The sequence below is a fragment of the Methylotenera sp. genome (assembly GCF_030684185.1).
In the GTDB taxonomy this organism is placed as follows: domain Bacteria; phylum Pseudomonadota; class Gammaproteobacteria; order Burkholderiales; family Methylophilaceae; genus Methylotenera.
In genome coordinates this window covers 631,049-688,719 of record NZ_JAUXOY010000014.1, presented here as the reverse complement: position 1 = coordinate 688,719, position 57,671 = coordinate 631,049, and the positions used below count along the sequence as shown (strand labels likewise).

Annotated in this window: 55 protein-coding genes (2 of these 55 running past the window's edge); 12 read left to right on the top strand and 43 right to left on the bottom strand. The window is 44.4% G+C overall.

From position 1 onward, the window contains the following. Positions 1–95, bottom strand: partial view of a transglycosylase SLT domain-containing protein gene (locus Q8J82_RS06010; RefSeq protein WP_304908641.1) — the beginning only. Its footprint begins 874 nt before the window's first position; 95 of the gene's 969 nt are visible here — the first part of the coding sequence; its start codon is at positions 93–95; its stop codon lies beyond the left edge, outside the window. Between the two features lie 34 nt (positions 96–129). Continuing rightward, complete coding sequence (gene clpB, locus Q8J82_RS06005) at positions 130–2,721, bottom strand: ATP-dependent chaperone ClpB (RefSeq protein WP_304908640.1); 2,592 nt, start codon at positions 2,719–2,721, stop codon at positions 130–132. Positions 2,722–2,938: 217 nt separating this feature from the next. Between clpB and Q8J82_RS06000 the strand changes: the two genes are divergently transcribed. The 3 genes from Q8J82_RS06000 (at position 2,939) to Q8J82_RS05990 (ending at position 6,181) form a co-directional block, all read left to right on the top strand. After that, positions 2,939–5,290, top strand: a complete 2,352-nt coding sequence (locus Q8J82_RS06000) for a cation-translocating P-type ATPase (RefSeq protein ID WP_305327934.1) — start codon at positions 2,939–2,941, stop codon at positions 5,288–5,290. After that, on the top strand, positions 5,290–5,433 hold the full coding sequence (gene ccoS / locus Q8J82_RS05995) for a cbb3-type cytochrome oxidase assembly protein CcoS (protein WP_304891186.1): 144 nt from the start codon (positions 5,290–5,292) through the stop codon (positions 5,431–5,433). The genes Q8J82_RS06000 and ccoS overlap by 1 nt, the downstream gene beginning before the upstream one ends. An 88-nt stretch (positions 5,434–5,521) precedes the next feature. Then, the gene (locus Q8J82_RS05990) at positions 5,522–6,181 is read left to right on the top strand and encodes a sulfite exporter TauE/SafE family protein (RefSeq protein ID WP_304891187.1); all 660 of its coding nucleotides are present in this window, start codon (positions 5,522–5,524) and stop codon (positions 6,179–6,181) included. Here the strand turns inward: Q8J82_RS05990 and Q8J82_RS05985 are convergent. Both Q8J82_RS05985 and Q8J82_RS05980 read right to left on the bottom strand, forming a co-directional pair. After that, the gene (locus tag Q8J82_RS05985) at positions 6,149–6,595 is read right to left on the bottom strand and encodes a hypothetical protein (protein WP_304908638.1); all 447 of its coding nucleotides are present in this window, start codon (positions 6,593–6,595) and stop codon (positions 6,149–6,151) included. The two genes, Q8J82_RS05990 and Q8J82_RS05985, sit on opposite strands and share 33 nt — an antisense overlap. Before the next feature lie 282 nt (positions 6,596–6,877). Next, positions 6,878–8,134: a sialidase family protein gene (locus tag Q8J82_RS05980; RefSeq protein ID WP_304891189.1), complete on the bottom strand. Its 1,257-nt coding sequence runs from the start codon at positions 8,132–8,134 to the stop codon at positions 6,878–6,880. 352 nt (positions 8,135–8,486) lie between these two features. Here Q8J82_RS05980 and Q8J82_RS05975 point away from each other — a divergent pair, with 352 nt between their 5' ends. Beyond that, positions 8,487–11,468, top strand: a complete 2,982-nt coding sequence (locus Q8J82_RS05975; RefSeq protein WP_305327933.1) for an EAL domain-containing protein — start codon at positions 8,487–8,489, stop codon at positions 11,466–11,468. Next, the gene (locus Q8J82_RS05970) at positions 11,458–12,753 is read left to right on the top strand and encodes an HD-GYP domain-containing protein (RefSeq protein WP_304891191.1); all 1,296 of its coding nucleotides are present in this window, start codon (positions 11,458–11,460) and stop codon (positions 12,751–12,753) included. Before Q8J82_RS05975 ends, Q8J82_RS05970 begins: the two co-directional genes overlap by 11 nt. An 85-nt stretch (positions 12,754–12,838) precedes the next feature. Here Q8J82_RS05970 and Q8J82_RS05965 read toward each other — a convergent pair whose 3' ends face one another. The 8 genes from Q8J82_RS05965 to Q8J82_RS05930 form a co-directional block, all read right to left on the bottom strand. Beyond that, the gene (locus tag Q8J82_RS05965; protein ID WP_304891192.1) at positions 12,839–13,261 is read right to left on the bottom strand and encodes a biopolymer transporter ExbD; all 423 of its coding nucleotides are present in this window, start codon (positions 13,259–13,261) and stop codon (positions 12,839–12,841) included. Continuing rightward, a complete protein-coding gene (locus tag Q8J82_RS05960; protein WP_305327932.1) occupies positions 13,258–13,995 on the bottom strand; it encodes a MotA/TolQ/ExbB proton channel family protein in 738 nt (245 codons plus the stop codon). Before Q8J82_RS05960 ends, Q8J82_RS05965 begins: the two co-directional genes overlap by 4 nt. 65 nt (positions 13,996–14,060) lie before the next feature. Next, positions 14,061–14,732, bottom strand: a complete 672-nt coding sequence (locus Q8J82_RS05955; RefSeq protein WP_305327931.1) for an energy transducer TonB — start codon at positions 14,730–14,732, stop codon at positions 14,061–14,063. An 11-nt stretch (positions 14,733–14,743) separates the two neighbouring features. Continuing rightward, on the bottom strand, positions 14,744–16,093 hold the full coding sequence (locus Q8J82_RS05950) for a hypothetical protein (protein WP_305327930.1): 1,350 nt from the start codon (positions 16,091–16,093) through the stop codon (positions 14,744–14,746). Positions 16,094–16,123: 30 nt separating this feature from the next. Beyond that, positions 16,124–18,268: a TonB-dependent siderophore receptor gene (locus Q8J82_RS05945; RefSeq protein WP_305327929.1), complete on the bottom strand. Its 2,145-nt coding sequence runs from the start codon at positions 18,266–18,268 to the stop codon at positions 16,124–16,126. Positions 18,269–18,440: 172 nt separating this feature from the next. Next, positions 18,441–18,815, bottom strand: coding sequence for a group 1 truncated hemoglobin (locus tag Q8J82_RS05940; RefSeq protein WP_304891197.1), 375 nt, complete (start codon positions 18,813–18,815; stop codon positions 18,441–18,443). A gap of 64 nt (positions 18,816–18,879) precedes the next feature. After that, positions 18,880–20,223 (bottom strand): c-type cytochrome, encoded by a 1,344-nt coding sequence (locus Q8J82_RS05935; protein WP_304891198.1) that lies wholly within the window; start codon positions 20,221–20,223, stop codon positions 18,880–18,882. After that, on the bottom strand, positions 20,220–21,611 hold the full coding sequence (locus Q8J82_RS05930; RefSeq protein ID WP_304891199.1) for a cytochrome c: 1,392 nt from the start codon (positions 21,609–21,611) through the stop codon (positions 20,220–20,222). The genes Q8J82_RS05935 and Q8J82_RS05930 overlap by 4 nt, the downstream gene beginning before the upstream one ends. 96 nt (positions 21,612–21,707) lie before the next feature. Here Q8J82_RS05930 and Q8J82_RS05925 point away from each other — a divergent pair, with 96 nt between their 5' ends. Genes Q8J82_RS05925 through Q8J82_RS05910 form a run of 4 tightly spaced genes read left to right on the top strand, consistent with a single transcriptional unit; the run spans position 21,708 to position 24,664 of the window. Beyond that, positions 21,708–21,887 (top strand): hypothetical protein, encoded by a 180-nt coding sequence (locus tag Q8J82_RS05925; RefSeq protein WP_305326567.1) that lies wholly within the window; start codon positions 21,708–21,710, stop codon positions 21,885–21,887. After that, positions 21,832–23,142, top strand: coding sequence for an ATP-binding protein (locus Q8J82_RS05920; protein ID WP_304891200.1), 1,311 nt, complete (start codon positions 21,832–21,834; stop codon positions 23,140–23,142). Before Q8J82_RS05925 ends, Q8J82_RS05920 begins: the two co-directional genes overlap by 56 nt. After that, positions 23,139–23,705 (top strand): response regulator transcription factor, encoded by a 567-nt coding sequence (locus tag Q8J82_RS05915; RefSeq protein ID WP_370653559.1) that lies wholly within the window; start codon positions 23,139–23,141, stop codon positions 23,703–23,705. Before Q8J82_RS05920 ends, Q8J82_RS05915 begins: the two co-directional genes overlap by 4 nt. Positions 23,706–23,716: 11 nt before the next feature. Further along, a complete protein-coding gene (locus tag Q8J82_RS05910; RefSeq protein ID WP_304908635.1) occupies positions 23,717–24,664 on the top strand; it encodes a DUF808 domain-containing protein in 948 nt (315 codons plus the stop codon). Positions 24,665–24,666: 2 nt separating this feature from the next. Here the strand turns inward: Q8J82_RS05910 and Q8J82_RS05905 are convergent, their stop codons facing one another. The 10 genes from Q8J82_RS05905 to Q8J82_RS05860 form a co-directional block, all read right to left on the bottom strand. Further along, positions 24,667–24,984 (bottom strand): chaperone modulator CbpM, encoded by a 318-nt coding sequence (locus Q8J82_RS05905; RefSeq protein WP_304891202.1) that lies wholly within the window; start codon positions 24,982–24,984, stop codon positions 24,667–24,669. A gap of 10 nt (positions 24,985–24,994) precedes the next feature. Beyond that, entirely contained in the window at positions 24,995–25,927 is a 933-nt protein-coding gene (locus Q8J82_RS05900; RefSeq protein WP_304891203.1) for a DnaJ C-terminal domain-containing protein, read from the bottom strand. A 6-nt stretch (positions 25,928–25,933) separates the two neighbouring features. Continuing rightward, positions 25,934–26,452 (bottom strand): zinc ribbon-containing protein, encoded by a 519-nt coding sequence (locus tag Q8J82_RS05895; RefSeq protein WP_304891204.1) that lies wholly within the window; start codon positions 26,450–26,452, stop codon positions 25,934–25,936. Positions 26,453–26,674: 222 nt separating this feature from the next. Then, on the bottom strand, positions 26,675–27,946 hold the full coding sequence (locus Q8J82_RS05890) for an NAD(P)/FAD-dependent oxidoreductase (protein WP_304908634.1): 1,272 nt from the start codon (positions 27,944–27,946) through the stop codon (positions 26,675–26,677). Positions 27,947–27,999: 53 nt separating this feature from the next. Continuing rightward, a complete protein-coding gene (locus Q8J82_RS05885) occupies positions 28,000–28,605 on the bottom strand; it encodes a DUF3365 domain-containing protein (protein WP_304890441.1) in 606 nt (201 codons plus the stop codon). A gap of 18 nt (positions 28,606–28,623) precedes the next feature. After that, positions 28,624–29,034 carry a rhodanese-like domain-containing protein gene (locus Q8J82_RS05880; RefSeq protein ID WP_304890440.1) on the bottom strand — a complete coding sequence of 137 codons (411 nt, stop codon included), beginning with the start codon at positions 29,032–29,034 and terminating at the stop codon, positions 28,624–28,626. Positions 29,035–29,076: 42 nt separating this feature from the next. After that, positions 29,077–30,468: a TolC family outer membrane protein gene (locus Q8J82_RS05875; protein ID WP_304908633.1), complete on the bottom strand. Its 1,392-nt coding sequence runs from the start codon at positions 30,466–30,468 to the stop codon at positions 29,077–29,079. A gap of 14 nt (positions 30,469–30,482) precedes the next feature. Further along, positions 30,483–30,692, bottom strand: a complete 210-nt coding sequence (locus Q8J82_RS05870) for a DUF2892 domain-containing protein (protein WP_304890648.1) — start codon at positions 30,690–30,692, stop codon at positions 30,483–30,485. Between the two features lie 35 nt (positions 30,693–30,727). Continuing rightward, on the bottom strand, positions 30,728–33,967 hold the full coding sequence (locus Q8J82_RS05865) for an efflux RND transporter permease subunit (RefSeq protein ID WP_305327928.1): 3,240 nt from the start codon (positions 33,965–33,967) through the stop codon (positions 30,728–30,730). Between the two features lie 8 nt (positions 33,968–33,975). Further along, positions 33,976–35,022, bottom strand: a complete 1,047-nt coding sequence (locus Q8J82_RS05860; protein ID WP_304908631.1) for an efflux RND transporter periplasmic adaptor subunit — start codon at positions 35,020–35,022, stop codon at positions 33,976–33,978. 123 nt (positions 35,023–35,145) lie between these two features. Here Q8J82_RS05860 and Q8J82_RS05855 point away from each other — a divergent pair, with 123 nt between their 5' ends. Beyond that, positions 35,146–35,514 (top strand): helix-turn-helix transcriptional regulator, encoded by a 369-nt coding sequence (locus tag Q8J82_RS05855; protein WP_304908630.1) that lies wholly within the window; start codon positions 35,146–35,148, stop codon positions 35,512–35,514. A 62-nt stretch (positions 35,515–35,576) separates the two neighbouring features. Here Q8J82_RS05855 and Q8J82_RS05850 read toward each other — a convergent pair whose 3' ends face one another. Genes Q8J82_RS05850 through murJ form a run of 5 tightly spaced genes read right to left on the bottom strand, consistent with a single transcriptional unit; the run spans position 35,577 to position 42,050 of the window. After that, positions 35,577–36,215: a sulfite oxidase-like oxidoreductase gene (locus Q8J82_RS05850; protein ID WP_304890652.1), complete on the bottom strand. Its 639-nt coding sequence runs from the start codon at positions 36,213–36,215 to the stop codon at positions 35,577–35,579. Positions 36,216–36,240: 25 nt separating this feature from the next. Continuing rightward, positions 36,241–36,696 (bottom strand): signal peptidase II, encoded by a 456-nt coding sequence (lspA, locus tag Q8J82_RS05845; RefSeq protein ID WP_305327927.1) that lies wholly within the window; start codon positions 36,694–36,696, stop codon positions 36,241–36,243. Next, positions 36,689–39,553 carry an isoleucine--tRNA ligase gene (gene ileS, locus Q8J82_RS05840; RefSeq protein WP_305327926.1) on the bottom strand — a complete coding sequence of 955 codons (2,865 nt, stop codon included), beginning with the start codon at positions 39,551–39,553 and terminating at the stop codon, positions 36,689–36,691. Before ileS ends, lspA begins: the two co-directional genes overlap by 8 nt. 25 nt (positions 39,554–39,578) lie before the next feature. Then, a complete protein-coding gene (locus Q8J82_RS05835) occupies positions 39,579–40,505 on the bottom strand; it encodes a bifunctional riboflavin kinase/FAD synthetase (RefSeq protein WP_304908626.1) in 927 nt (308 codons plus the stop codon). Then, complete coding sequence (gene murJ, locus Q8J82_RS05830) at positions 40,506–42,050, bottom strand: murein biosynthesis integral membrane protein MurJ (protein WP_305327925.1); 1,545 nt, start codon at positions 42,048–42,050, stop codon at positions 40,506–40,508. Between the two features lie 186 nt (positions 42,051–42,236). Here murJ and rpsT point away from each other — a divergent pair, with 186 nt between their 5' ends. Next, entirely contained in the window at positions 42,237–42,587 is a 351-nt protein-coding gene (gene rpsT, locus Q8J82_RS05825; protein ID WP_304890476.1) for a 30S ribosomal protein S20, read from the top strand. Positions 42,588–42,701: 114 nt separating this feature from the next. On the opposite strand, the gene Q8J82_RS05820 is transcribed toward rpsT, so the two are convergent. From Q8J82_RS05820 to rplU, 6 genes are all read right to left on the bottom strand, one after another. Then, positions 42,702–43,883, bottom strand: coding sequence for a 5-(carboxyamino)imidazole ribonucleotide synthase (locus Q8J82_RS05820; RefSeq protein WP_304890475.1), 1,182 nt, complete (start codon positions 43,881–43,883; stop codon positions 42,702–42,704). Positions 43,884–43,941: 58 nt separating this feature from the next. Further along, positions 43,942–44,439 (bottom strand): 5-(carboxyamino)imidazole ribonucleotide mutase, encoded by a 498-nt coding sequence (purE, locus tag Q8J82_RS05815; protein ID WP_304890474.1) that lies wholly within the window; start codon positions 44,437–44,439, stop codon positions 43,942–43,944. Positions 44,440–44,513: 74 nt separating this feature from the next. Continuing rightward, positions 44,514–45,662 carry a glutamate 5-kinase gene (gene proB / locus Q8J82_RS05810; protein WP_305327924.1) on the bottom strand — a complete coding sequence of 383 codons (1,149 nt, stop codon included), beginning with the start codon at positions 45,660–45,662 and terminating at the stop codon, positions 44,514–44,516. Between the two features lies 1 nt (position 45,663). Then, positions 45,664–46,752, bottom strand: a complete 1,089-nt coding sequence (gene cgtA / locus Q8J82_RS05805) for an Obg family GTPase CgtA (protein ID WP_305327923.1) — start codon at positions 46,750–46,752, stop codon at positions 45,664–45,666. Between the two features lie 178 nt (positions 46,753–46,930). Then, the gene (gene rpmA / locus Q8J82_RS05800) at positions 46,931–47,191 is read right to left on the bottom strand and encodes a 50S ribosomal protein L27 (protein WP_304890471.1); all 261 of its coding nucleotides are present in this window, start codon (positions 47,189–47,191) and stop codon (positions 46,931–46,933) included. A gap of 33 nt (positions 47,192–47,224) precedes the next feature. Next, positions 47,225–47,590: a 50S ribosomal protein L21 gene (gene rplU / locus Q8J82_RS05795; protein ID WP_013147230.1), complete on the bottom strand. Its 366-nt coding sequence runs from the start codon at positions 47,588–47,590 to the stop codon at positions 47,225–47,227. A gap of 211 nt (positions 47,591–47,801) precedes the next feature. Between rplU and Q8J82_RS05790 the strand changes: the two genes are divergently transcribed. After that, positions 47,802–48,800 carry a polyprenyl synthetase family protein gene (locus Q8J82_RS05790; protein ID WP_304890470.1) on the top strand — a complete coding sequence of 333 codons (999 nt, stop codon included), beginning with the start codon at positions 47,802–47,804 and terminating at the stop codon, positions 48,798–48,800. A 218-nt stretch (positions 48,801–49,018) separates the two neighbouring features. On the opposite strand, the gene Q8J82_RS05785 is transcribed toward Q8J82_RS05790, so the two are convergent. The 10 genes from Q8J82_RS05785 to Q8J82_RS05740 all read right to left on the bottom strand — a co-directional run. Beyond that, a complete protein-coding gene (locus Q8J82_RS05785) occupies positions 49,019–49,711 on the bottom strand; it encodes a Bax inhibitor-1/YccA family protein (protein ID WP_304890613.1) in 693 nt (230 codons plus the stop codon). Positions 49,712–49,848: 137 nt separating this feature from the next. Further along, positions 49,849–50,895 (bottom strand): beta-N-acetylhexosaminidase, encoded by a 1,047-nt coding sequence (gene nagZ / locus Q8J82_RS05780; protein WP_305327922.1) that lies wholly within the window; start codon positions 50,893–50,895, stop codon positions 49,849–49,851. Positions 50,896–50,928: 33 nt separating this feature from the next. Continuing rightward, complete coding sequence (locus tag Q8J82_RS05775; RefSeq protein ID WP_305327921.1) at positions 50,929–51,723, bottom strand: ABC transporter permease; 795 nt, start codon at positions 51,721–51,723, stop codon at positions 50,929–50,931. A 2-nt stretch (positions 51,724–51,725) separates the two neighbouring features. Continuing rightward, a complete protein-coding gene (nikB, locus tag Q8J82_RS05770) occupies positions 51,726–52,637 on the bottom strand; it encodes a nickel ABC transporter permease (protein WP_304890610.1) in 912 nt (303 codons plus the stop codon). A 15-nt stretch (positions 52,638–52,652) separates the two neighbouring features. Next, a complete protein-coding gene (locus Q8J82_RS05765; protein WP_304890609.1) occupies positions 52,653–53,132 on the bottom strand; it encodes a L,D-transpeptidase in 480 nt (159 codons plus the stop codon). Continuing rightward, the gene (locus tag Q8J82_RS05760) at positions 53,122–54,627 is read right to left on the bottom strand and encodes an ABC transporter substrate-binding protein (protein ID WP_370868621.1); all 1,506 of its coding nucleotides are present in this window, start codon (positions 54,625–54,627) and stop codon (positions 53,122–53,124) included. Before Q8J82_RS05760 ends, Q8J82_RS05765 begins: the two co-directional genes overlap by 11 nt. A gap of 157 nt (positions 54,628–54,784) precedes the next feature. Further along, positions 54,785–55,426, bottom strand: a complete 642-nt coding sequence (locus Q8J82_RS05755) for a hypothetical protein (protein WP_305327920.1) — start codon at positions 55,424–55,426, stop codon at positions 54,785–54,787. Positions 55,427–55,495: 69 nt separating this feature from the next. Next, the gene (locus tag Q8J82_RS05750; RefSeq protein WP_305327919.1) at positions 55,496–56,299 is read right to left on the bottom strand and encodes an SDR family oxidoreductase; all 804 of its coding nucleotides are present in this window, start codon (positions 56,297–56,299) and stop codon (positions 55,496–55,498) included. After that, complete coding sequence (locus Q8J82_RS05745; protein ID WP_304908944.1) at positions 56,296–57,009, bottom strand: TenA family transcriptional regulator; 714 nt, start codon at positions 57,007–57,009, stop codon at positions 56,296–56,298. Before Q8J82_RS05745 ends, Q8J82_RS05750 begins: the two co-directional genes overlap by 4 nt. Further along, on the bottom strand, positions 56,996–57,671 hold the 3' end of the coding sequence (locus Q8J82_RS05740; protein WP_305327918.1) for an AMP-binding protein. 857 nt of this gene lie beyond the right edge of the window; 676 of the gene's 1,533 nt are visible here — the last part of the coding sequence; its start codon lies beyond the right edge, outside the window; the stop codon is at positions 56,996–56,998. The genes Q8J82_RS05745 and Q8J82_RS05740 overlap by 14 nt, the downstream gene beginning before the upstream one ends.

The window sequence follows — 57,671 nt, the reverse complement described above, 5'->3', positions numbered from 1 at the left end:
AATTCAGCACGTGCATTACCTACTGTCATTAAAAGCACAACAAGCAATGCACTAAACCACCTATGCCGAATATTATCGCTCAGTAAGTTTTTCAACAAATAAACACCTCATAGATTTCGCCAGATTTAATCAAGTATCTGATTTTGAGAATACCAGCTTACCTGCCTTAGCATCCACTTTTACAATATCTTTCGCAGCAAAATTACCTGTCAGTATTTCACGGGCCAATGGGTTTTCAATTTCAGATTGAATGGCACGTTTAAGCGGCCGCGCGCCATATACTGGATCAAATCCTGCATTAGCAATTTCAGCGATGGCTGCATCGGTGATTTCTAGTTGCATATCCATCGCCGCTAAACGTTTAGCCAAGTACTGCAATTGAATCGCCGCAATTGATTTAATGTTGGTTTCATCTAACGCATGGAAAACGACCACCTCATCAATACGGTTGACGAACTCTGGTCTAAAGTGTGATTTCACCTCGCCCATCACCGCTAGTTTCACCACTTGGTAGTCTTGGTCTGCCATGCTTTGTATCATCTGGCTGCCCAAGTTTGAGGTCATAATAATTACTGTGTTTTTAAAGTCCACAGTGCGACCTTGACCATCAGTTAATCGGCCGTCATCCAATACTTGCAGTAACACATTAAACACATCAGGGTGCGCTTTCTCGACTTCATCCAGCAAAATTACACTGTAAGGTTTACGGCGGACAGCCTCGGTAAGGGTGCCGCCTTCTTCATAACCCACGTAGCCAGGAGGCGCGCCTATCATGCGTGCTACTGAGTGTTTTTCCATAAACTCACTCATATCGATGCGAATTAAATGGTCTTCAGAATCAAACAAAAAGCCTGCCAATGCTTTGCAAAGCTCGGTTTTACCTACGCCCGTTGGGCCTAAAAATAGAAAACTGCCATAGGGTCGATTTGGATCTCCGAGGCCAGAGCGTGAGCGGCGAATTGCATCTGAAACCAACCGTACCGCTTCATCTTGCCCAACTACACGTTCATGCAATTTAGTTTCCATGGTCAATAGTTTTCCACGTTCGCCCTGCATCATTTTAGCGACTGGAATACCAGTGGCACGGCTAACTACTTCGGCAATCTCATCAGCGCCGACTTCAGTGCGCAACATCTTGTGTTTGGTTTGAGTTGAAGTCGCCTCAGAACTTGACGCCTGTTTCAACTGCGCTTCCAATGCTGGCAACTTACCATATTGCAACTCCGAGACCTTTTGCCACTCACCTTTACGGGTAGCTTCTTCCATCTCGTATTTTATTTTCTCAATAGCCTCTTTTATATGCGCTGAACCCTGGACTTGCGCTTTCTCAGCCTTCCAAATATCTTCCAGATCTGCATATTCTTTTTCTAAACGACCAAACTCCTCCTCAATCAAGCTAAAACGTTTTTTACTGCCTTCGTCTTTTTCACGGCGCACGGCCTCACGCTCGATTTTAAGCTGAATCAAGCGACGCTCTAACTTATCCATGACTTCTGGTTTGGAATCAATCTCCATCTTGATGCGCGAAGCGGCTTCATCAATCAAATCAATCGCTTTATCTGGCAAGAAACGGTCTGTGATGTAACGATGGCTAAGCTCAGCCGCTGCTACAATCGCAGGGTCAGTAATTTCCACACCATGATGCAACTCATATTTCTCTTGCAAGCCGCGTAATATCGCAATCGTCGCTTCTACAGTTGGTTCATCGACCAGCACTTTTTGAAAGCGGCGTTCTAAAGCTGCATCTTTTTCGATATATTTACGGTATTCATCTAAAGTTGTCGCGCCGACACAATGCAGTTCACCGCGCGCCAAGGCTGGTTTTAGCATATTGCCAGCATCCATCGCACCTTCGGCCTTACCTGCTCCCACCATGGTATGAATCTCATCAATAAACACGATGGTTTGCCCTTCGTCTTGCGATAGTTCTTTAAGCACCGACTTTAAGCGCTCTTCAAAGTCACCTCGGTATTTAGCGCCTGCCAGCAAAGCTGCCATATCCAAAGATAAGACCTTTTTACCTTTGAGTGAGTCCGGCACCTCACCGTTGACAATGCGTTGTGCCAAGCCTTCTACAATCGCGGTTTTACCCACACCAGGCTCACCAATCAATACAGGGTTGTTTTTAGTACGACGTCCAAGAATTTGAATCGCGCGGCGTATTTCATCATCGCGACCAATCACCGGGTCTAACTTACCTAATCTTGCGCGTTCTGTTAAATCCACCGTATATTTTTTAAGTGCTTCGCGATTTGATTCCGAATCCTGATCGTCAACATTATCACTACCACGCACCGCTGTAACAGCCGTTTCTAAAGCAGCTTTAGTCAGGCCATTTTGCTTAAGCAACTTACCTGCCTCACCTTTATCTTCAGTTAATGCCAACAAAAACATCTCGCTCGCAATAAAACTATCGCCACGTTTTAACGCCAATTTATCGGTGACGTTAAGTAGATTGTTGAGGTCGCGTGATATCGACACCTCACCTGAACTGTCAGGTGATTTTGCTAAGTTTCCTATAGCACTAGCAAGCGCAGTTTTGAGCGGTGCCAGATGCACACCCGCATGTGCCAACAAAGAGGCTGTTCCTCCATCCTCTTGTGATACTAGTGCAGAAAGTAAATGCAAGGCCTCTATCGTTGGGCTATCATTAGCCACCGCTAGACTCTGGGCATCGTTGAGTGCCTGTTGGAATTTTGTTGTTAATTTATCAAATCGCATACTTAACTCCATTTAAGTTGATATACCCGTAACATGGGGCTGAGTACCTGCTTTTCAATATATAATTACACGCTTAAAGTTATAATTAACCTAGTGATAATTCATATAGAACCTCTTAAACTTCTTAATGAAATTGCAATCCTAATAATTAGGTCAACTAACTGTTTTATTTAACTTGTTTTATTCAACATAAAACAATCTCACATGGAGTAACCCTTTGCTAACCAACGCTTCTGCTACCGAGGCAAACTTGCCAAACCCGGCTTGGGTTATTTTAGATACGCAAGATCAATGGCAAGCTTTTAGTCAACCAGTGGGCAATGACCCGGCTCTGCCGCTTGTACAGTCTAGCTTACTGCTGGATGGTCTACGTTGTGCTGCGTGTTCTGGCATTGTCGAACGTGGCTTAAGTAGTTTACCTGGCATTATTAGCGCGCGGGTCAGCATGTCTAAAAAGCGCGCAGTTGTAGTGTGGTCTCCAGCGCTAACGCGTCCTTCAGCCATACTAGGCGCGATTCAAGCATTAGGTTATAGCGCAAATCCTGCCTCACATAACGAAAACCAACTGAATTCAACTAGCAAGAATCGTAAGGCTTTTTGGCGCTGGTTGGTTGCGGGCTTTTGTATGATGCAAGTGATGATGTATGCAAGCCCTAGCTATTTTACTAAACCTGGCGATATCACAGACGACATCAGTCTATTACTTAACTGGGCGTCCTGGCTATTAAGCCTGCCAGTATTGATATTCTCCAGCAGCACATTTTTCAGCAACGCATTTCGAGACTTGAAACTAAGGCAAATCAGTATGGATTTGCCAGTTTCCCTAGGCATAATTATCACCTTTATCGTCAGTTCAGCGGCTACATTTGACCCAAGCGGCTGGTGGGGAAATGTCGTTTACTTTGACTCACTGACAATGTTTGTGTTCTTTTTACTTTCTGCACGCTTGGTTGAAGTCAAGTTACACAGCAGAACACTTGGCTCCATGGAAGCCTTAGTGAGCCGAATTCCAGAAAACATTGAGCGCCAAAACTTAGACGGCTCATTTAGTCGCGTGCTCAACAGCAACCTCAAAATCGGCGACATCGCACGCGTCCATATCGGCGAGGCTTTTCCTGCTGACGGCAAGCTGGTATTAGGCAGTACCAGGGTAGATGAGTCGCTTTTGACTGGTGAGTCCACACCTATTCAAAAGAACTTGCACGACAATGTTGTCGCCGGCAGCTACAACTTAGGCCAAACCGTCAATATAGTTCTTGAAACTATTGGCGAGTCTACACAATATGGTCAAATCGTTAATTTAATTAACGAAGCAGCCATTGAAAAACCAAGGCTAGCACAACTGGCTGACCGGGTTGCGCGACCATTTTTATTATTTGTCTTATTGAGCGCAGCACTGGCAGCAGCCCTATTGTGGGACGTTGATCGCGGACGCGCACTAATGACCGCAGCAGCAGTACTCATTGTCACCTGTCCATGTGCGCTTGCTTTGGCAACACCTGCCGCCATGCTCTCCAGCGCCAGTGCTTTTGTCAAGCGCGGCATTTTAATCAGACGATTACAAGCGATTGAAAGCATTGCAAATATTGACACTGTCATTTTCGACAAAACCGGTACGCTGACTGAAGATCACATTGAAATAAAATCAATTACGCATAAAGACGGGTTTTCTGAAAAAGATGCACTTGCATTAGCCGCCGCCATTGCCCAACACTCAATGCATCCAGTTTCTCGCGCTCTGGTAAGTGCAAACGCACCAAATGCAGCACAAAGCTCACCCGTCGAATTAATTGATATTCAAGAAGTAGTCGGTTCAGGCGTTAGTGCTATGCTAAAAAACAGTACTGACTCTAATCAAGTGTATGGACAGCTAAAACTAGGTTCTGCAAAATTCTGTGGTATCAATGAAACCAGCCAATTTTCACAACAAGTGTTTTTGGCGGATGAAAACGGTTGGCTAGCCACTTTTGGCCTTCAAGAGGCAATCAAACACAATGCAGCATTGGCTGTTCAGCAGCTGAAAGAAGCGAATTTGAATGTAGAGCTTTTATCAGGCGACCAAGCACACACCGTAGTGAATACGGCAAATGACATTGGCATTATGCAGTTTCAAGCCGCTTGTAGCCCGCATGACAAATTGATGCGACTACATACACTCAAACAGCAAGGCAAAAAGGTGCTCATGGTGGGCGATGGGTTAAATGACGGCCCGATATTAGCCAGTGCGCATGTTTCCATCGCCATGGGTAAAGGCGTGCCTTTAACACTGGCACACGCTGACTACGTTCTGTTAAACGGCGACATTAGTCAAATCCCACCACTAATTCGCCATGCAAAAAAAACTATGCATATCATTAAACAAAATATCACTTGGGCCATTGTTTACAATGCCGTTTGCGTTCCGTTGGCATTTTTTGGCGTATTATCTGCATGGCTTGCAGGTTTAGGCATGGCGGTCAGCTCCTTAATAGTGGTCGCGAACGCGTTACGTTTAACTAATTTCTCAGTACCAACTGCTACATCGCCGCTTGCACCACCATTAGTATTTAATCCAGCAGAGGTTCAATAATGGATATTTTATTTATACTTGTTCCACTTTCCGTAGTACTCGCACTACTGGTGCTGGGTGGTCTTTGGTGGGCGGTTTATCGCGGTCAATTTGAAGACGTTGAAGAGGAAGGCAGAAGGATTTTTGAAGATGATAAAGATTAAAAACGCCAGGACTAAGCTCTAAAAACCTAAATTCCCAGCACTCCGTCACAAGCAAACTCTAATCAATTGATATTAACCAACACCGTATATGCAAACTGCACTTATATATAGCGCGCTACTCATGGGCTTGGCTGGCGGCCCGCATTGTGTGGCGATGTGCGGTGCGGCTTGCACTTCATTTACGCAATCATCAGAGAAACCATACGCAATTCAACTCTATCACCTGGGCAGATTATGCGGTTACGCGCTGTTAGGTGCCATTGCCACTTTTGCCATACAAAGCATCGCCTGGTTATCCACATACAGCGCAATACTCCACCCTCTGTGGACATTTTTTCATGTGTTGATTTTTTTCTGGGGTGTTTTACTGCTCGTCTATGCGCGCCAGCCAATATGGGTTGATCAGGCGGGTCGTAATATTTGGCGTCATGTGAAAAAACTAAGTTTAGTACATGGCGGTCACTTTTACATCGGAATGCTTTGGGCGTTGATGCCATGCGGCTTGCTTTATTCGGCACTCATCATTGCTTCATTTAATGGCAACCCGCTTGGCGGCGCGCTTAGTATGGCTGCGTTTGCCGTGGGCTCAAGTATTTCTTTATTTTTTGCGCCATGGTTATGGCTAAAGCTAAAAACAAATCTAGTAGAGCCTTACGGCATGCGCCTTGCAGGCTTACTGCTCAGTAGCGCAAGTGCTTGGGCGATTTGGATGGAACTAACGCACAACTCCAAGGTGTGGTGTATGTGATTCCTTAACTGCATTAGGGTGAGCATACGCTTTATTGACGTTGATTAAATCAGCATTATATTGATGAGACAGCAGAATTATCCTTGATTTCAGCCTTCTAAAAACCACATCAAATCTACCATGTAATAGTTGAGTAGCCTTCTCATGTTGCCCTGCTTGATATAAGCGCAAAACCTCTGCAGACACACCATGAAAGTTGGCATGCAGACTTCTAACCTCTTCAAATGCCGGATAATTCGCTAACAATTGCTCGTCACCAAAAATCAACTTGCCTAAATAACAGGCATCATCTTGTTTAATTTTTGCATGGTCCAATTGTGCAAATGTTATGCCAGCCAACAAATCAGTTAAATAATTTTTCAAGGCAACATGTATGTTAATAATTTTAAGAAAATCAACTTGTATCACTTTCAATCTACCCCTTGTAGTTCACTATGCATCATTCATAAACACTTCAAAGGTAATTAAGCAAGAGTCATGCCTGCATAAAAATATCCGTTAAATTACTTGCTTGATATTTAACGCTTGTACAAAAAAGATGAATCCATGCAGGTCTCGACTAGTGATCAAAAAGTCAAATGCGATAGAGTAACGGAGTAAAAAAATCAGGTGGTTTATCATACTGTTGTTAAAATCAACAAAGATGACTGATTGCTAACAATCAAGAAATTGCGTTTACAAAAAATCAATAATTTCTTACAGTGGAATGACTTGAAGATTTTCTTTTTCAGTATTCCAAACCAGATAAACCTGCTTGTTACTAAAGAGTAATTGCGGATAGTCAACCTTACCTGAGCTAGTGGCAAGCACTTTTGCATCACCCCAGCTTCTTCCGCCATCATCTGAAATCATACCGATAATACTATTGTGTTTGGCTTCCGACTCTCGCCAAACTAACCAGACTTTATCACCCATACTTAATAGGGCCGGATGACCAGCCTGATTTTTAGGATTACCAAATTTTTTGGACGGTGATGAAACCCAGGCTTCGCCATCCATGCGTGCATAATACAAACTGGCATTTTTACCTGACTCATCATTACCACCATCAAACCACGCCATGTGATAACCCCACCAATCCTTACCTTCACCGCCACGCGCCAATGCAGCACCGTGATGCGGACAGCCGTCTATTTTCCAACGGCCAAAGGTGGCGCGTTTCAAAACAGGGGCTTGCGAAGCCTGTGCTGGAATCTCCGCCATCATATGGTCGCTTTCACCGCCTTCAAACACATGGTGCCACATTGCTACTACAGTGCCATCCGGCTTATTGGTCAGGGTAATACGACAGCATTCACAGCTACCATCAGCAAGCTTTTGTTCGGGTGCAAAACTTGCACCTTTATCAGTTGAAACTGCAACATAAATCGCGGCACCTGCATCTGGAGTTTTTGTATGCGATTCTTTTGCATCCGAATTTTTTTCTGTCTTAGCGGCAATCAAGTCTCGCTTATCTACCCATGTCACCGTAACGCTGCCTTTAGCATCAGTATATTGAGACGCATTAAGCGAATCAAAACGACGGGTAATTGCAGCACGGTCTTGATGCACAACAATCGGCACTTCAAATGTTTTACCCGCATCAATCGAGCGCGAAAACCAGATAACTCCAGAAGACGGTTTTTTTAGTGATTCAGTCCAGGTGAGGTATATATTGCCTTCTGGGCCAATGGCAATTTCAGGACGTGCATCGCCATCAGCGCCAATATTTTGAATCGTTGGATTAACTTGAACCGGTTTAGTGAAAGTTTTACCTAAATCACGGCTGGCATCCACCCATATAAAACCCTCTTTTTCAGCCACCCGCCAAAGTTTGCCTTGCGCATCAAATGCCACACTAATTGGCAAAGAGCTTTTTTGTGGATTGGCGTGACCCTCATGAGCACTTGCTTCTAAAAGTGAGAAGCTAAAGCAAACAAGCAATATCAAAAAATAGGCTGGTAATTTTTTCATAGATAAGAATCTTACTACATTCAATATTCAATCACGCATAAAACACCGTAATGAATTTACTAATTAGCGCCCCATTACCCCTCTGATTTATAGATTGTATTTTTTGCCAAAGCGTATATTTACATTCAAGCTTTAATGAATTTAGTCGATAAAAGCATACAACTCATATTCAGCACATTTGAAATTTATATTCAGTATATTTGTTTAGTAGTGCGCTGTGATTCGCACAATAAAACTAAATATAGATTATTTAATTTAGCAATTTTTTAAGATGCATAAGCCGTTGAGACATTCAAAAAAAATAGATCAGACACCCACTATTTCAGATAGCGCAAGCCATCTGAATAGATTTATGGCAAACGAGCTTAAGCTCGCATGGCATTTGCTGAGTTCATTACAAGGCGTAGCGATTGTCGCTGTTGATGCCAGTGGCAATGTTAGCTATGCAAACCCTTACGCACGCGAGATTTTCAATCTAAATTTAGAGCATGTTGCCGCCGGAATAGGGGGATTTGCAAAACCTGTTCATCTGCGTATCGTGGCAGAATTAAAAAAATCCAGCACAGACTTTATATTGCAATATGCGGCTGGCAATGAACTGCGCACCTTAAAAGTATTCACCTCCAGCAACTCTACAACTGAAGAAAAACACGCTGGCTATGTGCTCCACATGCATGACATTACAGACCGTGTAGCTTCAGAATTACAATTAAGACACACCGAAAAACTATTGCGCAACCTGATTGATGCCAGCCCTGATGTTATCTGCTTCAAAGATGAAAAAAATCGCTGGCTGGAAGCCAATATTAGCAGTCTGGAACTATTCCAGCTCAATCAGCAGGATTACCAACATAAAACTGATATGGAACTTGCGAATCAGGCAGATCCCGTGTTTAAAGAAGCGTTTCGGCATTCAAAAATATCTGATGATCGCGCTTGGAGTTTAGGTAAATCCATCAGAAATGAAGAAACAATTTCACTGCCGCATGGTGGTGAAAAAGTACTGGATGTCATTAAAGTACCATTATTTAATGATGATGGCAGTCGTCACGGCTTAGTCACACTGGGACGTGATATTACCGAACGTAAAATGGCTGAAAGTCATCTGCGTGACCGCAGCGCTATTCTGGATGCGCTTATTTCGTGTGATTGGCTGTTACATTCGGCCGAATCATGGCACACAGTTGCCACCACTGTATTGCAGCAACTGTGCCTCGCATTACGCTTTACTCGCGCCACTATTATTAAAAATGCAGAGTCTATCAATGGTGTTAGCAGTACTGACACTAGTAATAGCAACGATTCTGCTCACTCTAAAATACTCTACAAATGGTCTGTGCCAGGCTTCATGAATCCTGACAATGCACTTGAGGCAGTCGACTTCAATAATGTGCACTTAAAACGCTGGAAGGATGCGCTGCAACTTGGCGATCCTGTATTCGGTGACATTCGTGATTTACCCAGCCCAGAACGCAAAATTCTAAAACAACATGACACGCAATCAATCGCAATCGTCCCGCTTTTTTCAGACAAAGTGTGGTGGGGCAATATCATCATCGAGCGCTGCCATGATCTCATTAAAACCACACCGCAGGAACTTGGCTCATTAATGGCCATAGGACGGTCTCTGGGGGTTGCCATTCAAAGAGAGAGCGCTGGTAAACGCTTGCACCAAGCTAAGATTGCTTTCGATAGCGCGACAGAAGGCATGGTTATTATTGATGAGAACGCACGCATTATTGCCATCAACAAAGGCTACACCGAAATTACCGGATATACCGAGAGTGAGGTATTAGGTTCTATCCCCAACAAACTGCAAGCAGATGAGCATGAAGTTTGGAGTGCATTATTGAATGATAGCAGGTGGTGCGGCGAAGTAACCAGTCATCGCAAAAATGGTGAGGTCTTTCATAAATGGCTAACCATTACTGCAGTTAAAAACCAGGAAGGACAAGCCGTTAATTATGTGGGCGTTTTTACTGACATTACCGAGGTCAAACGTTCACAAAATAGGCTGCATGAACTGGTTAATCATGACCCACTGACAGGTTTGCCAAATCGCCGCCTATTAAATGAATTGCTAGAGCATTCCATTAAACGGGCTGAGCGCGATCAGCATAAAATCGCACTCCTGTTTATTGACTTAGACCGCTTCAAAAATGTGAATGATAGTCTTGGTCACCAGGTAGGTGACAAACTATTACTCGAAGCTTCAAGAAGAATAAGCCTCTCCATGCGCGATAGTGACGTAGTGGCAAGGCTTGGCGGCGATGAGTTTGTCGTCATGATGGATATGATTAATAACCCTAGCGATGCCGCGATTGTTGCAAATAAAATCATTCATGCACTACAGATAGAGTTCAACATTGATGGTAAAGAGATTTTTATTAGTGCGAGTATAGGTATTTCCATATTCCCTCAAGATTGCAGCGATGTTGACAGCTTGATTAAGGCGGCAGATATTGCAATGTATCAAGTTAAGAATAAAGGCAAAAATAACCACTGCTTCTATTCTGATGATCTAAGCAAAAGCGCAGTCGAGCGTTTTACTATGGAAAGCCAGCTGCGCCGAGCCTTGGAGCGCAAGCAGTTTGAAGTGTATTACCAGCCGCAAGTGTCACTCATCACTGGCAACATTATTGGTGCGGAAGCGCTTATACGCTGGAACCACCCGGAATTAGGTTTAGTATCACCCGCAAAATTTATTCCACTTGCTGAAGAAACCGGGTTAATTGTACAAATTGGTGAATGGGTGCTACGTGAAGCCGCACTGCAAGCCGTGCGCTGGGCTAGCGATGAACATGCGATTCAATGGATTTCCGTTAATGTATCGGGCGTACAGGTTATGCGCAGCAATTTTGCTGACACCGTTTATGGCGTGCTCATGGAAACAGATTGCAACCCGTCAATGCTGGAACTGGAGATTACCGAAAGTACGGTGATGCAAAACACTGAATTTGTCATTGATACATTCAATCGAATTAAGCAACTTGGCCTCAGATTAGCCATTGATGACTTCGGCACAGGTTATTCATCACTCTCAAATCTTAAACGTTTACCTCTCGACAAAATAAAAATTGACCAGTCATTTGTACGTGACCTGCCAGATGATTTAGATGATGCAGCCATTGCCAACGCCATTTATGCAATGGCGCGCAGCTTAGGCTTTAGCGTCATTGCCGAAGGTGTGGAAACGTCAGCACAAGCAGATTTCTTAAGATTGATGGGCTGCGAGGAAGCGCAAGGTTACCTATATAGCAAACCAGTAACAACAACAGAATTTACAAAATTATTAGTAACAAAAAATCTACGAGGCAAAGAAAATGCAAAGTAATCAACCCCAATTTATTGACGTTTCCCAGCTGCAGGTTGGTATGTATGTTCATCTGGATTTAGGTTGGATGGACCATCCATTCACGCTCAGCAATTTTAAGGTGAAAGATGAAGAGCAAATTTCTATCATCAAAAAAACGGGGCTAAAAAAAGTGCGCTACGACCCAAAACGTAGCGATTGTGCACCATTAGAGATCCCCGCTAACAAGCCTATTGAGATGGTATCAGTGGAAACTAACAAGAGCATTGAAGCAACTATTGAAGATAAACCGACTGAAGTAGTTTCAAAAAATGAGCGGCTAAAAGAGTTGCATCATGCCATTAATGAATGCGAAAAGAAGTTCATCAATACCAGCAATATTGCCAGGCAAGCTACACGCAACATTCTAACTGACCCCAAAGCAGCTGTTGAACAAGCGGTCTTAATTGTTAATGATATGGTAGATACCGCCTTGATGGAAGGTGATGTTGCCGTACATGCACTTAATGGCAACCGCTCCAGCGATGCAAATTATGTGCACCCGCTCAACGTAACGGTGCTTGCACTCCTAATGGCTAAGTCCATTGAAATGTCTAAAGAAGATGCACGCCTATTAGGCTTGGCGGCATTATTTCACGACATTGGCAAAGCGGAAATCTCAGATAAAATTTTACTGAAAAAAGAACCTCTGACAAAATCAGAGCAAACTCACTATGAGCAACACAGCGAGATCGGCGCGCGCATGGCTCAAGAGGCCGGACTGCCTGTCCGTATCGGTAAAATTATTTTACAACACCACGAGCATGCTGATGGCTCTGGTTACCCAAAACATTTGCGTGGCGAACAAACCGATCAGCTTGCTAGGTTGGTTGCGCTGGTAAACGGCTATGACAATTTATGTAATCCGAATAACTTCGCAACCGCAAAAACCCCTTACGAAGCACTTGCCCATATGTATGCGAACCAGCGGACAAAATATGATGAATCTCTACTCAAACGCCTGATTAAATCGCTGGGTATTTACCCGCCAGGCAGCATCGTACAGCTTTCCACCGGCAGTTATGCTACGGTAATTTCGGTGAATCCGAATAAACCACTCAGACCATTTGTCATGTTGCATGACCCGCTAAGCAGCAGGCACGAACCGCAGATACTGGACTTGCGCGAAGAGCCTGGCATCAACATTAGCGCCTGTCTGCGTCCAAACCAATTGCCGTTAGATGTGCTGGATTATTTGAACCCTAGAAAAAGAATCAGCTATTTTATGGATGCAGATTTATCACACAATAACAATGAACCGACTTAAAACACGCGACTGGCTTAAAGCTAGCGATTTACCAATCAAAACTTTGTAAAACCATTAATCCGAATAACGTGTGCCATTTAAGGGTTTACTGGCTTAAGGTAGGGTCTGTTACAAAACCGATTTTAACCAAACCGGTTTTAGCAGCTTCCGACATCACCACCGCCACATTTTCATAATGCGTCAATTTATCAGCGCGGATATGCAATTCAGGTTGTGGGTCTTTTTTTGCTTCGATTGCAAAACGTGCAGGGAGTGATGCTTTTGGCACAAGCTCGCCATTCCAAAACAAGCTGCCGTCTTCTCGAATAGCAATCTCAACATGTTCCGGTTTTGTGATATTAGGGTTGCTTGAAGCTTTGGGTAAATCAATTTTAACTGAGTGTGTAAGTAATGGAGCGGTGATAATAAATATTACCAATAACACCAGCATCACATCCACCAGCGGTACAACGTTGATTTCCGCCTTTACCGAGTGCTGCTGTTGCGAGTTAAAGCTGCCGAAACTCATGATACATCGCCTACCGATTTCAGTTCCGGTCTAAGCTCAGGCTTAGCTTTCACTTCCACTGTATTTTCTATCGTTAACATCACAAATAAGTCGTGTGCAAAAGCATCCAGCTTGGCTAACCACATACGGTTTCGGCGGTTAAATGCATTGTAAGCAAACACGGCCGGTATCGCCACCGCCAAACCAATCGCCGTCATAATTAAGGCCTCACCCACTGGGCCAGCCACTTTGTCTAAAGTGCCTTGACCACTTAAACCGATATTGACCAAAGCATGATAGATCGCCCACACCGTACCAAACAAGCCTATATATGGCGATGCCGAACCTGCTGATGCCAGCACGGTTAAGCCGTTTTCACTGCGCGCTGATTCCTGGTCTATGCCATTACGTATCGCACGCGTCATAAATTCTGACATACCTCCAGCTGCGGTCAGCTGCTGAATGCTGTGACTACTGGCATTACTAAGCGCCGTCACGCCCTCATTCGCCAGATTAGCAAAAGCATTATCCGGTTTATTTTGCTTTAAGCTGGCAGTCAAAGCCTCCAGCGAATGATGTTGCCAGAATTGCGCTAAAAACGCCTTTGCACGACGCGCCTCCAGCCAATTAGCCAAGCTTTTTGTAAAGATAAGATACCAGGTAGCGATTGACAGTATCAGCAAAAATACCAGCACAGCTTTACCTATTGTATCTACATTCGCAATAAAATTTGCAACGCCTAATTCATTTGCCATATCAACGTACCTTTATAATCAAGACAGTATAATCAAACCAGTAAGATCAAACTAGTAAGATCAAATCAATTTAAAATAAAATCAAATGGTTGTAATGCCACAGCACGAACAGCCTTGCCATCCCGCATTGCCGCATTACAACGCCAATTTTTTACCGCCGCTAAACCTGCTTCATCCAGCCGCTTATAACCTGAACTTTCCACCACCCGCGCAGAAGTGATGCGGCCTGCTTCATCCAACTCCACCCTTAACTTAACCTGTCCTTGCTCACCCAAACGACGTGAAATTGCAGGGTAATCAGGCGGGGTACGCTGCGGACAGCCAAGCGACAACTCTGACAACTGAACAGGAGCGGTTGTCTTAGCAGGTGTCTCAACGACTGGCTCTGGGGGTGCTTCTATTACTGGTTGCGGAGGCGGGGGCGGCGCAACTGGTTCAGCCGCTAAAACAACAGGTGCCTCTGCCACCAACACTGGTGCTGGCTGTGGGCGCATCACTGGTTTTTCTTTCACCAGCGTCACTTTTTTTGGTGGTGGGGGTTTGGGCGGCTCTGGTGGTGGCTCTTCTTTTTTTTGGGGCGGCGGGTTAATCAGATTCACAAACAGAGTCACAGCTTCTTGTGGAGGTGGAATGAGCTTGTAACTCATTGCCGCATAAAGCAGTACGCCGTGGATTGCGACTACAAACACCAACCCTGCTATCTTATCCCAGCTATTTTTATCAGAATACTCGTACATTCAAGGTATATTCAGTGAGGTTGACCGCAGATAGTTGAAATAAAAGGAAGTTTGTATTGTGCAACAACTTTTGATTTTGTGGAAAGCATTTCCATAGGCGAAGCCTTTATTGGCAAGCTATCCCAACTAACTAACGCAGTACGCACACCATAACTGGATGCCACGTCAGTCCAAGCCAGCACCAACCCCTTATCACTAGCGACCATTTGCGGTACGCCTGTATCACGGCCTGGACTAACTTCTATAGCGCGTTTTGTTACACTAAGCTGACCATCCACTTGAATAGTACGTAGCGCCAAACTAGACTTGCTAGTAACTGCATCGGTAGCTGTCATCCAGGAAATAACGGCTGAATTGTCATCGCGCCAAACTAATCCTATACGACCAAGTGGGGCAGCTTCATCAATTTCGACAGGTTGACCAAAACTTCTGCCTCCATCTTTAGAAAAAGCCGCTCGCACTCGGGGCCGATCGCCCTCTGCACTAAACCACGCCGCTACAACTTGTGCATCACGTGTAGCTAGCGCAGGTCCGTTGACAGGGCAGCCCTCTATATTCCAGCCTTCTGCCCCTAATGGCGCAGGTGCAGACCACTTTCCATTTTGAAGATATGCAACACGATTATCTCGAATCTCCGCATCCGTTCTTCCGCGCCATGCTACAACCGGGCCTGCTGAAGTCACAGCCACTGACGGCCAGCAACACGTACAGGTATTACTATCGATTACTTGCTCGGCATCCATGCTTCCATCTCGATGAATGCGCGTATAGCGAAGGTTGAAATTACCTGATTTTTCAGGATGCTTAACACGATCTTCTTTTTTAAGATAATCTCGCCCATCTAACCAAACGATACCCGCTTCGCCGTTGACTGGGAATATCGCAGCAAAACCGTGTTCTGCCGCTGTACCATCCCGATGAGGCGCCTTAGGCAATGACCATGTAGCACCAGCATCATTAGAAATAGAAGTTGCTACATCATAATCGTAAGTCTTGCCGCCTTGCTGCTTAACCAGCCAATGTGCAAGCCAAAACTTTTCATCGATGGCCACTACTGAGGGAAAGTCACTCCAATTAACGAACCAGTTCTCGCCTTGTGCAACCTTACCTTGACGAACCCAGCGACCTTCATGCAACACCCCAAACTTAAGAATATGTCCATTAGACTGTGGCTCTACCCAGCTCATTAAAACATCACCATTACGCAATGAGGCAAGCCGTGGCAATCGACTGCCAGCAATTGCTGGCGTTTCTATTGATTGTAACTTTAATTCAGCATTGCTAACATCCGTAGCGCTTTTTAGACCCGCGCTACACGATAGCCCTGCTAAACAAAGCAATACTATACTGAAATTATTCAAGCTTTATCCATTGATAGACGTCATCATTATTTAAAACTTTGCACTCCAAGAAATCTCAGCCGTACGTGGCTCACCTAACATAAATTGGTTGCCACTATTATAAGTGCGGTCTGCATATAATTTATCGGTCAAGTTACGAACGGAGAACATCAACTCGCCTTTGCCTAATTTGTAGCCTAAACTTGCATCGTATATAGTATAACCATCCATATATCTAGTGGCCGTATTAGCATTATCACCGCTACGTTTACCTACAAAATGCGAACCTAAGCTAATCTTCCAATCGCTATTGGGACGATAGGTAATCCAAAGATTAGCTGTTTTCTCAGGCACATCTGGCGGTAAATTACCTGCGCGTGATACAGCAACACCCCCTACACTTTCATAAAATTTATCAAACTCAGCATTGAGTATTGATGCATTGCCTTCAACTGTCCACTGGTCAATAGGCCGCAAAGCCGCAGTCAACTCAATACCACGTGAAGTTTGCTCCCCGATTTGTATACTTTGCCCAGGATTAAGCGGGTCACGCGTTAAAATGTCGGTACGATTAATATCAAACAATCCGACAGTCACCTCCCCTAAGTTATTAGGTAGACTGCCTTTTAAGCCAATTTCTTTTTGCTTAGCTCTACCTAATTTATAGTTTCTTTGCGCGTAGGTAAGTGTCACCAACTGCGCGGCTGGCTCTAAAGCATTTGCCCACTGACCATAAATCGAAAGCGATGGCGTGATGTCATACACCGCGCCAACTCGGTATGAGTTACCAGAATAATCTGTGCTAAACGTGGCTGGGTTGGTTGCAGTTGCTATGCGAAGATTATCAGAATCCAAGTCAATTTTATCGTGTCTAGCTGAGAGTGATAGCTTGAATTGCTCAGTTAAATTTAAGTAATCTTCTACAAAAAATGCTTTTTGAACCAGCTCAGTTTTTCTATTCGGGGTATAGGCTGATGTTGTAGTAAAAACACCTGATTGCGGGGTAATGAAATCTACTGCACTCGCAGGACTGACGTAGGGGGCATTGTTAGTGCGCAAGTGCTCATTTTTTGCAATATCAAAGCCTGCCATCACGCGATTACGCATATTTCCTAGCTGATGGTCAAAACTTATTTCTGTACGGTTTCCTACTAACTTTTGGTCATGTTTAATATGCAAGAAATCACTTCTGTTAACTTTATTGGTTACCGCGTTGTAAACATATGCTTCAGTATTTTTCCAAATACGGTTTTCATTATTGTAGTAAGTTTCGTTGCGTAATTTAATTTTATCAGTGGGAGACCATTCTAAATTCAATCGTGTCCAGTTGGCCTCTTTATCCATTTGGTCGTCATCCACATTGTAATTATTGTAGCGTGTGCTTTTTACAATATTGCCATTCACATGCGGCGTACCAAAATAGCCTTCGCCGTTATCTTGATAATACTCTTCAGACAATGTCACCTTAAAGGTGTCTGTGGCTTGCAAAGCCAGTTCACCCGTAAAATGCGCATAATCATAAGACGAATTATCCACCCAACCATAAGAACCTTTATTCGCACCCTTGTAGCTTAAATCTGCGCGGTAAGCCAGCGCATCTGTGGCTTTGCCGCCAATACCTAAGCCGATGGTTTTAGTGTTCCATCTATCATAAGCCAACAACACTTCTTTTTCTTCACGCCCGTCAGCCGCTTTGGTCACAAAGTTCACTGCACCGCCAACTGTGCCTATACCATGCTGCATAGATGACAAGCCCTTAATCACCTCAATACGGTCATAATTAAATGTGCCACGCGGCGTAATGGCTAGCCCAGGATAGCGTAAACCATTATAAAGCGGTTGCAAAGTAGATGAAAAACCGCGCATTGAAACGCAAGTGACCCCAAAACATTGTGAAGCCACTACACCAGCCGAATTGGTTAAGGCTTGCTGCGTGGTAGTATTGCCACGCTCGCGCATCAGTTCGCGCGTAATCACATCAATACTAGCTGGCGTTTCCCGTACTGTTAATCCTAGGCGGCTACTCGCATTGACGGGAAGATCCAATGGAATGGAAGTATCAACCGCTGTACTACGAATCTGCATCGTCTCTAATTGGGTTGCGTTAGCCTCTGTCTGTTCTGGCGCCGCTACTTCAGCCAAAGAAAAACCGCTACCACACAACAACAATGTACTTAATGTTAGTTTTTTAATCATTGTTTTCTCCCTGAATTTACTTTTTAATCGCAGTATTGTATTGGAGATATGAAACCAGCGGAATGTGGCATATTGTCGCACCCTATTGAAAATAAGGTTTTTTATAAAAAATCCCCAGCATTTTCACGCTAGGGATAAGTGCTACATTCTAGTAGCTTCAGGGGAACGTTGACTAACGTTGTTTATTTAACACGTCATAGCGAGTAGTTTCCACAATGGCTGCCACTTCGACAATTAAGTTTTCTGTTACGTTTAAATCGCGCATGGCGCGGCCTAGGTTTTGTACTGTGGCATCAAAGTGGCTGTCGTTCAAACCCATTTTTTCTACTAAATGCGTATGGCCTTCACGCATGGCTCTGCCATCATATAAATTTGGGCCGCCAAGTGCCACTGCCACAAAGCGCTTTTGATGATTGCGCTGACGCGCCATGTCGGTGTTGACGAAAAAATGTTTAACGCGATCATCTTTAAGCATAATGTTATAAAAATGGTCCACCACTGCGTCTATTGCCTCTTGCCCGCCAAGTTGTTCAAACAGTGTTGTCATATCGTTGATTCCTTAAGTGATAATGATAAAAAAACCCTCCCATAGGAAGAGGCTTAAGTAGTTGTTATTTCAAGCTATTAATCCATTCCGCAATCACCTTAATATCTTCAGCAGGCACTTGTGGCATAGGTGGCATAGGCATGTAACCTGGCCAGTTGTCTGGTTTTGGTTGATATACCAACTCTACAATTTGCTCTGGCGAATAGCCTTTGGCCGCAATATCCCGGTACGATGGGCCAACAATTTTCACGCGCTCGCTATGACAGGCAAGACAACCATGTTTTTCGGCCATTGTTTTGCCGGGATAAGTGTCTCCTTGTGTGTAGGTTTTAGGTTTAGTTTTAGCTTCTTCAAATGCCGCCATTGATTCTTTTTGAAACAACTCGGTTTTGGCATGTGAGGCTTCCAACACCGGCTTAACCAAGCCCATACGCATGCCATGACGTAAGCTTGCCATGCTGATAATCGCAATGACCATCACGGCAACCACAGTCCATACGCGGCGGTCTGGAATATCGTCATTGAAAAAGTCTTTCAGTAATTGATATAAGGCGTACAACGCAAGTACAACCGTGAGAATAATGCCCCAGAAATAACCATTTGCAAAAAATGCTTCAATACCGTAATCAGGAAAGCTAAACAGTACCAATGGGCCAACAAAGAAATTAAGCGCGGTTGGAATAATGAACCATGTTTTACCCGTTCGCGTGAGGACAATACCTGCTTGTCTATCTACTTCATCTTTGCTACGGCGTTTGTACATTCCATAAACGAGCATAAATACACCGGTAACTGCAAAAGTGGCTAAATAAAAATGCACTAGGCGAAAAAAAGTATCAGGCCGCAATAATGCATCCCAGAAATTGGTAGTGTAAGTCCACGTAGTTGGTGTCATCGCAAGTTGCACATTGCTCATAAATGCTAGCGGCAAGGTGTAAAACAGCGCCACACCCACTACACCAATAAAGATATGTAAGGTTTTGCGGTGTTCTAACGTATGCCATGTGTATTTGTATAAGTACGAGAGCAAGAATGCCACCACGTTACCGTAGATGATGTGCAACCAGTGTGGTGAAATCAAAATTGATGAGGAGTAAAACAACGGCGTTAGCAATATACTCACCAGCAATAACGGTGCTACACCCCACAATGCGCCCATATTCTCTGAAATGGTGACGGGCGTGGTGAGCAGGTAGCCTACACGATCAAAAATCGGGTTTTTCTCTTTATGGCCCTTGCTGTTGAAATACACCGAGGCCAATGATGCCCCTAACAACACGTTAATAAACAGAATATGCACAACCCAAGCGACGATCAGCAAACCATGAAAAAATGGCTCCATGAATTCCAGCCCCATGGTGGGCAATGGCAACGGAATGTCACCAGGAATGATTCTAAAATCGGTCATTTTGACACCTCATCTAATTTTTGTTTGTACACGTTAGCGGGGGTTTGTTCTGCTAATGAAGCCAGATAAGCAGCCAAGGCTTTGCGCTCATCATCTGTGCCTGTAAAAGGTGGCATAAATGGCGTGGCAGGTGAATTAAGTGAGCCAATGCGATGATAAATAGCCTCTTCACTCATGCCTTTGGTGCGCGCTTTTACTGAGTTAATTCCATTCACCGTATGGCAATAACGGCACTGCATCTGGTACAGATATTTGCCTGCAACTAACCTGTTTTCATCTGTCACTTCACGGAACTCAGGCGGCACAAATGCAGCATGTTTTAGGTAACCTGTTTTATTGAGGTAAGGCACATCAGCGACACGCACACCATTGGCATACATATAGTCATAGATAATGTACGGTTTACGTACAAACTCGCGCACACGCTCAAACCCACCAATTAAACCCATTGAACCAATGAGCATGATGATGCCTAAAAATAACGGCGCCTGTTTTGGCTTGGTATAAAATGTAATGGCGCCAAGCAAGACTAAGGCCGATAAAATTACTGTGACATAAGTTGCGTATTCGGGGTTGCCCGCAAAACGACGCGTCACCATGCCCATCCAGAACAGCTCTTTTGCCGCTTGAGGAAATTGAGCGTAATACCAAGCGCCAAATGCAATGATAAATGGAATACATCCCAACAAGACTGCCCCATACAAGCGCATGGCCTTTTTGCGTAATTCCAAGTCATCTCGCGTAAAGAAATAACTTAACACCATCGCCATTGAGCCTGCCCAAGCAATTGACCAAAACGTGCGGAAGCCAAGTGAAGGGAACCAAGATGGATTAAGCAAAGAGGCTAGGTAATCAGGCTTAGCAGGAAAGTAAGAGACCAACCAATTGCCAGGCGTCATCATAAAACCCAAAATTGCGGTGATAATCGCCATGGTGAACCATGAAGCCACCGCGTAAGAAACAAGTAACTTATAGACCTTCTTTTTGCCTGGCGTGCCCAGTGAGTGTTTTTTCCATATCAGGAACAGCCACAACAAGAGTATCATCTCAACATTAAAAACAATCCACTCAATTAACCATTTCCAGAAAAAAACGCGAAGCAGTGCACCGATTGCGGCTGGGTTAATAATATTGATGTGTATCCAAATACCAATACCAGTCAACGCACCAACGGCAGTCGCTAGAATAAAAAACGTAAATAAAATTTTGTAAGAAAGTGCATCTAACTTAGCGTCATTATTTTTGATGGCCAACCATTGGCTCAGCACTAAGATAATACTGCCGCCTACCGCAGCACCATGCGAAATAAATACATGCAAAATCGCATCAAACGCAAACAATAATCGATGTCCAATAAACGGCATTTCAAATATAGGATAGTCAAACATGGTATTCCCCCTGACTGCGCTTCATTTTCATTCCTCCAATTTTAGGTACAACACATAGATTTGAACGTAAATCTTGCGGAATAATAGGGTGAATAAATGCATTGCGAAAGTGACATAAAGTCGCGCGGTACGTTGTCGCGCGGTACGTTGTCGCGCGGTATGTTGTCGCGCGACGATATGTCGCATTCTAAGTTTAGCAATCCTCTATATAATATCGGCTATGGCAACACACGCTCAAACACGGTCAATTTACCCTATCAGTCATTTGGCGCTTGAAAACCCATCACGCCGAAACCTGAAACGCCTGTTTTTATTGCGTAGCGTGATGATCGCTTTCATGCTTTCCGCCACCATGGCGCTGTTTTACTTGCATATCCCATTACCTAAATTGCCCATTGCTCTTGCAGTAGGTGGCATGTTGCTTATCAACTTAATGACCATGCTACGTTTACAAAAACATAGCAATGTAAATGACATAGAGCTGTTATTGCAGCTCTTGGGCGATTTAGCAGCGCTAACCATGCTGTTTTACTATACTGGCGGATACAGCAACCCGTTGGTTTGGATGTACCTATTGCCCCTCACCGTGGCGGCAGTTGCATTAAAACGTGAGCATGCATGGCTACTAACAGCCATTGCGGTAGCCTGTTATTCAACTTTAGTGTTTTATTATGTGCCGCTATCACATTTACACATGCACGACTTGGCTGGGCAGACTCTAGACATTCACTTAGTGGGCATGTGGCTAGGCTTTGTGGTAAGCGCTGGCATCATTGCCTTTTTTATCACCCGCATTGGACAAAGTTTGCGCGACTATGACCGCGTGTTAGCATCAATCCGTGAAAAATCACTTGAAAGTGAGCGCATGCTGGCGCTCGGCACACTTGCTACCAGCGCGGCACACGAGCTAGGTACACCACTTGCCACTATGGCAGTGATCAGCAAAGAGCTTGCGCATGATTTGGCTAGTCAACCTGAACAATTACAGCAATTAGATATTATGGTTCGGCAGATTTTACGTTGCAAAGAGATCTTATCCTCTATCACACGTGATGCGGGTAAAGGCCGCGCTGATGCTGGTCATGGCATGGCGTTACGTGAGTATCTACAAGAAGCTATTCAGCGTTGGCGCGATACGCGACCAGCTACTGAACTGGTGATTACACTTAGCGAAAATATTGATAATCCGTTAATCTTTACAGATAAAACCCTCACGCAGGCACTACAAAATCTACTAGACAATGCAGCGGACGCCTCTCCAGAGCGTATATTGCTTGATGCCGAGTGGGATGAAACTGTGCTAAAAATCAATATCCGTGATTTTGGTGCAGGGATAACAGAGGACGTTGCAAAGCATTTAGGCAAACCATTTTTCACTTCAAAAAGTGAAAAAGGCATGGGGCTGGGCGTGTACCTAACGCACACCACGCTAGCCCGCTATGAAGGCGAGCTTAACCTCAGCAACCATGTGGACGGTGGCGTACTGACCACCGTAACATTACCATTAAAAAAATTAAAGGTGAGTCAATGAGTATGATTATAGCCGATGAAAAACCAACATTATTACTGGTAGATGACGATGCGGAATTTTTAAGCGTGCTTGCACCTGCAATGCACAAGCGCGGCTTTTTAGTTTCCACCGCAAATAGTGCAGAAGCCGCATTTGAGCTTGCTAAAAATGATGCCCCGGAATTTGCCGTGGTTGATCTTAAAATGTCAGGCAACTCTGGCTTGGTGCTCGTTCGGCAACTTGCAAGCCTAGATGCAGGGACTAAAATTGTTGTACTCACTGGGTATGCGAGCATTACCACTGCGGTTGAAGCCATCAAATTGGGTGCAACACACTATCTTGCCAAGCCTGTAGATGCAGACGAGATTGTTTCCGCTTTTGAAAAGAAAAATGGCGATGCAGAGATAGAACTATCTTCAAATCCACTTTCTATTGACCGTTTAGAATGGGAGCATTTGCAACGCGTTTTAGCCGAAAATGGTGGTAACATCTCCGCCACTGCTAGAAGCTTAAATATGCACCGGCGCAGTTTGCAAAGAAAATTAAACAAACCTCCAAGTAAAAATAAAAACATTATTGATTAGAAAGACTTCTCATGGCCGCAGGCAGTTTACTAGCGCTTTTAGACGATATAGCAACCATACTGGACGATGTTTCAGTGATGACCCAAATGGCCGCAAAAAAAACAGCGGGGGTATTGGGTGACGATTTAGCTTTAAATGCGCAGCAAGTGAATGGTGTAGCAGCCGCGCGTGAGTTGCCAGTGGTATGGGCTGTGGCGAAAGGTTCGTTTATTAACAAGCTAATATTAGTGCCTGCCGCACTTGCCATTAGCTACTTTACACCTTGGGCAATCATCCCTTTATTGATGATAGGTGGTGCATATTTATGCTTTGAAGGTTTTGAGAAAATTGCGCACAAATTTCTACACCAGACGAAAGAATACAACGATCATAATACTGCTTTAGAGCAGGCTATAGCTGACCCAAAAGTGGACTTAGTGACTCTAGAAAAAGATAAGATCAAAGGCGCAATTCGCACGGACTTTATCTTATCGGGTGAAATTATAGTGATTGCGCTAGGTACGGTGGCTACTGCTGATTTTGGCAAACAAGTAGCCGTGGTCTCGGCGATTGCCATCATTATGACGATAGGCGTATATGGTCTAGTGGCTGCTATTGTTAAGCTGGATGACCTTGGCCTGCACTTAATGCTCCAAAAAGGTAAAAGTCTTTACAAACAATTATTACGTAAAATCGGCGAGAAATTATTAGCTGCAGCACCTTACTTAATGAGAAGCCTAACGATACTTGGTACTATCGCTATGTTTGTTGTAGGTGGCAGCATTATTGGGCATGGCATTCCGGCGGTCCATCACTTTAATCAGCTAAATGCCGATTATTTACGTGATTTACCAGCTATCGGCAGTATATCAGCGACTATTCTGCCGATTCTGACAGATGCGATATTAGGCTTAATAGTAGGAGCAGTTTGTGTAACCTTATTTGAAATGGCCAATAAGGTGCTGCCTAAAAAACAGTAATCTTAAGTTTTTTGAGTTTGGTCTAAATCACGCAATTGAAGCTCTAATTTTCGGATGCGCTCCAGAAAAACCAGCGTCAAGGCAAATGCATTTGGCTCAAGTTCAAAATCCTGCTTAAGCCTTGAAAGCGTGCGCACTGAAACGACACAGTGGCTATTAAAACGCCAGTCGTCATCGGCTAGCTTGTTCGGGATAAGCGCGCCACTTTCCACCAAATGACGTAATTCTTGTTGCGTTAGTCCAGACAACTCAATAAGTTCATCAAGAGACACGTCATGTTGCTCATCAAGCCAGATTAATTCAGGGAAATCAATATTCATGTCAGCTCTCCTACTCGAAATGCGCGCGTGGATTAAAGGTTGAAGCTTTTGCCAACTCTTTAAATAATTCACGCTCCCTGTCACTTAATTTTGCTGGCACTACAATTTGTATAACTGCGTAAAGATCGCCATGCTCTTGATTATGTTTTGGTAGCCCACGCTTACCGATGCGAAGTTTTTGACCGCTTGCGATGCCTTCTGGCACTTTGAGATTCACTGCACCCTCTAGCGTTGGCACTTTAATCGTCGCGCCTAAGGCTGCCTCCGTCACAGTCAGCGGCAAATCGAGATAAAGATCATGATCGACCACTTTAAATAACCGATGTGGAATAAAGCTGATATTCAAGTAAAGATTGCCATCAGAGCCACCATTGGCACCCTTACCACCTTTACCTCTCAGTAACATTTTCTGGCCGTTAGTCACACCCTTTGGGATACGTGCTTTAAAGGTATGCGGTACGCGTTTTAATTGGCCTTGCTGATCATATTCAGCCACTGTAAAACTTAAATCCAATGTCGTGCCATGAAGCGCATCTTCAAGAGAAATTTGCGTAGCCAATTCATAATCTTGCCCTGGTATTGGCATGCTACGACCTTGATGCTGCGACCCTTGTCTGCCTTTAGAAAAGCTTGCGAACAAATCAGATAAATCAACATCATCAAATGAATATTCCTGACCACCTCTGCTGCCAGACCAATTTGGTGGCGGCCTGAATTCCTGACCAGATGGATGGCGGCCTAATTCATCGTAAGCGGCACGTTTTTCTGCATCTTTCAAAGTGGCGTAAGCTTCTCCTATCTCTTTAAACTTTTCCTCACCCGCAGGGTCTTTTGAAACATCAGGATGATATTGATGGGCAAGCTTGCGGTAGGCCTTTTTAATCTCATCAGCGGTTGCCGTTCGTGCAACGCCTAAAATCTCATAGTAGTCTTTAAACTTCATGATTGGTTAAACGTCTCGGTGCTGCCGATGAAAACGTGTGCCATGACATTTACCGCAAGGCGGAATATGGCCAGGTTTATGAAAATGTAAAGTAGCTTTGCATTGATCACAAACCAAGGTACCCAAACCAATAATCTCACCTGTGTGATATTCCGCATTCGCTGCCATATATTTAAACTTTAATAACTCAAGCGTAGTTTTATCGGTGGCTTCTGTAAATTTTTTCCATAATTCATTTTTAATCAGCATTAAATCGAAGCCAAGCCAATCTTTGAGCTCTTTGCCAGTTTCATTCATGTGATGCGCTGCATCTAACAAATCACGCTTAATGGATTGTTCTAACTGAATCACATCATCAATAATGCTGGATTTACTTGCGGATTTCTGCTCCGCAGCCGCACCATCTAGTAACTCATGGATACTAGTGTCAGTTTGCTTTGATTTATTTAAGGCATTTTCTAATGATGATTCATATGCTTGATCTACGGCATCATTTGCCTCTTGCGGGGGTTGAGTCTTGTTCATGATGACGGCCTTTCTGCTTAATTTGAGTATGCATTAACTAAAGACTGACTGTAAAACACTCAACTAAAATCTAACCTTGCGCTATTCAGTTCAGTAAGTTAATCATACTACTAAACTTGATAGAGTGAAGCTTAAATAGCAACATACGCAAGGAAACTATAAGCCTCGTTGCGTATGTATAAACCTCATGAATAACCCAGTAAAACTTGGCTGATAGATAACTTAATCCAGCTTTTCTATGCCCATCGCTTTAAGTACATACTTCTCGTAGATTGGCTCTGAACTGCCTTTTTTCATTTTGTAGATAAAGTATTTCTCAAAAGCAATTTTGGCTAAATGCACCCATTTACCTTTTTTAATCCAGTTCACATTACGCGGAGGAATCTGCGGTAATGCAACAAAAGCCGCGCCTGTGCTACCCATGTCAGCCAGACAAATCGCATTCCAGGTGCCTTTTGCATCGGCTGTTTGCCCTGCAATGTCTGCAGCGATGTTATGCACGAGTGCCGTCACCATTGATTCAATCATATAGCCGGTTTTAGGTGCGCCTGTAGGCACGGGCGTGACTTCAACGGGGGGAATAGCCACACATACGCCTGCGGCAAAAATGTTTTTATACTTTTTGCTACGTTGATGCTCATCAATCAACACAAAGCCTCTTGGGTTGCATAAACCTTCCACTGCGGCCACAGGGTCAACACCTTTAAAGGCTGGAAGCATCATAGAAAATTTGAACGGTAACTCATGCTCCTTCACAACATTGCCACTCTTGTCATGCTCAGCCACAAACATTTTGCCTGCTTCAACTTTGGTAACTTTGGCATTGGTAATCCACTTAACATCATTATTACGGTATTCAGATTCCAGCATACCCTTAGAATCGCCTACGCCACCCAAACCCAAGTGGCCAATATAAGGTTCGCTGGTAATATAAGTAATAGGCACTTTGTTACGAATTTTCTTTTTACGTAAATCTGTATTCATGATGAATGTGAACTCGTAGGCTGGGCCAAAGCAGCTTGCCCCTGGCATGGCACCAATAATGACTGGTCCTGGATCTTTAATAAATTCCTGATAGGCATCCCACGTTTTCTCTGCATGATCTACCGAGCAGATTGAGTGCGTATGACCGCCGTTTGGCCCAGAGCCTGGCACTTCGTCAAAGGACAACTTGGGCCCCGTCGCAATTACCAAATAGTCATAATTTAAATTGTCGCCATTAGCGAGTTGCAGTGTATTTTGTTCCGCATCTATTTTGGTAACGGCCTCTGCAATAAAATTAATGCCCTTTTTTTCCAGGTATGGACGAATCGGAAAAGTGATTTTTTCGCGCTTGCGCCAACCCACCGCAAGCCAGGGATTGGATGGCACAAATTGAAAATAATCCACCGTATTCACCACGGTAATCTGGTGTTTATTGCCTACCTTAGCTTTCAGCTCGTAAGCGGCGGGCATTCCACCAACCCCTGCGCCCATGATGACGATATGTGCCATATTCTTATCCTTAGTTAAAAATCACTGCTTTATTAATAGTGGGACCCATGATGTTATTTTGAAACTACATCCAACTTACGCTTGATTGAAATTGCACCGCGAATTTCCCCAACACTGTAACCAGTCGCCTTGTCATCTGGATATTCCTTTGCCAGCAGCGCTTTCATGCCGGCTGAAATATCAGCAGGTTTGCCGTGGCATTGCAGGCATTGTGGCTGAGTTGGAATTGCTTTCATATAACGAAACCAACGTCCATCCGCATCCTTGCTCACGGTGGAAGCCTCCATATTATCTGCGGGCTTACCTTCGCGCTGCGCTTGGTCAAAACTCTCTAACACCTGTTTTTCCCAGGCATCTGGGGTACCCAGCACTTTGTTGCGAGCTTTCAGAGATACACGTTTAAGTTCGCGCCCATCTTTGGAATAATCTGCTGCCATTGCAGGGGCGATGACCTTGCATACTGGAATGGCATTCTCAGCACCCACGCTTTCCAACTGCTCTTTTTGCACACCGCCCAGTTTTTTTCTAAACTCCAGTGCAGTGTTGCGGCTTTCATCCAAATATTTTGCTGATGCCGCTTCGTTACTGATTTTACTGGCGCAGGCTGGTGCTGTCAGCACTAATAACACCAAAGCGGTTTTTATAATAATGCTGTTCATTTTTTTCTCCTAAATTATTTACTTGGTTGTTTTTAAGCCGTCTTTATCCCAGGCAATAATGCCGCCTGTGAGGTTGTAAACCTTGGTAAAGCCTGCAGCTTGCAGCGTACTGGCAGCCTTTGCCGAGCGCTTGCCGCTGCGGCACTGCACGACCACATTGCTGTCTTTGTATTGTGTAAGTTCACTGAGCCTGCTTGCAACTTGCGCTAAAGGAATATGTATCGCACCAGCGATATGCCCCTCATTCCACTCATTGTCTTCGCGCACATCTACAATAATGGCTTTCTGCTCAGAGAACATTGCGGCAGCCTCTTTAGGTGAAATCGTAGGAAGATCTGATGGTGCACACCCTGCCAACAACAATCCGACTGAAGCTAGTCCGATTAGAATCCAATTCGAAAATTTTTGATTAATGCTTTGTTTTGTCATGAGTTTTTTCCTATTCCTGAATATAAATTACTTGAGTAAAAATTATTTAGCAGTAAGTAACTGATTGATTTCCTGCAATCGTGGCTCGCCTAACTCGCCTGCTGAAGCTGAAAGGTTTATTTGTGCCAGCAACATTTGATAACGGCTGCGATACAGTGCAAGGCGTGTGTTGTAAAGCTCCTGCTCCGAATTCAACACATCGAGCGTGGTGCGGTCACCCACATCGCGCCCTACACGGGTAGAATCAAGTTTGATTTCAGCGGAACGCTCTGCTTGCTCTAATGCCTTGACCTGCCCCTGCCCTGTGGTGACTGCCAGCCATGCAGTCCTTGCTTCCCGCGCCGCCTGCTGACGTACATAATCAGTCTGGTTACGGACCTTGTCTTCCAGCGCCAGCGCTTCTTGATATCGCGCCTCGCGCATACCGCCGCTATAAAGGGGAATAGTTAACTGCACACCAAGACTCATCTGACGATTGGTCACATCGGCGTCATTACCGCTTAAGCCCTGCAAACGATCGCCACCTGCAAGTGCAACCAGATTAACGACAGGAGCGTATTTCGCTTGAAATTTTCCGCTTTCGGTGTGTGCGATTTCCTGCTGAAGCTGCTGTGCATGCACTAATGGATGGCTACTTTGCGCACGTGCTAACCAACTCTGTAAATCTCCACTCGCGATACTTGGCAGCTTAGCTTTTTGTGGCAGCGGCACTAATGCAGCATCCTGATTGCCAGTAACATCAGCCAAAGCCGCGCGTGAAAGCTGTAGATTACTTTCTGCCTCAAGCACCTGCGAAGCCAGTAAATCATAGCGTGCCTGTGTTTCATGGGTATCAATCACAGCGACGTCGCCCTCTTTAAAGCGCGTTTGGGCACTCGCCAGCGCCTCGGCAACCGCTGCCTGCTGTGACTTAAGTGTTGACAGCGTATCTGCTGAAAGCAAGGTGTCGAAATAGGCCTGAGCTACACGCTGCATCAGTTGCTGCTCATCCAGAGTCAATTGCACTTCAGCGATTTGCGCCTGTTTGTTGAGTTGCTCTACGGAGCCATTGCGCGCGGCATCATAAAGAGGATACTCCGCGCGCAGATTTAAGTTCAGGTTCAGTCCGGCATCAGTTCTGGTGCGAAAATCTGTTGTGCCACTTGCACCAGCACCGCCGCCAGCAAATTGTGCATTTGAAAACTGTGCATTGCTGATTTTATTGTCGCTATTTACCCCCGCCATGCCCGCATTAAGCGTCACTTGCGGGCTTTTTAGCGCCTGTGCCTGCAAGGTTTTGGTACGACCCGCTTCAGCACCTGCGCGAGCAGCGGCAAATTGCGGATCGTAAGCACGGGCAGCCTGCCAAGCTTCCAGCAGGTCTAAAGCATGCGCCTGACTTGTAATCAGCGACAGTAGCAGTACTGAAGCTTTGGCAGTTTTTTTCATCAACATGATTAGATAATCCCTTAGCAGCCTGCGCGTATACCCAGTTTGCGCAAAATATTTTCCATCAAACACCAGTTAGTCAAACCGCTTTGAAACAGATTCACACCAATAAAAGCGGTAAAGTACAACCAATATTGACTCACGAATAACGGGCTTTCTGACACGCCCAATGCAAGCGATAACAAAATCAATAAGCCTGCAATAATACGAACCAATTTCCATGAAGTCATGTGTAACTCTCCTGAATGTTATTAATTAAATTTACCTAGCCAAACTTATGGCGATATGCAACAAAGTACAGCAACGGAATCACAATCAGCGTCAGTACCGTTGAAACAAAAATACCGAATATCAACGAGATAGCTAAACCATTAAATATGGGGTCATCCAAAATAAAGAATGCGCCTAGCATGGCAGACAACGCCGTCAGCACGATAGGCTGCGCACGGGTGATGGCGGAGTTGATAACAGCCTCTTTAAACGGCTTGCCTGAGGCGACTTCCAGATTGATAAAATCAACTAATAAAATCGAGTTGCGTACAATAATCCCCGCCAATGCAATCATGCCTATCATAGACGTGGCCGTGTATTGCGCACCCAGCAACGCATGTCCAGGCATCACGCCAATAATAGTGAGCGGAATTGGCGCCATGATAATCAAAGGCGTTAAATACGAGCCGAATTGTGCAACCACAAGCAGATAAATCAATATCAAACCAACAGCATAAGCTGCGCCCATGTCACGAAAAGTTTCATACGTCACCTGCCATTCGCCATCCCATTTAAGGGCATAACCGCGTTGGTTATCTTCTGGCTGGCTGATAAATGACTCGCCTAGTTTGCCGCCGCCTGGAACTTGTATTTCACTCACAGCTTGACGCATGCTAAACATGCCATACAACGGGCTATCCAGTTTACCTGCCATATCAGCCACTACATAATTCACAGGCAGTAAATCTTTATGAAAAATAGGCTGCTCGCGCAAGGTGTTTTCTATCGTTACCAGTTCACGTATTGGCACCAGCTTACCGCTTGCTGTTGATACTGAGAGTTTGAGTAAGTCTTCAATATCGCCCTGCGCATCAACTGGTAAACGTAAGCGGGTACCAGCGGGATACTTAGTAGCATCATGCATATAAGTCACGTCTTCCCCAGCTAAGCCAGTTCGTAAGGTGCTAACGATCGCCGCTTGTGAAACGCCTAATAAAGCCGCCTTTTTCTTATCTACGACAAGCTCTATTTTCATAGCATCAGCAATACCGCTGTTATCGGTATCCACAATGCCTTCAGTGCTATCAAACACCTGTTGAACTTGTCTCGCCAGCTTTAGCCTGTCAGCGTCGACTGGCCCGTAAATTTCAGCCACAATCGGCGAAATGACTGGTGGGCCAGGTGGGACCTCCACAACTTTAACCTTTACCACATGGTCTTTGGCACTCATTTCACGAGCAATCTTTTGCAATTCTGGCCTGACACGGCTGGCGATAGCATGACTTTGTTCACTGCGATGGTGCTTATCAACCAAATTAACCTGAATATCGCCAACCTCTCCACCCGCCCTAAGGTAGTACTGACGCACCAACCCATTAAAATTGATAGGCGCAGAAAGTCCTACATAAGCTTGGTAATTAGTCACTTCCGGCACTGTCGATAGATAAGCGGTCATGGCGTGCAGTACGCTGGCGGTAGTTTCTGGCGGAGTCCCTGCAGGCATGTCCACCACCACCTGAAATTCGGATTTGTTATCAAATGGCAGCATTTTTAGCACCACCAGTTTGCCTGCTGGCAAGGCTAGCGATAGAACAATCAGCCCAAGTACAGCTAGCCACAAATTACGCCGATTCTTTTTACCTTTTGTCTCACTCAGAAATGGATTAAAAATTAGTGTAAAGACAGGTGCAATCTTTTTAGTCAGCGCATCTTCATGGTGCGTATGGCGCAACCATTTACGAGATAACCAGGGCGTAATCACAAAAGCCACCGCCAGCGAAATGAGCATACCCATACTTGCGTTAATCGGAATCGGGCTCATATAAGGGCCCATTAATCCAGTCACAAAGGCCATGGGTAATAGCGCGGCAATCACCGCCAGCGTAGCCAAAATCGTCGGCCCGCCCACCTCATCTACCGCAATCGGGATAATTTCTGTCAGGCTCGCGGTAGGTTTAAGCTTCATATGCCGATGAATGTTCTCGACCACCACAATGGCATCATCGACCAAAATACCAATCGAGAAAATCAACGCAAATAGTGAAACACGGTTAAGCGTAAAACCCCATGCCCATGAAGCAAATAACGTGGCTGTTAATGTGAGGATAACTGCGACGCCGACTATCGCCGCCTCGCGGCGACCCAGCGCTAAAAATACCAGCGCGATAACAGCAGAAGTCGCAAAAATAAGCTTCTGTATGAGTTTTTGTGCTTTATCATTGGCGGTTTCACCGTAGTTTCTGGTGATTTTAACTTCAACGCCCGCAGGAATCAGCACATTTTTCAGGCTATCAATCTGCTTGATGACGGCATCGGCTACTGCTACAGCATTTTGACCGGGTTTTTTTGTGACACTCAGCGTAACTGCAGGATATTCAACTACGTTTTTACCTGCTTCGCCATACCAGACATAACGTTCGGCAGGCGGCGGGCCATCATGAATGTCAGCAACCTCGCCAAGATATACCGGGCGGCCATTATGTAACCCAACGACCAACTCGGCAATATCTTGCGCATCAGTAAAATACTTTCCCACCTCAACTGCAATGGACTGATTAGCATTCGTCACTTCGCCAAGCGGCGCGCCAAGATTGGCCGATTGCAACGCACGGCGCATATCTGCAATCGTCACATTAGCTGCCGCCATGCGCACTGGATCAACATCAATATTTACCGCGCGACCTGGCCCGCCAAGCGTCACCACCTCGCGCGTACCTTTTACATGTTTAATTTCAGCTTCCAGCGCATGTGCCACACGCTCAAGTTCATACGCACCATCCTGATTATTTTTGGCATATAAGGTGGCGGTTAAAATAGGTACATCATCAATGCCCTTAGGTTTAACAATGGGCTCACCCACACCTAGGTTTTTTGGTAACCAATCCTGATTTGATTGTATGGTGTTGTAAAGGCGCACCAATGCTTCGGTACGCGGCACGCCGACTTGAAACTGCACAGTAATCACCGACATGCCGGGGCGGGAAACTGAAGTGACATGCTCTACGTCAGCTATTTGTGAAAGTACTTGCTCAGCAGGAACCGATACCATTTGCTCCACATTTTTTGCTGAAGCTCCAGGAAATGGAATCAGCACATTCGCCATTGTCACATTGATCTGCGGCTCTTCTTCTCGAGGTGTCACCAGCACGGCAAACACGCCAAGCAGCAATGCTACCAAAGCAATCAATGGCGTAATTTGCGCCGATAGAAAATACTTAGCGATACGCCCAGATACACCTAATTTCTGCTTTCCCAATTCGTGCTTACCTAATTCTTCATGATTGTTAGTAGTCACAGATACCCTTACTTAACATTCGCGGCTGCAATTGGGTCGAGTGCGACCAACTCACCAAGCTGTAACCCGGCAAAGACTTCAATATTTTCGCCTTGCTTACGACCCAACCGCACTTGTCTTAGTTGTGGACGGCCTTGCTTATCAACCACATATACTGCCATCAATTCACTACGCTTAATCACAGACTTTACTGGCACAAAAATTTGACCTTTGCCTTTTACATCATTCACAGGCAGCATGGCGCGAGCAAACATGCCTGGCCTGACGCTAGCTAAATTCTGAGGCAGCGTTAGCCGTACCATAGACATATTGCTCACTGAATCAGCTGTAGGCAATACCGTTAAATTTGTGCTGATTACACTACGCTCCCCCTCATTAGCTGCAGGCACTTGTATATTTATACTTGGTCCAGCCTTTAAATTAGCTAGCTGGCTTTGCGGCACATTCACTCTAACGCGAAATCCACTTGGGTCGTATAACGCAAGTATGGGCTGACCTGGCATTGCCATGCCGCCCACCTCTGTCATCACCTCGGCGATCACCCCAGAATAAGGTGCATTAATGGTATGCAAACCTGTTTGCACGCTTGACATGCCGGTTTGCGCAAGTTGCGCTTTGGTTTGTGCTTCGGCTGTTTTGTAATCTGATTCAGCACGTTCAAGCGCTGCCTGGCTGATATATTGCTTTTCGTACAGACGATGCTTGCGCTCATATTCTTTGCGAGCTGCATTTAATTGCGCCTGCGCTGCCGCTACTTGCGCCTGATTTGACATCGCTTGCTGTGCCGCCATACGGGTATCGATACGCACAAGCAGCTGACCAGTTTTGACGTAATCGCCAGCCTTTACAGGCAGCGCGGTAATGCTGCCAGACACCTGTGGCGCAATCACACTGCTTTTAACAGCTTCCACAACACCTTCAGCTGTAAAAGTGAGCGCACTATTAGACTGTTTAACAGTGACTGTTGCTAAGCTGGCAGCTCCTGCAACAGAAGGCAAGGCGATGTTTACAAAGCCCATAACAAAAACCAAGAACCACTGATATTGTTTAATCAAACTTATTTTTCCTTAAGATAACGCTTGAACAAGTTAAGCCCAGCAAATATTTAATCACTATATTACCATATAGTTATATAGTCAATATATTAATATGGTGTATAATTTATTTTTATCTAATATATGGCAGATATTAAAGACATGAGCAAACTTGATGACAAAGCGCTTCAGCACGTAGCCAAGTACTTTAAGGCATTGGCTGAGCCTATGCGGCTCAAAGTGCTGAATGCACTGCAAGATGGCGAAAAAAATGTGGGACAACTGACAGAATTGTCTGGCGGCACTCAGGCCAATATTTCCAAGCATCTTTCATTGCTTGATCAGTACGGCTTGGTTAAGCGTGAGTCTCGTGGGAACTGCGTGTTTTACAGCATTGCAGACCCAAGTGTTTACGAGCTGTGTGAGTTAGTCTGCGGGCAAATAGGTGTGCGCATGTCGCAAGAAACAGATATTAGTAAACTATTTACTGCCGCGCAACAAAGCGCACAGTAATGTGATGCCAGCAACGCAAAACAAGTATCGTAAAGCTAGAAAAAAATTAAATATAAAAGCTTTTAATCATTGCTGAATCGCTCTTCACGCCATGGGTCAGCGTAGTTATGATAACCACGTACTTCCCAGAAGCCTGGTTTATCTTCCGCATGAAGTTCAATCGCCTTTAACCACTTCGCACTCTTCCATGCATAACGTTTAGGCACCACCATGCGGACAGGGCCGCCATGCTCACGCGTGAGTGGCGCCCCCAAGACTGAATGTGCAATTATCACGTCATCATCCAACAAAGCCTCAAGTGCAATATTGGTGGTGTAACCATCGTAGCCATGCAAGGTTACAAATTTAGCCGTACTTAAAGGTGCGACTAACTCCAGAACATGTTGAGCACGAACACCCTGCCATTCCATATCAAGCTGACTCCAACGCGTAACACAGTGAAAATCTGAAACATCGGTGATTTGCGGTAACGCTAAAAAGGCTGCCCAGTCAAGAAGAAGTTCATTTTCAACCAAACCATAGACATGAAGCGACCATTCTTCTTTAGTCACAGTTGGTTTGATGCCGATATCTAACACAGGAAAGTTTTTAACCTGATTTTGTCCGGCAGGCACACGGCTATTGGTATTTGTTTTACCAGGCTGATTACCCTTCTTTGCAAGGACGACTTTACCTGCTATAAATTTCTTCCAGTCTGGCATATAGTGCCCTAAAGCTAAGTGACAATTAGTTCGGTTTTTTAAAACTATCCAGCAATAGCAGCCCCACACCTACACAAATCGCACTATCTGCCACGTTAAACGCTGGCCAATACCAACCTTGATAGTAAAAACTCAGGAAGTCCACCACATAACCTAATGTAAGGCGGTCATACAAATTACCAATTGCACCGCCCAACACTAAGGCCAAGCCCAGGCAAAAAAGTTTCTCCGTATGATGTTTTCTAATAAGGTAAGTAATCACAACAATGGCAACAGTTGAAATGCCACTAAAAAACCACTTTTGCCAACCACCAGCATTGGCCAGAAAACTAAAGGCCGCACCTTCGTTGTGATAACGCACTAAATCAAAAAAACTCGTGATGGTTAAAACGTCTCCATAAGCAAACGCGCCCTCTATCAAATGCTTGGTGTAGAGATCTAACGCGACCACAATTGCGCTAATAGTAAGCCATTTACGCATGGGTACGTCCCTCACCAGAACCAAATAAATTGCTTACACAGCGGCCGCATATTTGCGGATGTGCCGGGTCTGATCCAACATCGGCACGATAATGCCAGCAGCGGTCACATTTAGCATGTGTGCTTGGCGTTACTTTGACGCGATATTGAAGCGTTTCCGTGTCAATACTGCTCTCTTTATGCAAGGTTACACGTGAAGTAATCATCGCAAAACGCAAATCATCACCCAAACTTGCCAGCATGTCATAAGTAGCCAGTGAAGCATAAATATCCAGCTCAGCTTGTAATGAAGAACCCACTTGCCCAGCGCCGCGATGCACTTCAATTTCTTTTGCCGCTTGGCTACGCACTTCAATAACCTTTTCCCAAGCCTGCAAGCGCTCTTCGCCTAAACCATGCGCTGGCAACATGTACCAAACATCCTCAAACACAGTTTTATCTGCATCCAGCGCTAGTGTTTGCCAGATTTCATTAGCAGTAAAGCTCAAAATCGGAGCAATCAAGCGCATCATGCAATGTGTAATATGGTGCAACGCACTTTGCGCGGCGCGGCGCGCATGCGAGGTTTCACCTGCAGTATAAAGTCTATCTTTGAGAATATCTAAATAGAAACCACCTAAATCTTCTGAACAGAAACTAACAAATTTTTGTACTGCCAGATGAAATTCATAACGGTCGTAATCTGCTAATACCTCTGTTTGCAACCTTTCAGTTAAATGCAATGCATAACGGTCAATTTCCAACCACTCGCTCACTGGCAATATGTCTTTACTTGCATCAAAATCTGCGATATTCGCCAATAAGAACTTCATCGTGTTGCGAATACGTCGGTAACTTTCTGCCACACGTTTCAAGATTTCATCTGAAATCGTCAGTTCACCGGAATAATCCGTGGAGGCTGTCCATAAACGCAGAATATCCGCACCATAAGTATCCATCACCTTTTGCGGTGCGACGACGTTGCCTTTGGATTTGCTCATTTTATGGCCAGAACCATCAACCACAAAACCATGTGTAAGCAAGGCTTCATAAGGTGCGCGGCCATCAATCGCACAGCCTGTAAGCAAGCTTGATTGAAACCAGCCACGATGCTGGTCTGAACCTTCAAGATACAAATCTGCAGGAAACTGCAATTCAGGACGACGCTTTAACACTGCGGCATGCGTTGCGCCTGAATCAAACCAAACATCAAGCGTATAGGTTACTTTTTTATAATCTGCCGCATTTAAAGCTTCATGCGTTGCCAAAAAAGCTGCGCCATCTAAACTAAACCAAGCTTCAACACCGCGCGCCTCTATAAGCAATGCTGCTGCTTCAAGCAATTCCGCAGTTTGTGGATGAGGGTCACCCGTTTCTTTATGCACAAAAAACGGCATCGGAACACCCCAGTTACGTTGGCGCGACACGCACCAGTCTGGACGGTTTTTAATCATGGCCTCTAACCGTGCACGACCCCAAGATGGGAAGAATTCAGTCGCATCTACCGCTTTATTAGCGTATTCACGCAGACTGATACCAACCGCATCTTGCTCGTACATACCAATAAACCATTGGTGTGTGGCCAGTTGCATCAATGGCGTTTTATGGCGCCAGCAATGTGGAAAGCTGTGATTCAAGCGCGCACTAGCAAGCAAAACACCGCTCTCCGTCATAGCCGCTAAAATCACCTTATTAGCTTCCTGCCTTGTCAAACCACGAATCGCTTCAAACTCAACCAAATCACTATTAAAGAACTTGCCATCGCCTCCCATTAAAATGCGTGGTTTTTCATTGGGGAAATTCGCCTTCATCACCAACCAGTCATCATTACCATGCGCGGCAGCGGTATGTACCAAACCTGTACCAGCATCTATTGTGACGTGGTCACCGCAAATGATAGGGACTTGACGTTTGTCAAAGGGATGTTGCAAAGCCAGCGTTTCCAAGTCTGAACCTTGGCAACTACCGAGCACTTTCGCACCAACTTCACCATATCGCGCCAAGGTAGCCTCAGCCAAATCATGCGCTAAAATTAACACGCCACGACTTGTTTTAATTAAATCATAGGTAAGATTAGCATTGACTGAAACCGCTTGGTTAGCAGGCAAAGTCCAAGGTGTAGTTGTCCAAATCACAGCATAAATATCGCCATCAAAATTTGTGCTATGGTCAGTATTCTCAATTTTTACAGAAAACTTTGAGCTGGCAAGCGACTTATTGACCACTTTAAACCCCACATCAATCGCTGGCGAGTTCACATCTTCATATTCAACTTCAGCTTCAGCTAATGCAGAGCCACAATCTACGCACCAATGCACGGGCTTGCTTCCTTGGTACAGATAGCCATTTTTATAAATATCACCCAAAGCACGCATGATATCGGCTTCGGTTTTAAAGTCCATTGTCAGGTAGGGATTATCCCAATCACCCAACACACCTAAACGGATAAAGTCTTTCTTTTGACGTTCCACTTGCTCTGCCGCGTATTCACGGCAAAGTTCACGAAATTTTGCCGGGTCACTATTTTTTCCGTGATTTTTTTCTACCACCAACTCAATTGGCAAACCGTGGCAATCCCAGCCTGGTACATAAGGCGCATCAAAACCACTCATGGTTTTAGATTTGATAATGATGTCTTTGAGAATTTTATTCACCGCGTGGCCGATATGAATATCACCATTCGCATAGGGTGGGCCATCGTGCAAAATGAATTTTTTAGCGCCTTTACGTGATTTGCGAATACGCTCGTAAAGTTTTTTGTCCTGCCATTGTTTCAGCCACGCCGGCTCGCGCTTGGCTAAGTCGCCACGCATAGGGAAAGTGGTTTCAGGCAGGTTTAATTTATATTTGTTCTGCTCTTTATTTAGGTCTTCAGTCATTTAAATCTCAAATAAATCTCTATTGTCATTTCGTCGAAATGACAGAATCAAAAAAATCTCTCGCAACTGCTACATCATTTTTAATTTGCGCTTTTAACGCATCTAAACCATCAAACTTCATTTCATCTCGAATTTTGTGCAAAAACTCTACGTGCACATGCTTATCATATAAATTACCATTAAAATCCAGCACGTGAACTTCTAGCATCAGTTTCGATACGCCTGCGATTGTTGGGCGTACGCCTAAATTAGCAACACTGTTCAAACCATCTAATTTTACCGCATACACCCCTGTTAAGGCCGGACGCTCATGCCGCATATGCACATTAGCCGTTGGAAAACCTAGTTGCCGTCCCCGTTTTGCACCATGCACCACTTTGCCACTGATACTGTAAGGGCGATTTAATAACAAGGCTGCTTCACGTAAATCACCTGCAGCTAAAGCTGTTCGTACACGGGTGCTGGAAACTCGGGTAGCAGTTGAATCATTACCCGTTAAATCCACTTGCGGCAAACTAATCAGGTTAAATTTAGCTTCTAAAAAATCTAAAATGGAACCTGCCCGCATGGCGCCAAATCTGAAATCTTCACCTACCAAAATAGCCTGTGCATTAAGCGATTCGCGCAAAATAGTTTGCATAAAATCTTGCGGAGTGATTTTAGCTAAGCGCCGATTAAAACGACACACATAAGTTACTTCAACACCCGCCTCAGCAAAATGCTCAAGCTTTTCGCGCATTGAGCTAAGCCGTGCTGGCGCGCTTTCTGGTGCAAAAAACTCACGCGGATGCGGCTCAAACGTCATCACCGCAGAAGTTAAATTAAGTGTTTTGGCAGTTTCAGTCAGTTTTTTTAATAAAGCCTGATGTCCCAGGTGCATACCGTCAAAATTACCTATCGCCAACGCACACGACTGCTGCAAGCTAGACGGTATGTGCCGATAAACTTGCATTTAACGATTCACCCGACGTATGTAATCTCGCGGCCTGAAACCTAGCAACATCAATGTTGCAAAATAACTTACGCCACCCAATGTTACCAATCCAAAAACGTATAATAAACGCTTGATCAAACTAAAATGTAACCAGGCATTGGTATCACCCATTGCGTAAAAAAGCGTAACGCCCATCACACTTAGACCTACAGCGAGTTTAAGTAGAAAGATAATCCAGCCAGGTTGCGGCTGGTAAATATCAGCTTTACGCAGATGATAATAAAGCAGTGATGCATTGATACAAGCTCCCAAGCCAATCGCCAGCGCCAAACCAACATGCTGCAAATGTAATACAAATATAAATAACACATTCATCACTTGCGTTATCACCAACGTGAAAATACCAATTTTAACTGGTGTTTTAATATTTTGTCGTGCATAAAACCCTGGCGCCAGTATTTTCACCAGAATTAAGCCTAACAAACCCACACTATAGGCAGTCAGCGCTTGTTGTGTCATAGCAACATCAACAACGGTAAACTTACCATAATGAAATAATGCCGCTACCAAAGGTGTTGCCAGCACTGCTAGCGCTACTGCGGCTGGTGCAGCCAATATAAAAGTAAGCCGCAATCCCCAATCTAATAATTGAGAATACTCACCTTGCTCTTTACTGGCATAGGCCTTGGATAAGCTTGGCAAAAGAATCGTACCGAGCGCCACACCTAACACGCCCGTTGGAAACTCCATCAATCTATCAGCATAGTATAGCCAGCTCACACTGCCCGTCACCAAAAATGAGGCGAAAACAGTATTAATAATAAGCGATATTTGTGCGACTGACACACCTAATACTGCGGGGCCCATCAGTTTCAATATACGCCATACACCATCATCATTCAGGTGAAAGTCCAGCTTGGGCAGCAACCCGATTTGCTTTAAGAATGGAATTTGAAAAATTAATTGAAGAAATCCGCCAATAAAAACAGCCCACGCCAACACTTTGATTGGCTCAGCGAAATGGTCTGCAAAAAACAGTACTGCGGCAATCATACTTACATTGAGCCACACCGGCGTAAAAGCAGGAATGCCGAATTTATTGTAGGTGTTCAGCACCCCGCCAGCCATTGAAACCAGAGAAATAAAGAAAATGTATGGGAAAGTAATCCGCAACAACTCAACTGTAAGCTGCATTTTTTCAGGGTTAACTTTAAATCCTGGTGCAATTAGCGTGACTATCCAAGGTGCCGCCAACATACCTAGCAAAGTGACAACCACCAATATCAAGCCCAACCATGTGGCAACACGATTAATCAAGTGATGGGTATCGTCAAAACTACGCTGGCTTTTATATTCAGCTAAAATAGGCACAAAAGCTTGGCTAAACGCACCCTCAGCTGAAATTCTGCGTAATAAATTAGGTATTTTAAAAGCGACAATAAATGCATCACTTAGCATACCAGCACCAAATATCCGCGCTATCAGGGTATCACGCACAAAACCCAGTATGCGCGAGACAAAGGTCATGCTACCAACTTTGGCCAATGCTTTAAGTAGATTCATGCTTGAATTTATGAAAAATTGCTTATTAACAACATATTGCGTGATTTTATCATGCCAGTTACCATCATGCGGCAATTACCTATGATATTTACATGATTTAAACTTGCAATATGTTTTGAAAATAGCTATGATTATGGGCTTCGTATTTTGAATAGCTTTTAGGCAACTTTTAGGAAATCAACACAGATGGCAAATACCGCACAAGCAAGAAAACGTGCTCGTCAAGCAGTTAAGCAACGTGCTCACAATGCAAGTTTGCGCTCTACTTTGCGTACAGCAATTAAAAAAATTATTAAAGCGGTTGAAGCTGGTGATAAAACCGCAGCTACTGCTGCTTACAGTGAAAATGTAAGCGTGATCGACCGCATTGCGGACAAGAACATCATTCACAAAAACAAAGCTTCTCGTCATAAAAGCCGCTTAAATGCTGCGATTAAGGCAATGTCTGGCGAACCAGCAGTTGTCGCAGTAAAAGCAGCTCCAAAAGCTAAAGCAGCACCTAAGGCTAAAGCAACTCCAAAAGCAAAAACTGCATAGCCTTAGCAAGACCCAATAAAAAAGCCGAACTGATGTTCGGCTTTTTTATTGTTCGCTTCATTGGCAATTGCTGATGTGAACTAACGTTAATATTGGCTAAACTTAATATAAACACTACTCTCCGATATTTAAATCAGTTCGTATCTGCATCGCTTGTTTAATGGCCTCATCGCGACTTACGTTGATTACTGTGAAATGACCCATTTTTCGACCTGAGCGCGCCTCCTGTTTACCGTACAAGTGCATTTTAAGTTGCGGGTTATTCAATGCATGTTGCCATTCAGGCTGCAATTGTATGGGTGCCGCCGTAACGTCCGCGGGCCAAATATCACCCAATAAATTCACCATCACCGCAGAACTATGCTGTCTTGCGCTTCCTAATGGCAAACCAGTCATTGCGCGCACTTGCTGCTCAAACTGATTCGTCACGCATGCGTCTATCGTATAATGACCAGAATTATGCGGTCTTGGCGCCATTTCATTCACCAATAACTCGCCATTGCATACAAAAAACTCTACCCCTAATACGCCAGTATAAGCCAACTTTTCTGCTACAAGAATCGCCAGCTTTTGCGCTTGATGACTGATTGCATCGCGACCACGCGCAGGGGCAATAGAAACATCTAAAATACCGTTTAGATGACTATTTTCTGATGTCGGGTATGTTGCCACGTTACCATGCACATCGCGTGCCAGCACTACTGAAACCTCATAATCAAGTTTCAGCATTTTTTCCAGCACACACTCCTCACGCTCAAATTGCATAAAGGCTAATTGCGCTTCATGCTGATTTTTAACTCTTACTTGACCTTTACCATCGTAGCCAAAGCGCGCTACTTTTAAAATCGCAGGGTAAATTTCACTATCATCTACCGGCAAGTCCTCAACTTCATTGATAACTTCAAATGGTGCAACTGGCAAGCCAGCATGTTTAAGAAAGTTTTTTTCACTGACCCGATGCTGCGCAATAGCCACACTATATGCACTTGGTCGAACAGGCTTAGTTTCTGCCAGAAAAGACAGTGAATCTGCAGGAACATTTTCAAATTCAGTGCTGATTGCCTCGCAAGTATTGGCTAGTTTTAATAGTGCAGCCTTGTCATCAAATGCAGCACATATATGTACATCCGCAATTTTACCTGCCGGGCTATTAGTATCAGGGTCCAACACCGTTACCTTGTAACCCATTTCATGTGCGGCAATCACAAAAAAACGCCCCAATTGACCGCCTCCGAGCATGCCCAGCATGGCAGGTGGCAAAATTACAGGAATTTGGTCATGTATATTATGGTTCATATATTAAATGCTATTAAATTTAGGTTAATCTCTATTTATTATCGGCTAACAACCAACATTAAGGCTTGTCGCTTAATGCCATCAACTTTACTTTATCTGCCTGTTTGGTGCGGAATTCAGCTAATTTGTGTGCCAGACCCTCATCATGATTAGCTAATATTGCAGCGGCAAATAAACCTGCATTCGCAGCACCCGCTTCACCTATGGCAAATGTAGCCACTGGAATACCTTTTGGCATCTGCACGATGGAAAGTAAGGAGTCCTGACCTTGCAAATGCTTAGACGGGACAGGTACGCCCAATACCGGCAATGTAGTCTTGGCCGCAACCATACCTGGCAAATGCGCTGCGCCGCCAGCGCCTGCAATAATCACTTGATAACCTTTGCTTGCGGCAGTTTCTGCGAAACTAAACATTAAGTCTGGAGTGCGATGCGCTGAAACCACTTCCGCAGTATATGCAACATCAAAGTCAGCCAGCATTTGTGCGGCAGCCTTCATGATAGGCCAGTCACTATCTGACCCCATAATAATTGCGACCAAAGGTTGTTTATTCATCGATATTCCTTCTGTTATTCTTTTACATCAAGCACACAAAAAATAGAAATATAAGCTTTGTTACAACAGCACTTTTACAGTAATACGAGATTATCTCTATGTATCAACTCGGCTTCTTCAATATAGCCTAATATACTTTCAATCTCTTTACTCGGTTTACGCATAATTCTGGAAGCTTCGTTGGCTGAATAATTAACTAAGCCACGTGCTATCTCTAAGCCATCTGAATCACAACAGGCAACTACTTCACCACGCTCAAAGTCGCCTTCAATTGCAGTAACCCCGATGGGCAATAAGCTTTTTCCATCTTGTTTAATCACTTTAACTGCACCTGCATCTAAAGTTAACTTGCCACGCAGCTGCAGGTGATCCGCAAGCCATTGCTTACGTGCGGCTGTTTTCATTTCAGTTGTTTGCAAATGTGTACCAATCACTTCACCAGCACTTAATCGTACTAATACATCTTTTTCACGGCCTGACGCGATGACTGTATTTGCGCCACTGCGAGCAGCACGTTTAGCAGCAAGTATCTTGGTTAACATGCCTCCGGTGCCTACATTACTACCCGCACCACCTGCCATTTGCTCCAAGGCAACATCGCCGGCGGTAGCATGCTGTATAAATTTCGCGTCTTTATCTTTGCGTGGATCGGCAGAATAAAGACCCTGCTGATCAGTTAAAATCACCAAAGTATCCGCCTCGATTAAATTCGCCACCAGCGAACCTAATGTATCATTATCGCCAAACCGGATTTCATCAGTCACAACAGTGTCGTTTTCATTGATGATTGGTATCACTTTCAAATCCAGCAAGGTACGTAAAGTACTACGTGCATTGAGGTAGCGCTTCCTATCGGCTAGATCATCATGCGTAAGCAACACTTGTGCAGTGTGTAATTGATGCTGACTAAAGCAACTTTCGTACATCTGCACCAGGCCCATTTGACCCACAGCTGCGGCTGCTTGCAACTCATTGACGGCAATTGGACGTTTTTTCCAACCCAACCGCTGCATGCCTTCAGCCACTGCACCGCTTGAAACTAATACAATCTGCTTACCTTGTTGCACTAAAACAGAAATTTGTGATGCCCATTCAGCAATGGCTGTTTGATCCAAACCATTACCATTATTAGTAACAAGGCTGGAGCCAACTTTAACCACGATTACTTTTGCATCAAGCAACAGAGATTTAAATGCTGGCGATTTAGATTCAAAAACGGTCATTTTAAACGTCTTTTTTTGTCACAGTTATACTTGCTGCACCTTCATTCAACAAACCTGTATCTGCTAAAGCATCCTGTTCCATTTGTTTATTTTCTTCGATATGCTGCATAATTGCATAAGTAAGCTCTTTACATCCAATACCGCTGATTGCTGAAATCGCGAATACGCGACCTTTCCAGCCGTAATCTTTAACGAATTGTTTTACAACTTTTTCCGGCTCCGGCAGCATGTCAATTTTATTCAGAACCAGCCAGCGCGGCTTCTCATAAAGCGATTCATCATATTTTCTCAGCTCTTCAACAATAGCTTTTGCCTCGTGAACTGGGTCAACAGTTTCATCATACGGCGCAATATCTACCAAATGTAGCAATAATGAAGTACGTTGCAGATGGCGCAAGAATTGATGGCCTAAACCAGCGCCCTCTGCAGCACCCTCAATGATGCCGGGTATATCAGCAATAACGAAACTACGTTCGGTATCCACACGTACCACACCTAAATTTGGATGCAATGTTGTAAATGGGTAATCGGCGACTTTAGGTTTTGCAGCAGAAACGGATCGAATAAATGTTGATTTACCAGCGTTTGGCATACCAAGCAAACCTACGTCAGCCAATACTTTCAGCTCCAAATAAAGCTCAAGCTCTTCGCCCAGGTCACCTTTGGTACATTGACGTGGTGCGCGGTTTAAGCTGGATTTAAAATGCACATTACCCAAACCGCCCTTACCACCAGACGCCATTTGTGCGCGTTGGCCATGATCATTTAAATCGACCAGCATTTGCCCACTGGCTTTATCTGAAATCACTGTGCCTACTGGTACACGCAACAGCATGTCATCACCTTTTGCGCCATAACACTCTGCACTACGGCCATTTTCGCCGCGTTGCGCTCTAAAAGTGCGGGTATAGCGATAATCTACCAAGGTATTGATGTTACGGTCTGCCTCTATAATGATAGAACCACCACGACCACCGTCACCGCCGCTTGGGCCGCCCATAGGTTCGTATTTTTCACGACGAAACGTAGCAACACCGTTACCACCGTCGCCTGCATATATTTTAATTGTTGCTTCGTCTATGAATTTCATATTTGCCAGAATGTTTCGTCAATTTGCGTAATTATCGCGCAGGATTTTGTTTTGTAGGTAATTTTTATGAAATACCAAAGACTAGCGAGAATGCGTGAACTGAAGAAACATTCTGGCTAGAGTTTACCAAATAAAAAAGCCCCATCAAACGATGAGGCTTTAATAAAGTTATTCTAACTTAAGCTGCAACAATAATGCTTACAGTATGGCGTTTTAATGCGCCTTTAATGGCAAAAGATACTTTACCTTCTGCTTTTGCATACAATGTATGATCTTTGCCCATGCCAACATTTTCGCCAGCATGCATTTTTGTACCACGCTGACGCACGATAATGCTACCTGCTGAAACAACTTGCTCGCCAAATGCTTTAACACCTAGTCGTTGTGCGTGTGAGTCGCGACCGTTACGTGAACTACCGCCTGCTTTTTTGTGTGCCATGATTTAATCCTTAAGTCTTATTGATTGCTTCAATTATTCTGCAGCTTTAGCAGCTTTGGCTTTTGCTGGCTTTGCAGCAGCTTGACCCGCAGCTAAGATTTCACCGATTTGAATTTCAGTAAAACTTTGGCGATGGCCTTGTGTTTTACGATAATGTTTACGACGGCGGAATTTGAAAATCATCACTTTGTCACCACGACCATGTGAAAGCACGGTTGCTTTAACAGTTGCGCCATTAATGATTGGTGAACCAATGGTCGTATTGTCGCCATCTGAAACCATTAAAATTTGATCTAGCGTAACTGTACCGCCAACTTCAACTTCTAATTTTTCAACTTTTAATCTTTCGCCTGAAATTACGCGATATTGCTTACCACCAGTTTTGATTACTGCATACATGATTGAGCCTTAAATTACGCTTTCTAAAGAACTCGGCATTATACGCAAATAATGTTGCAAAGCAAACCATAATCGCAAGCAATTTCAAAAAAATGCTGTGCATGGGTGAATAAGCGATTATCTTACTATTTATACGCGAACTGTTGACCTTGATACCAACCATAAAAACTGACTGTGCTAAAATATTCGCTACTTTTTAAGGCTTACTATCGTGACGCAAAGCAACACTCTACCAAGCACCACAGCATTAGACATCATACAATCTTGCATCGCGGCTGATATTCAAGCGGTGAATGCAGTAATTCAGAATTCACTTCACTCTGAAGTCGCCTTAGTGAATCAAGTCGCTCATTACATTATCAATAGTGGCGGAAAGCGTTTGCGCCCCATGCTGGTTTTACTTTCTGCAGGACTATTCGGCAAAATCAAGCCTGAGCACCACCAGCTAGCTGCGGTAGTAGAATTTATTCATACCGCCACTTTGTTGCATGATGATGTAGTAGATGAATCCGCAAAACGTCGTGGGAAAAATACCGCCAATGCACTTTTTGGCAATGCCGCAAGCGTCTTGGTAGGTGATTTTGTATATTCACGCGCATTTCAAATGATGGTGGCTGTGCAAAATATGCGCGTGATGGAAGTGTTAAGCAACGCAACGAATATCATTGCAGAAGGTGAAGTTTTGCAGCTATTGAATGTCCATAACGCGGACATTACCGATGAGGCCTACCTGCAAGTGATTCACTATAAAACTGCCAAACTATTTGAAGCTGCAACGCGCTTGGGGGCGATCGTCGGTGAGGCAACGCCAGCAGACGAAGAGGCACTAAGTAAATACGGTATGCATATAGGCACTGCATTTCAACTGATTGATGACGTGCTGGATTTAAGCGGCAATGTGCTTGAAATAGGAAAAAACCTTGGTGATGATTTAAGCGAAGGCAAGCCTACTCTACCGTTGCTTTATGCAATGCGCCATGGCACGGCAACAGAAGCCGAGACAATCAAGCGGGCCATTGAACATGGTGGCTTAGATGATTTATCCACGGTATTAAGCGTGGTTGAACAAACTGGCGCACTTCAACATGTGCGTAAAGTTGCAACTAAGGAATCGGACTCAGCCTGCGCGGCAATTGCACACTTTGCAGAATCTAGCTTCAAACGTGCGCTGATGGCTCTAGCTGATTTTGCAGTGACTCGGAGTTATTAAATCACTAAAAAACCACTCCAAGAGACCTTTGCAAAAGTGTTTAGTGTGGATAAAGTACAAGGCGCACGGAACACAGAAACCGAGATAGTACGCGGTGTACAGCGAGGTTGCGAGTACCGCGCAACGCAGTAATTTGCCGCAATAAATACTTTTGCAAAGGTCTCCAATAAAAAAACCCGCAAACGCGGGTTTTTTTATTTAATACTCTACTAAACTAATTAGTCATTACTACCCATTAACGACATAAGTAAGCTTAATAAATGTGTAAACATATTATGCAAGCTAATATAGATACTCAATGTAGCCATAATGTAATTAGTTTGGCCACCACGCACAATTTGGTTGATTTCATACAGAATAAAACCAGCCATCAACATCACTACAACCGCTGAAATAGTCAATGACAATGCTGGAATCTGAAAGAAGAAATTCGCCAGCATGGCTACAATCACCATCACAATGCCTATGGTTAAAAACTTACCCATAAAACTAAAATCACGTTTGGTGTTTGACCCAATCGCCGCTAGCGTTAAGAAAGAAATCGCCGTACCGCCTGCAGCCAAACCTATCAACTGCCCGCCATTACTTAAATTTAAAGCATGTTGTAAAATCGGACCTAATAGCAAACCCATAATAAAAGTAAAGCCAAACAGCAACCAAACACCTGTGGCATTGTTCGCATTTTTAGCGATCAGCCAAGTCATACCGTAGACGGTAGCAAGTATGCCTACAAACAGCATAATCGGGCTAGTAGCCATCATCCATGCAAAATTCATATTGATGCCGACCATTGCGCCAATCACGGTTGGAATCATGGTCATACCAAGCATCGCGTAGGTGTTACGCAACACTTTGTTTTGTGTGGCTTGTAATGAGCCTTCGCGGCCTAATACCTGAATATTATCTAACATTGTTATACCCTCATAAAATTTTGCCAAAAGGCAATGTGTGTAAGATAGCGTCTAAGCTGAAAAGTTTCAAGTAGAAAATTGTAAACAGTCCAAATGCGTGTAATTAAGTCGTTGATCGCCTGCATCCCATCCCATCATTAGGCAAATAACTCGCCTTCGGCCTTTCCAACCAACGCTACCTGATGCACCGCTTTTACAAACTCAGCACTCTCGTGCAAGGCATCTAAACTCGGCGGGTGTTTGTGCCCATGCATACGCGCGAGCCTTGCAATGCTTTGCGCTGAAATTGTCCATTTAAGATTTGCCAATAACTCATCCACCATTGCCGGTTGGTTACACAGCAATACCATGTCACAACCTGCATTCAGCGCAGCTAAAGCCCGTGCAGTCACATCACCGCCCGCAGTGGCGGCTTCCATACTTAAATCATCGCTAAAAATCACGCCATTAAAGCCCAAGCGTTCACGCAATATTTTCTGCAACCAGCGTGATGAAAATCCAGCAGGCATGTCATCCACTTTGGGATAGATGACATGCGCAGGCATGATGGCTTGTATGCCGTCGTCTATCAGCATTCTAAAAGGCTGCATGTCGTGTTGCGCAATTTGGTCAAACTCTCTGTCATCAATAGGCATGCTCACATGCGAGTCTGCCACCACAAAACCATGCCCGGGAAAATGCTTGCCCACGGCGGCCATGCCGCCTTTTTTAAGTCCTTGCATGAGCGCAAATGCCAGATCATTAATCGCCCGTGGATTAAGGTGAAATGCCCTATCGCCAATGACCAGGCTATCGCCGTAATCCATATCCAGCACTGGCGTGAAACTAAAATCTATGCCATGCGCACGTAATTCTGCAGCTAAAATCCAGCCAGCTTCTGTGGCTAATTCCTTTGCTTTTTTAGGATTGATATCCCAAATTTTACCAAACTCACGCATGGGTGGAATTTTAGTGAATCCTTCTCTAAAACGTTGTACGCGGCCACCTTCATGATCTACTGCAATCAAAAGGGGTGGCTGGCGAACCGCATGGATGCTGGCTGTCAGTGCGTCTAATTGTGCGTTGTTTTCATAGTTGCGTTTAAATAAAATTACACCACCCACCAGAGGGTGCTGTAAACGACGTATATCTTCCGCTGTTAATACTGACCCAACAACATCCAACATAATAGGACCTAGACTCATGCTTTACCTTTAATCATATTTATATTTAATTTCTTACTTTTCTGTTCTAACGTCCAGCCTATCACGCAAAGAGTCACCGCCCAGGTTAATCGCTAATATCAAACTCATCAAACTTAAGCCTACTATCAACACATAATGCGGAGCAAAAAGCATGTATCGCACACCATCGCGGAGCATTGCGCCCCATGAAGCATCAGGACTTTGTATGCCCAGCCCTAAAAACGACAGGCTCGCCTCGGCAATCATCACACTGGCTAAACTATAAGTAGCCTCTACCACTAAAACTGACGCTAACAATGGCAATATATGCTGAAATATCATTCGAGGTACACTTGCACCTAGCGATTCTGCCGCAAGTACATGCTGGCGATTACGCAATCCTAGCGCCTGCCCGCGCGTAAGGCGCGCGTAGCTCACCCAGCCAGTCATGCTCAATGCAATCATCAAATTAACTAACCCTGGGCCTAGCACCGCAGAAAAAGCGATAGCGAGCAAAATGCCGGGAAACGCTAAAAAAATATCGGTAATCTGCATCAAAATCCGGTCAATTTTCCCGCCATAAAACCCGGCAACTAAGCCTACAAATACGCCGACAAACATAGTAATGCCAGTCACCACGATAGCCACAAAAAATGACACTTCAACACCACGCAATAGCCTAGCCAAAATGCTGCGTCCTAAATCATCTGCACCTAGCAAATAAGCGGTACCAGGTGCATTTAAAATAGCATTTAAATCAATCAGGTTAGGATTTAATTGTAACAGCCGGCCAGCAACCACAGCGATTAGCCAAAACATGATAATTACAAAAGAAATATTTTTCGTCATCACTAACTAGCAAACTTCACGCGCGGGTCAGCAAACCTGTAAAGACTATCTGTCAGCAAATTCACTAACACATAACTCAAAGCCACAATTAGCACACAAGATTGCGTTATAGGGTAATCGCGCTTTTCTATACTTTCTACCAACAACCGCCCAATACCATCCCAGCTAAAAATCGTTTCAGTAATCACGGTACCCGCCAGTAAACTCCCCATTTGCAAGCCAACAATGGTGATAATTGGTAACAATGCAGCACGTAAAGCGTGACGTAAAATTACGGTGCGTTCGCTTAAGCCCTTGGCACGTGCGGTGCGAATATAGTCGTCATTCAACACCTCAAGCAAACTGGTGCGCGTCATACGCGTGAGTATCGCGCTTAAACCAAAACCCAAAGTTAAAGCAGGTAAGATTATCGACGTATTTGATTCCATACCGCTTACAGGCAACCAACCCAGCCAAACCGCAAAAATCAACATCAGCATAGGCCCTAACCAAAAAGCGGGCATCGCGGATAAGCGCACACTGACTAGCGTTACTACTAAATCTTGCCAATGATTCGCCTTTAAAGCTGCGTATATGCCCAGCGGAATCCCTATGCACATGCCAATCAATAGTGATAATGCTGCAAGTTTTAACGTGGCTGGATAACGCGTTTTAATAAGCTCGATAATCGGCGTTTGGGTGTGAATCGAGCGGCCAAAGTCGCCGTGCGACAACTTAGCCAGATAGCTGCCAAACTGCTGAATGAGTGGCTGATCCAATCCTAAATCAGCACGTAATTGCGCGCGGTCTGCCATACTAGCAGACTCACCTAACATTACTTCAACGGGGTCCCCAGGTACCAGGTGAATCAGTAGAAAAGTGAGCACAAGCACGCCAAAGACGACGATCACGGTATTGAATAAATGCTTAAGCACGGCTAAAGCACCCCATCATTCAACAATCACCACAGGCGTGCCAACATCCACCAAATCAAATAGTGTTATCACATCTGCATTACGCATCCGAATACAGCCGTGCGAACCAATCTTGCCTATTTCCATGTCATCTGGCGTACCGTGAATATAAATATAACGCTGCATGGTATCGACATTACCTAAACGATTCTTGCCAATTTCTTTACCTGAAAGCCATAAAATACGCGTTAAAATCCAGTCACGTTCCGTAAATTCTGACATTAATTCAGGCGTGCAGATTTCACCTGTTGGCCTGCGCCCGACAAACACAGTATTCGGCTCGGCATCTTTGCCAATCTTAGCCCGAATAATATGCTCACCTAGTGGCGTACAGCCGCTATTTTTTTCGCAACCTACGCCATTAGCTGCGGTTGAAACACTGTATCTGGCCTTTACACCACCGAAGTTATCGAAAAGCGCCAGGGTTTGGTTTGATATGGAAATTTCAATGTGCATAATTGCTTATTGTAGCCGACCTTTTAATAGTCGCTAAATCGTCCCAATTTCCATCAGGTTTAGGCGAGTAATTTTTAATGCTTTTACGCATAGCCACGAACTGCCCTTCATACCAAAGCGGAATATAAGGTAGTTGCTTGTGAATTCGTGCCGTAGCTGCTTGCCAGTTTTCATCTGCAAGCAATTTATCTAATTCAGCATCAGCATATCTTCCCCGGTTAAATCCATTGGGCGGAATATTTTGCGAGCCAAACGCTTTTGCATAAATCTCAGGCGTTTTTATGCCTACCCAAGTGAGCCCATATAATTGAAAATTACCTTGCTTTACATCCTCAAAAAACGTACCCCAATCTAAACTGCGAATCTCAAGCTCTATACCGGCAGGCTGCATTTGCGCTTGCATGATAGTGGCAAAGCGCACGCGCTGGGCGTCTGTGGAAGTTTTATACACAAGTTTTAGTGGCAGCTCTACACCCGCTTCTATTAACAGTTGCCTGGCTAAAGCCGGGTTGTAGTCATCAGTTATTACCTGCTGACTTTCAGCTTCTGGACTAACTGTCTGATTAGTGTAGTGTTCTGGCGGCAAAATCATATTCGCTTCACGGCTATGCTGAATCATCGCCTTTTCAATGATTTGCTTGCGATTTATAGCATGTGCAATTGCTTGCCTGACCTTGATTTTTTGCAGAACAGGGTCTTTAAAATTCAAACCAAGGTATGAAAAATTAGCCCCTGGGCTAGTTTGCAGGCTAATTTCAGGTTTGGTTTGCAGATATTTCACAAGCTCTGGCGGCAATTCGCCTTGCAACAAATCCACCTCACCATGCAGCAGTTTTAGCACACGCACCGTTGGGTCTTTTACTTCAATCAAACTAATGGTCTGATTATCTTTTATTCTCTGCAACGTTAATTTGTTTTGCCAAGCCACAAATTTCAATGGACCATTGCCTATTGGCGCGTGCGAAAAATCATGATTACTTTCTATCAGTTCTGCTGGCAAAATGCCGATAATCAGCTTATCTGGAAAGTGGCTATCCGATTGATTTAACTGAAATACTACAGTGTCATTGTCTATCACCATAATATTTTTAACATTGCTGAACTCTGCCTTATTAGGTGAATCTTTGAGCGTCACAAGCGAATCATAGGTTGCTTTTACATCATTAGCTGTCAGTGGTGCTAAGTTGTGAAATGACGCACGATTTTTGTTAAGGGTAAAACGGTATTCGGTAGCACTGATTTGTACCCACGTAGCAAGGCTAGCAGAAGGTTTTGATTGTGCGTCAAAATCTACTAAACTTTGATATACCAGCCGATTAACCCGTTCTGAAGCCGCATCTGTGGCGTAGCGCGGGTCTAGATTAAGCGGCATTTGACCAATAGCAAACACAATTTCGTGGTTAGCTTGAGTACTGGCGTTTTGCTGATGGCAGGCACTAGTAGCAACAAACAACAAACTGATGCTAAATCTAGCTAAAAAATTCAATACATTCATAGCATCGGATTTTACTAGATTATGAACTGGCTATACGATTGGACTAGCTGATTATTTAACATTCCTGAATATTTAGCATTGCTGAAATGTTAAATACTCAGGAAGCAGGAATATCCCCAGAAATTACGTTTTCTGAGTGACTTGTGACTTACACGTTTTACTTGATTTTTTTCTCCGCTGCTTTTAAACCTTCTTCAACTTCTTTTCTACGGCCAGCATCTGCATCCTCACGTCCAGCACGGGCAGGTGCTACTAACGCCTTTTTATAATGCTCCACAGCTTTAACGTAATTACCTTGTTCATTTAAAAAGTCTGCATAAAAGTAATTTGGGTCTATGCCAGCAGGGTTAACTTGCAAAGCTTTTTCTAAGTAAGCGCGCGCTTTTTTCTTGTCACCAAAACCGATAGGCCAACCGGGCACTTTGTAATATAAAGAACCTAGACTGGTATAGGCTGAACCTTGCAGTACATTTGGGTTGGCTTTTTCTGCTGCCAGTAGTAAATCACGTGCCTTTTCAGCGTACTTTAAAGCGCTAATACCACCTTTGGCTTTTGCATAGCCACTATATGAAATACCCTCCCATATCATGGCTTCTGGTGCATTTTCACTGTTGACTGTTAATTGATGTGCTTGTTCAGTTAAAACTTTAAAAGCATCTTCTTGCGCATCTTTTGGGGTTTGGTAATTAGCTTTTGCCCATTCGTGTTGTATCTGGGCAATCTCTGAATCTAATTTTTCATCAGCAAATGCTGAGGTTGAAAGTGCAATAAAACTTAGTAATAACATCATGTTTTTCATTTAATTTTTCCTTAATCTCTAAATGGATAACGCTTAACGCAATAGTTCCAGCTTAATTTTTGCTGGCACTTAACTTCTACCAGCAATAAATTGCCGTGCTATTCTTGCTTGTTTCTTTAAACCCATATTGACTGCGCCAGGCAAAAAGCCATTGAGCCAGGCAAAGAATGATTCTGGCTGACCAATATAGTGTTCATGTTTATCAGCCTCCATGGCTTTGATGATTTCTGCAACAATTACACGCGGCTCATCCATGGCAGTGTTGGTTGCTGCCAGCATTTTTGCCGCTACTTGGTCGTTCATGGCTGTTTTAATCGCGCGGGGCGCGATGTAGGTCACGGTGATGTCGCTATCAACCAGTTCACGCCTTAGCGCTTGCGAAAAACCATGCACTGCATATTTACTAGCGCTATAAGTCGCATAATGCGGAAAACCTATTGAGCCAAAAATAGAGCCTATATTCACGATTTGCCCGCCATTCTGTGCTAATAAACCAGGTAATAAAGCGCGCGTGAGCTGGATAGGCACGATGGCATTGATATGCATCATTTGTGCAATACGGGCCATGTCCTGTTCCTGAAACAAAGTAAAATCAAGAATGCCCGCGCTATTGATTAATATATCAATACCACCTAAAAGACTTATTGCTGCATCCACTACGGTCTGCGCGGCTTCATTCGCCTGAAAATCATTGACGATGGCGACTGCAGTCCCGCCTAATTGATTGATCTTCTCGCATAATGCATTAATGCGTGCTTCATCCCTATCGACTAAGGCTAACTTAGCTCCCTTGTTAGATAGCGCAAAAGCCAAAGGCTGGCCTATACCGCCTGCAGCGCCTGTTAATAGAATACGTTTACCATTCAGATTCATACCGCAACCTGCTGCGAGTTAGATGGAATCAGGTTAGATGAAATAAAGTGTTCTGGTATAAAACGGTTACCCAACTCACGAAAAATATCTCCGTATAGTTTGTAAAAGTTTTTAGCACTACGAATCAGTAAAGCACGTTCTTTTTTATCTTCAATCTTATTAACCAGCCCAGCATAAAATTCGGTGTGGCCAACATCTAAAGCCCCGTGTGAAGTTAAATAACTAAAAGCTTTATTAGGCAGGCCGAGGCTACTTTGCAATGAAGCCCCTGCTTGCGTCGCCAGCGCTACGCTAGTGCCTTCAAGCACCAATACCATGCCAAAAAACCCAATCGGATTGACGCGATTTATCATGTCATAGGCGTAAGCCACCATGATTTCCGTCGAGAGGCCAGGCTGACCATGACGCACTGTCTCGGCATCTGTGCCACATGCGTTAATATCGTTCAGTATCCACTCCTGATGACCTAATTCTTCTTCAATATATTCTGCAACAGCCTCACGCAGCCATTCATAATGTTCCGGCAGTTTTGATCCACACAGCATAAGAAGCGGAATAGTATGTTTTACATGGTGATAAGCTTCGGTTAAAAATGCTACATAGGCAGGAAGTTTTACTTGACCGGCCGCCCCTGCCTTTATCAAGGGCAAGTTAAATAATGCCTCTCGCTCTTTTTCTGTCTCGCTTAATAATGTTTCATAAAACGGCATAACTTTGTTCCTTATATTTTTCATCAATTTTTTGTTGATATTGCTGCCAAATGGTAATTCGGCGTATGCGGCCATTACTGGTAAGTTGATTGTTCTGCGGTGAAAATGGCGCTTCGGCCAATATCCACTGACTGACACGCGCGTAATCAGGTAATGATTGGTTAATTTCTGCGATACTCATATCCACTTCTGCTGGGATTGCATTTTTTGCAGGCACGATAATCGCCACATTCCACGGCCTGGCCTCACCGAATACAGCGGCCTGCGCAATGAAGGGTGACATCGTTAGCTCCCGCTCCACCCATTCTGGAGCGACATTTCGGCCGAACGAGGTAATAAACTGGTTCTTTTTACGGGCCGTAATATACAAATACCCGTCATCATCAAAATGACCTATGTCACCTGTAGGGAAATATTCGGCGCACTGTTCATTATTTGTATCTCCAGTGTAGCCAAGCAGACTAGCGCCTTTAACCAGAATCTCACCATCACCGGAAAATTTAATGGCGACATGTGGCAATGTCTTTCCTACACTGCCTATTTTGTTGCTGTACGGGGGATTAAGCGCAACTACAGATGCGCACTCGGATAAACCATATCCTTCATAAACTGGTAAACCAAGCGCGGCTGCCCGATTAAGTAACTGGGGAGACACGGAAGCG

Bases quoted from the DNA above. Each gene is read 5' to 3' on its own strand.
- cgtA (WP_305327923.1), bottom strand. From the start codon at position 46,752: ATGAAATTCATAGACGAAGCAACAATTAAAATATATGCAGGCGACGGT.
- Q8J82_RS05785 (WP_304890613.1), bottom strand. From the start codon at position 49,711: ATGTTAGATAATATTCAGGTATTAGGCCGCGAAGGCTCATTACAAGCC.
- Q8J82_RS05980 (WP_304891189.1), bottom strand. From the start codon at position 8,134: ATGAAAAAATTACCAGCCTATTTTTTGATATTGCTTGTTTGCTTTAGC.
- Q8J82_RS05915 (WP_370653559.1), top strand. From the start codon at position 23,139: ATGAGTATGATTATAGCCGATGAAAAACCAACATTATTACTGGTAGAT.
- clpB (WP_304908640.1), bottom strand. From the start codon at position 2,721: ATGCGATTTGATAAATTAACAACAAAATTCCAACAGGCACTCAACGAT.
- Q8J82_RS05975 (WP_305327933.1), top strand. From the start codon at position 8,487: ATGGCAAACGAGCTTAAGCTCGCATGGCATTTGCTGAGTTCATTACAA.
- Q8J82_RS05765 (WP_304890609.1), bottom strand. From the start codon at position 53,132: ATGCACATTGAAATTTCCATATCAAACCAAACCCTGGCGCTTTTCGAT.
- Q8J82_RS05920 (WP_304891200.1), top strand. From the start codon at position 21,832: ATGGCAACACACGCTCAAACACGGTCAATTTACCCTATCAGTCATTTG.
- Q8J82_RS05885 (WP_304890441.1), bottom strand. From the start codon at position 28,605: ATGAACAGCATTATTATAAAAACCGCTTTGGTGTTATTAGTGCTGACA.
- Q8J82_RS05745 (WP_304908944.1), bottom strand. From the start codon at position 57,009: ATGCCGTTTTATGAAACATTATTAAGCGAGACAGAAAAAGAGCGAGAG.
- rpmA (WP_304890471.1), bottom strand. From the start codon at position 47,191: ATGGCACACAAAAAAGCAGGCGGTAGTTCACGTAACGGTCGCGACTCA.
- proB (WP_305327924.1), bottom strand. From the start codon at position 45,662: ATGACCGTTTTTGAATCTAAATCGCCAGCATTTAAATCTCTGTTGCTT.
- Q8J82_RS05900 (WP_304891203.1), bottom strand. From the start codon at position 25,927: ATGAAGTTTAAAGACTACTATGAGATTTTAGGCGTTGCACGAACGGCA.
- Q8J82_RS05755 (WP_305327920.1), bottom strand. From the start codon at position 55,426: ATGAAAAACATGATGTTATTACTAAGTTTTATTGCACTTTCAACCTCA.
- Q8J82_RS05970 (WP_304891191.1), top strand. From the start codon at position 11,458: ATGCAAAGTAATCAACCCCAATTTATTGACGTTTCCCAGCTGCAGGTT.
- Q8J82_RS05965 (WP_304891192.1), bottom strand. From the start codon at position 13,261: ATGAGTTTCGGCAGCTTTAACTCGCAACAGCAGCACTCGGTAAAGGCG.
- Q8J82_RS05775 (WP_305327921.1), bottom strand. From the start codon at position 51,723: ATGACGAAAAATATTTCTTTTGTAATTATCATGTTTTGGCTAATCGCT.
- Q8J82_RS05890 (WP_304908634.1), bottom strand. From the start codon at position 27,946: ATGGCACATATCGTCATCATGGGCGCAGGGGTTGGTGGAATGCCCGCC.
- purE (WP_304890474.1), bottom strand. From the start codon at position 44,439: ATGAATAAACAACCTTTGGTCGCAATTATTATGGGGTCAGATAGTGAC.
- Q8J82_RS05850 (WP_304890652.1), bottom strand. From the start codon at position 36,215: ATGCCAGACTGGAAGAAATTTATAGCAGGTAAAGTCGTCCTTGCAAAG.
- Q8J82_RS05875 (WP_304908633.1), bottom strand. From the start codon at position 30,468: ATGTTGATGAAAAAAACTGCCAAAGCTTCAGTACTGCTACTGTCGCTG.
- Q8J82_RS05925 (WP_305326567.1), top strand. From the start codon at position 21,708: ATGCATTGCGAAAGTGACATAAAGTCGCGCGGTACGTTGTCGCGCGGT.
- ccoS (WP_304891186.1), top strand. From the start codon at position 5,290: ATGGATATTTTATTTATACTTGTTCCACTTTCCGTAGTACTCGCACTA.
- Q8J82_RS05905 (WP_304891202.1), bottom strand. From the start codon at position 24,984: ATGAATATTGATTTCCCTGAATTAATCTGGCTTGATGAGCAACATGAC.
- Q8J82_RS05880 (WP_304890440.1), bottom strand. From the start codon at position 29,034: ATGACAAAACAAAGCATTAATCAAAAATTTTCGAATTGGATTCTAATC.
- Q8J82_RS05820 (WP_304890475.1), bottom strand. From the start codon at position 43,883: ATGAACCATAATATACATGACCAAATTCCTGTAATTTTGCCACCTGCC.
- Q8J82_RS05835 (WP_304908626.1), bottom strand. From the start codon at position 40,505: ATGCAAGTTTATCGGCACATACCGTCTAGCTTGCAGCAGTCGTGTGCG.
- Q8J82_RS05940 (WP_304891197.1), bottom strand. From the start codon at position 18,815: ATGACAACACTGTTTGAACAACTTGGCGGGCAAGAGGCAATAGACGCA.
- Q8J82_RS05870 (WP_304890648.1), bottom strand. From the start codon at position 30,692: ATGACTTCATGGAAATTGGTTCGTATTATTGCAGGCTTATTGATTTTG.
- Q8J82_RS05945 (WP_305327929.1), bottom strand. From the start codon at position 18,268: ATGATTAAAAAACTAACATTAAGTACATTGTTGTTGTGTGGTAGCGGT.
- Q8J82_RS05895 (WP_304891204.1), bottom strand. From the start codon at position 26,452: ATGAACAAGACTCAACCCCCGCAAGAGGCAAATGATGCCGTAGATCAA.
- murJ (WP_305327925.1), bottom strand. From the start codon at position 42,050: ATGAATCTACTTAAAGCATTGGCCAAAGTTGGTAGCATGACCTTTGTC.
- Q8J82_RS05990 (WP_304891187.1), top strand. From the start codon at position 5,522: ATGCAAACTGCACTTATATATAGCGCGCTACTCATGGGCTTGGCTGGC.
- Q8J82_RS05935 (WP_304891198.1), bottom strand. From the start codon at position 20,223: ATGACCGATTTTAGAATCATTCCTGGTGACATTCCGTTGCCATTGCCC.
- ileS (WP_305327926.1), bottom strand. From the start codon at position 39,553: ATGACTGAAGACCTAAATAAAGAGCAGAACAAATATAAATTAAACCTG.
- Q8J82_RS05930 (WP_304891199.1), bottom strand. From the start codon at position 21,611: ATGTTTGACTATCCTATATTTGAAATGCCGTTTATTGGACATCGATTA.
- nagZ (WP_305327922.1), bottom strand. From the start codon at position 50,895: ATGAGTCTAGGTCCTATTATGTTGGATGTTGTTGGGTCAGTATTAACA.
- Q8J82_RS05760 (WP_370868621.1), bottom strand. From the start codon at position 54,627: ATGAATGTATTGAATTTTTTAGCTAGATTTAGCATCAGTTTGTTGTTT.
- Q8J82_RS05750 (WP_305327919.1), bottom strand. From the start codon at position 56,299: ATGAATCTGAATGGTAAACGTATTCTATTAACAGGCGCTGCAGGCGGT.
- rpsT (WP_304890476.1), top strand. From the start codon at position 42,237: ATGGCAAATACCGCACAAGCAAGAAAACGTGCTCGTCAAGCAGTTAAG.
- Q8J82_RS05960 (WP_305327932.1), bottom strand. From the start codon at position 13,995: ATGGCAAATGAATTAGGCGTTGCAAATTTTATTGCGAATGTAGATACA.
- Q8J82_RS05955 (WP_305327931.1), bottom strand. From the start codon at position 14,732: ATGTACGAGTATTCTGATAAAAATAGCTGGGATAAGATAGCAGGGTTG.
- rplU (WP_013147230.1), bottom strand. From the start codon at position 47,590: ATGTATGCAGTAATCAAAACTGGTGGTAAGCAATATCGCGTAATTTCA.
- Q8J82_RS05910 (WP_304908635.1), top strand. From the start codon at position 23,717: ATGGCCGCAGGCAGTTTACTAGCGCTTTTAGACGATATAGCAACCATA.
- lspA (WP_305327927.1), bottom strand. From the start codon at position 36,696: ATGCGTAAATGGCTTACTATTAGCGCAATTGTGGTCGCGTTAGATCTC.
- Q8J82_RS05855 (WP_304908630.1), top strand. From the start codon at position 35,146: ATGGCAGATATTAAAGACATGAGCAAACTTGATGACAAAGCGCTTCAG.